Here is a 57,671-nt window from a genome sequence, read left to right as displayed (position 1 = left end):
ACCAATAGGTCATTCAAAGATTTTGAAATGGTATGTTTGGTTTTAAAATTAATCGAATAGCCAAATTTTGATATAATCGACTGTAAACCAATTAATTTATCTTCATTTGGTTCATCGTGAATTCGATAAATAAAGGTTTTCTTTTGTTTACCTATAAATTCAGCAACTTTTCGATTGGCTAATAACATGAATTCTTCAATTAAAAAATTAGCTTCTTTCGCCTGTTTAAAATAAACACCTATCGGTTCGTCGTTTTCATTTAAATTAAATTTTACTTCAACTTTATCAAAAGAAATCGCTCCAGCTGCCATTCGTTTTTGACGCATAATTTTAGCCAAAGCATCCAATTTTAATACAGCTTCTACAATAGGATTTGGAACGGAATAATCCGAACCAGTTAAAGCTATTTTTGCTGGAATTAAATCGGATTTTGTTTCAATTATATATTGCGCTTCTTCATAAGAAAAACGCTGATCTGAATATATAACAGTTCGTCCAAACCATTGCTGTACTAGTTCAGCTTTATCATTTAGTTCAAAAACCGCTGAAAACGTATATTTCTCTTCATGTGGACGAAGTGAACAAGCAAAATTAGAGAGTACTTCAGGTAGCATGGGTACTACACGATCAACTAAGTATACTGAAGTAGCCCGTTTAAATGCTTCATCATCTAAAATAGTTCCTTCTTTTACATAATGCGATACATCTGCAATATGAATCCCTATTTCATAATTTCCATTGGGTAAAACTTGAAACGATAAAGCATCATCAAAGTCTTTTGCATCTTTAGGATCGATAGTAAAGGTTAAAATATCTCGCATATCCCTCCGCTTAGCAATTTCATTTGCAGTAATTGAAGTATCTATTTTATTTGCAAATGCTTCTACTTCAATTGGAAAATCGTAAGGAAGTCCGTATTCAGCTAAAATTGCATGAATTTCTGTATCGTGTTCACCGGGTTTACCAAGGACTTTAACTACCGTTCCTAGAGGAGAATCTGCTTTCTTTGGCCAATCTTCCAATCGAACTAATACCACATCACCGTGTTGGGCATCATTCAATTTATTTTTTGGTATAAAAATATCGGTATACATTTTTGCATTAGCCGTAGTAACAAAACCAAAATTCTTTTGGATATCAATAACCCCAACAAATTCAACTTTCGAACGTTCAAGAATTTCAACTACTTCTGCTTCTGTTTTTCGGGAAGAGCGTTTATTATAAATATAAACTTTAACCCGATCACCATGTAAAGCATGGTTCAAATTCATAAAAGGAATAAAAACATCGTCATCCAACGCATCACAAACAAAATAACCGGTCTTACGTGAAGTCATATCGATAATTCCTTCATAATATTCTTGATTATTACTTTCAACTAAATATTTACCAGGGGCAACTTCAGTAATTAACTTTTGAGATGCTAAAATTTTTAGGTCTTTAATTATTTCATTACGACTTTTAGTATCATCACATTCTAAAATAGCGGCTATTTGCTTGTAATTAAATGGTTTATTGGGATTATTAGCGATTATTTTAAATATTTTTTCAGAAAAATTATGTTTTTTTTTCCCGAGCTTTTTTGGTTTTTTAGGCATACTTCATTTTCTTTTACGGTTGAAAATTACAAAATACTATTCAGTTCCTTAGCTATATTCTTAAGTTTTAATAGGAAAATAACATTTACTTTTTTTATTTTCATTTACCTTTAAAAAAAATAGGTTACTTATGAATGCTATGATTACTGTTGCAATTTTTCAACTCCCTCAAGAACTGTATATTTTAAAAACAGTATTGGAACGTGAATCTATTCCTTATTATTTTGAAAATGAAACAATCGTTTCTATTGATCCTTTTGCAAGTATTGCTTTAGGCGGTATTAAACTCAAAGTACATCCAGAAAATAAAGAACGAACCCTACAATTACTAGAAGATCTAAACAATCCCTTATCAATCGTATAAAAATTATTTAAAATTGGAATGTTTTCAACACGATTTAAAAACAACATTTATAAATATTAATTTTTAAAATTTTATGATGATTATAATAGGGTGTTAATAATGATGAAAACTTTTATGGTTGCTCTTTTATTTAAAACTTTTATCTAATTATACATTGATATTAACACTTTTTCACGAAGCTAAATCTTTAAAAATAAACTAATTTTCTGAATTTATTAACAGTTGTCAACAAAAAAAAACATCCTAGATTTTTGAAAACTTTTTAGGTTAATTTCTGTTGAAAAGTTACTTTTTTGTGTCAATAATTTTACAAAAAAATCCAATAACTTTATTTGGTTTTCAGCGTTTAATTTTACCTTATAAAAATTTGTTATCGTCTTAAAGAAAGTTCTAATTTTCTATTCAAATTTATTAACATCCAATGTTAATTTAAAGTTACCTGAAAATCAGTACATTGTAAATTACTATTAACAAGATATTTTTTATTTTTATTATAATATTGATTTTCAATATATTACATAAATTTAGTACTGTTTTTTTATTTACCTTAAATAAAATAATCCCTTCTTTAATTTTTATAATAATACTATATAACAATGTTGCTTTCAAAAGATTTTATTAAGGATTGTAGGTGTCCAAAATCTTAATTCGCTAACTTTGTACAAACAACCTATACAACCGCATGAAAATTTCAATTGGCAATGACCACGCCGGACCCGATTATAAAAAAGCACTCGTTGAATTTTTATCAGCTCAAGGACACGAAGTTATCAATTATGGCACCGATACTTTTGACAGTGTAGACTATCCTGATTTTGGACATCCTGTTGCGATGGATGTTGCCCGTGGAAACGTTGATTTTGGAATCGTAATTTGTGGTTCTGGAAATGGAATTAATATGACTGTGAATAAGCATGAAGGAGTTCGCGCCGCTTTATGTTGGACAAAAGAAATAGCCGCTCTTGCCCGCCAACATAACAATGCAAACATTATTAGTATTCCTGCTCGATTTACAGCAATTCCTCAAGCATTGGAAATGGTAGATACCTTTTTAAAAACCTCTTTTGAGGGCGGACGTCATCAAGCCCGTGTACAAAAAATAACGTGTTAATAAAATGCTTAACCAACTCCAATCGGTTTCCAAAGTTATACGCGCAGCGCGATTTATTGCGCTAATTACATTTGTTTTTGGCTCAATTTTGATGTTGTGGTATTATCTAAATCCCATTGGCGGTGTAATCTATTTATCGTTATTTTACATTATTTCAATGTTTTTTTTAAATACTTATTTTGCGGTACGGTTACTTCAAATTTTCACCACACAAAATGGATTTAAAGCAAAAATTCTTCAAACATGGGGAATAATGTTGTTAAACATTCCTGTGGGTTACCTTTATGTTCACTGGGGGTTGGAAATTTACCAAAACGCGACGCCAGTTTATTAATTGACAATTCAATTTTTAAACTTTGTGGATGCTCGAGCTAGGTTTATAGCAACTTGCTTTTTTGTTCTAAATAGAATCAACGCCAATAATTTCGCTATCGCTTACACCAATTATTGTTCGTAAAAACTTCCAACTATAATCAGAACATTCTTTTTCACGTTTTGTTTTTTACCCGTACATTTAACTTTTTAGAATTTCTTGTAACAATGACATCTATTCAGTTTATTCAAAATCAATTACAACTTCCTGTTTCAGGAATCAAAGGTATTGAAGCCACACTCCAACTCCTTTCCGAAGATTGTACCATTCCTTTTATTGCCCGTTATCGTAAGGATAAAACGGGTAATTTGGATGAAGTGGCCATTGAAGCTATCGCCAAACTCAATAAACAGTATAACGAAATTTTGAAACGCAAGGAAAGTGTTTTGAACTCGATTGAAGAACAAGGACAATTGAGTCCGGACCTGAAAGCCAAAATAGAGAACAGTTTCGACCTCCAGGAAATCGAAGATTTGTATTTACCTTATAAAAAGAGAAAGAAAACCAAAGCCGATGTAGCACGCGAAAATGGGCTTGAGCCTTTAGCAAAAATTATTATGTCCCAAAATACTGAAGATGTAGAGTATTTAGCATCGAAGTATTTAACCGCTATTGTAACCAACGAAGATGAGGCGTTACAAGGTGCCCGCGATATTATTGCTGAGTGGGTTAATGAAAATTTGTATGTCCGTAAAAATCTTCGTCGAATGTTTCAACGTTCAGGAATCATTACAACCAAAGTGGCAAAGGGAGAAGAAGCCGAAGAAAATGCCCAGAAATATGTCCAATATTTTGATTGGTCTGAACCGATTTCAAAAGCACCTTCCCATCGTTTATTGGCTATGCTGCGTGCAGAAGCTGAGGGTTGCCTTAAATTATCGCTTTCAATTGAAAAAGCTGAGGCTATTGATTTTATTCAACAAGCTATTATCAAACGTAATAATGAAACAAGAATCCAACTAGAATTAGCAATAAAAGACAGCTACAAACGATTACTTGAGCCAGCTATTTCCAACGAAACCCTTCAAGAAGCCAAATTAAAAGCGGATACTAAAGCGATTGCAGTTTTCTCTGAAAATTTACGCCAATTATTGTTGGCGCCGCCCCTTGGTGAAAAACGTGTGTTGGCAATTGATCCGGGTTACCGAACCGGTTGTAAAGTTGTGTGTCTTGATGAACAAGGCGATTTGTTATACAATGAAACCATTTATCCACACGCGCCCCAAAATGAAACGACAATGGCCATGAAAAAAATTAAATCGATGGTCAATGCTTATCAAATAGAAGCCATTTCTATCGGGAACGGAACTGCAAGTCGCGAAACGGAGTTTTTTATAAAAAAAATCGCCTTTGACAAACCTATTCAAGTATTTGTGGTTTCTGAAGCAGGCGCGTCGGTTTATTCGGCCAGTAAAATTGCGCGTGAAGAGTTTCCAAATTATGATGTTACCGTTCGCGGTTCAGTTTCAATTGGCCGACGCTTGTGTGATCCCTTGGCAGAGTTGGTAAAAATTGATCCAAAATCGATAGGCGTAGGGCAGTACCAACACGATGTTGACCAAACCAAACTAAAAGAAGAGCTAGACAATACGGTAATTCGTTGTGTGAATGCGGTTGGAATAAATATTAATACCGCAAGTAAATCCTTACTGAGTTATGTGAGTGGAATAGGGGAGAAAATAGCTGAAAATATCGTCAAATTTCGTACGGAAAACGGTCCGTTTGAAGATCGGAATCAGTTAAAGAAAGTTCCGCGTTTAGGGGATAAAGCATTTCAACAAGCTGCGGCTTTTGTTCGAATTAAAGACGGTAAAAATCCTCTAGACAATTCGGCCGTCCATCCAGAATCGTATCAAGTAGTCACGCAAATGGCTAAAGATTTAGGCATCAATATTTCTGAATTAATTGCGAATAAATCAAAAATAGCCCAGCTTAAACCCGAAAATTATATTAATGAAACGACAGGGGTTTTAGGGATTAAGGATATCATTAAAGAATTGGAAAAACCCGGTTTAGATCCTCGTAAAGCTGTCAAAGTTTTTGAATTTGATCCCAATGTAAAAACAATTCAAAATTTACGGTCTGGAATGATTTTACCTGGAATTGTTAACAATATTACTGCTTTTGGGTGTTTTGTAGATATCGGAATTAAAGAAAGTGGCTTGGTTCATATTTCGCAACTCAAAGAAGGTTATGTTGCCGATGTGAATGAAGTGGTAAAGATGCACCAACACGTTCAAGTTAAAGTAGTTGAGGTTGATGAAGCAAGAAAACGCATTCAGTTAACAATGCTATTGTAAATTTTTTACAAAGGTAGAATAACGGAATAATCATTTAAAGCTGCAGCTGCTAGTAAAAAAGGTTTCTTTTGGTAAGGTTACCACAGCATAAAAAAATCACCACAAATTGCGGTGATTGTTATATTTTGTAATAGCGGAATTTGGAAACGAAACAAGATAAAAGCTCTTACTATCTTTAATCGTTTCGTTAAGGAGAACAATAAAGCGTTAGTGTAGAGCGAAATTTTATTTTATTTCCTCTTTGGACTCTTCTTTAGCTTTTTCTTCTCCTTTGGCGGCGTCTTTAAATTCTTTTACACCCGCGCCCAAACCTTTCATTAATTCCGGAATTTTTTTACCTCCAAATAAAAGTAAAACAACGATTAAAATGATGATCCATTCGGTTGGTCCCATTCTTCCCATAGTATAGAAATTTTATGCTTTCGCAGTTTTTAATTAAATTATTAAGACAAAGGTAAATAAAAAAAGTATCGGGATGAGAATTATCGCTAAGATTTCACGTTAAAGTTCGTTAATTATCCACTCTTTACTCCCACTACATTTGTTATATTTGTGAAATGATATTTGGTTTATGGTGCCCAAAAAATTGAAAAAAAAGGAACGTCTCAAAAAACACTTGTTTACCAAAAACAGGTTGGTTATTTTAAATGATGAAACTTTCGAAGAACTTTTTTCATTACGCCTCACATTGATGAATGTATTTGTTGTTGTGGGTGTAGGGGCTATTGTTATTATTTTCATCACAACATTTATCATTGCTTTTACTCCTCTTCGCGAATATATTCCGGGCTATCCATCAACGGAATTAAAACGCAATGCAACAGAATTGGCTTTAAAGTCGGATTCATTAGAATTTGCTATCAAGAAAAACGAAGCCTATCTACAATCGATTCAAAAGGTTTTAAATGGAAATTTAGCGTATGCAAAAGTTAACAAAGACTCTATTTTGGCTATTGATGTAGATACCTTACCCGACCTACAATTGACCCCTAGTGAAAAAGAACTAGAATTACGAAAAGAAGTACAAGCGGAAGAAAACACCACTAAAAAAAAAGCTCCCAAAAAAGGTACTAAATAATGGCATTAAAATCATTTGTAGCTAAACTTTTTGCTCAAAAAGTCTTTAATGACACTCAAAAATGGGCACAAAATCCGGTTGAAACCCAACAAAAAGTATTTCGTGAATTAATTGCGAATGCACAATCAACCGTTTTTGGGAAAGATCATCATTTTGAACAGATTCAAACCCATTCTGATTTTTCGAAACGGGTACCTATTCGGGATTACGAGCAATTAAAATCTTATATTCATCGTGTGGTGCATGGGGAAGAAAATATACTTTGGAAAGGAAAGCCCTTGTATTTTGCTAAAACTTCGGGTACGACTTCGGGAGCAAAATATATTCCATTAACCAAAGAATCTCTTCCGTTTCATATTCAAGCCGCACGAAACGCTATTCTAAATTATATTCACGAAACAGGAACTGCTGATTTTGTTTCTGGTAAAATGATTTTTTTACAAGGAAGTCCCATTTTGGAAGAAAAAAATGGAATTAAACTCGGAAGATTATCTGGTATTGTAGCACATTTTGTTCCGAAATATTTACAAAAAAACCGTATGCCGAGTTGGAAAACCAATTGTATTGAAGATTGGGAAACCAAAGTCAATGCCATTGTGGATGAAACCATCAATGAAAACATGACGGTTATTTCGGGAATTCCGTCTTGGGTGCAAATGTATTTTGAAAAATTAAAAGAAAGAGCAAATCAACCGGTTGGAAGCCTTTTTAAAAACTTCCAATTATTTATTTACGGCGGGGTTAATTACGAACCGTATCGAGCAAAATTTGAGAATTTAATTGGACGTAAAGTCGATTCTATTGAGTTGTTTCCGGCTTCGGAAGGTTTTTTTGCCTACCAAGATTCGCAAAAAGAAAAAGGAATGTTACTGCTCTTGAATTCAGGAATTTTCTATGAATTTATAAAAGCAACTGAATTTTTCAATGAAAACCCCAAACGTTATACTATAGGCGAAGTAGAATTAGGTGTCAATTATGTTTTAATTATTTCGACGAATGCCGGTCTTTGGGCTTATAATATTGGGGATACTTTAGAATTTACCTGTTTAAATCCTTACCGGGTAATTGTAACGGGCCGTATAAAACATTTTATTTCGGCTTTTGGCGAACATGTTATTGGTAAAGAAGTCGAATCCGCTTTAAAAGAAGCGATGGAAGGAACCAATATTCGCGTAAACGAATTTACAGTCGTACCCCAAATCACTCCAAACGAAGGTTTGCCGTATCACGAATGGTTTATTGAGTTTGATTCCGAAGTGTCGGAACAACCCGATAGTTTAGCAGATTTTGCGTTGAAAATCGATGCCGCTATGCGCAAACAAAACGTCTATTATGACGATTTAATTAGGGGTAATGTGTTGCGAACATTAGTCATTACCAAAGTTCCAAAAAATGGTTTTCAAGCCTATATGAAATCTATCGGAAAACTAGGGGGTCAAAATAAACTACCCCGATTAAGTAACGACAGAACAATAGCTCAGTTTTTTGAAATAAAAGAAGAAAGATGAAAGAAGAAAGACTGATTTGGATTTTTTTAATTGTTAGCCAATTTGCGTTTTCACAAATCAAAGGCGTCGTCAAAGACAGTATTTCAGGCGAACCCATTCCGTATGTTAATATCTGGGTCGAAGGCGAACAAATTGCAGGCACTACCGAGGCGAATGGGGTATTTAACCTTCCGTATACAGGAAAAGGTGCTTTTTTGGTGTTTACTTCGGTAGGTTATCAAAGAAAAAGAGTGCCTTTGGCATCAGCCGGTACTGTATTGATGCAACCCGAATCCTATATTTTACAAGAAGTTACGCTAGCGGGTCAAAAATTTACTAAAGAACTTGAAATTGGTATTCGAAAAAACACAACCTATCAAGCATTTGATAATGGTCCTAAAATTGAAACTAAGTTTTTCCCCTATTTTGACTCCTATAGAAAAACGAAATACATTAAAAAAGTTCGAATTCAAACCGATAGCCGAATCGACGGCGCCTTAATCAAACTGCATTTTTATGGAGTAGATGAAAACGGCTTTCCGGGCACTGAACTCCTAAAAAAAGAGCTAATCATTTTAGTTAAAAGTGGTGTAACCCATATGAAAATCGATATTTCTGATTATAATTTAGTAATGCCTAAGTCGGGTTTATTTGTGGGTTACGAGAAATTATTAATTGAACAAAATAAAGTAGAAAAAACAGTGACCGATCCAAATTCAGGGATTCAACGTACGCAACGAACCTATTATCCATTTATTCTTTATTGTTATGTAGAATCGGAGGCACAATTTGTTTATAGCGCTGGAAAATGGGTTAAAAAAACACCCACTGAAGCGGGGAGTACTCAACAAAAGTTCACAATTTTTGAACCCGCAATTAACTTGGTTTTATCGAACTAACACCAAAATCACTACCTTTGTGGGTTAGTAAAAAGAATTTAATGATTGAAATTAAAAATATTTCGCGCTCAAGAGCGCAAGAGTCCTCGGCGGCTATCGAGCGACTGTACATTACCATGCGCCACCTTTTCAACCGAGGTTTTTATAAACCAATGGGTGTTTCTGGTGATACATTACGAGAAGCTTTATTGCAGCTTCGTCCCGAAATTTATGGCAGTATTGCCGATGAAAAAGTAGAGCTAAATGGATTGTTATACGTTATTGAACGTTTACCAATAGGTATAGAAGAATGCCGATATATTAACCTAACTTCTGATGAGGGCTATTCAAAATCCCATTTTACGCCGATAATTCCTCCAAAACGCCGACGCAATTGTTATCGTATTGATGATGAACAAATGAATGTGGAAATTACACGCGGCCGTTCAGACATCTATGATATTTTAACCCACTTAACATTTATATTTATCGAATCCCATAAAATTAAGGATCGCGTCTTGCTGGATGATGTTGCTGTTGAGGTGACCCGCGATTGGGAAAAAATAGAAGAAGTGGTTTTGCAAGGCAAAAAATTAACTCAAAATGAAAAAGAGGTAGCAATTTCTCATGCTGCCAATGTTTTAGGGCGAAGTTTTTCAGAGGTGATGTCGATTTATGATGCCTTTGCTATACCCGAAAAACCCGATCGATTGATTCATGTAGTGTATTGGTTAGGTAAATTGGCAATAGAAGAAATTGTGCACAATAACAAACGTACTATTACTTTCAGCCCTATTTTACGCGAACGTTTGGGGCATCATATTCATGGAGAAATTTGGGCTAACACGATTAAACGAACTTTGGATGAAAACGGATTAATTTCGCGTCCAATTCATATTATAAGCGCTAATATGCATAGTGTGATGAACTCTATCTATGCGCAAGCTGCTTTAGGAACAAAGTACAAAGACCAATCGGATTATGCACTATATGAAGATTTAAGCGCAGCTGAAAATAAAGAATTACGCAAAAAGGTTGAAGCTTTTGCTCTAAAAAACGGAATGATTGCTTTACCGGATACTTCAGGAACAAATATCGATGTACAGTTATTTGATACGCAAAAAATTGACTGGAAAAAATCGAATTTTCCCAATACAAAAATTCAAGGAGAGTTTCCGGTAATAATTGTTATGGATTATGCTTTTGGCGAACAGGCTTTTGAAACCATAGACGAACTTTTAAAACCCTATAAGTCAAAGAAAGATAAGATTTTGTTGAATGTAGAATCCATTTCAATTATGGGTAAAGCCGGCATTCTTGAGGGCGGAAAAGGAGATATTATGATTCCTAATGCCCATATCAATGAAGGTACAGCAGATAACTACCCATTTGAAAATGAATTGACTAAAGAACTTTTTGAAGGACATGGCATACCGGTATATTCTGGTTCAATGATTACCGTATTGGGCACTTCATTGCAAAATAAAGATTTATTAAAATTTTTCCATGAATCGACATGGGGTGCAATTGGTTTGGAAATGGAGGGCGCATATTATCAAAAAGCGATTCAATCGGCGTCTCGAATTCGAAAAAGTATCAATCCCAATGTAAAAGTTCGTTATGCGTATTATGCTTCTGATAATCCTTTAGAGACAGGAAGCACTTTAGCTTCTGGTGGTTTGGGAACCACAGGGGTAAAGCCGACGTATTTGATTACCATTAAAATATTAGAACAACTCTTTAATCTATAATAGCATGAGTACAACACCACAACCCGTAGACGGAAACGAAATTGATTTGAGTCAAATTTCAAAGAAAATAGGCTCTTTCTTTGAACGCATTGTTCTTTCTGTTTTCCGAGCTTTATTTTTTATTCGTCGAAATATCATTGTGTTCTCGATATTAGGTATTCTAGGAGGAGGATTAGGATATTATATGGATTCAAAAATTAAAATGTATGATCATAAAATCATCGTGTGTCCAAACTATGCCTCTACCGATTATTTGTATTCAAAAATTGAATTACTTAATTCGAGAATAAATGAAGGAGACACCTTGTTTTTAAAAAATGTCGTTGGCGTTAAAAAACCAAAAACATTGACAGAAATTGAAATTTTACCGATTACCGATGTTTATAAATTCATTGAAAATAACACCCAAAATTTTGAATTATTGCGCTTATTTGCCGAAGACGGTGATTTAAAAAAAATCGTTAAGGAAAATATGACGAGTAAAAATTATCCTTTTCACCAAATTACGTTTACCACAAAAGGAGTAACCGATCGTGCGGCAACCATAGATCCGATTTTAACGTTTTTAAATGATTCCGATTATTTTAGAAAGATGCAAAAGGAATATTTGCACAACATTGACGTAAAAATGACAGAAAATGATTCCTTAATTCGTCAAATCAATAGTTTTTTAAATGGTGTATCCAGTTCGATTAATGGTTCTCAGAAAAGTGATAAATTGGTCTACTATAACGAAAACACGCAAATGAATGATGTTATTAAAACCAAAGAAACACTTATTCGAGAGCAAGGTAGTTTGCGTTTGGACTTGGTAAATTTAGATAAAATTGTTAAAGACAATTCTGTGGTTTCTAATATTAAAAACAAGGATGGTGTAAACGGGAAAATGAAATTTGCATTACCATTATTATTCTTTTTCCTTTTTGGTTTTGGTTCATTTATGATAAAGTTTTACAAACAACGAAAAGCAACAATTTAAAATGAAAGGCATTATTTTAGCGGGAGGTTCAGGAACCCGATTGCACCCTTTAACATTGGCTGTTTCTAAACAGTTGATGCCTATTTATGACAAACCCATGATTTATTACCCACTTTCTACTTTAATGTGGGCAGGAATTCGGGAGATATTAATCATTTCAACGCCACACGACTTACCCCTATTTCAACAATTACTGGGTGATGGTAAACGTTTAGGTTGTCGTTTTGAATATGCAGTACAGGAACACCCAAACGGTTTAGCAGAAGCATTTATTATTGGTCGTGATTTTGTAGGAGATGACAAGGTCGCCTTGATTTTGGGTGATAATATTTTTTACGGAACGGGTTTAGCCGAATTATTACAAGCAAATAATGATCCTGACGGGGGAATTATTTATGCCTATCATGTGCATGATCCAGAACGCTATGGAGTAGTTGATTTTGACCAAGAGGGCAATGTACTTTCGATTGAAGAAAAACCTACTGTACCAAAGTCCAATTATGCGGTACCTGGGATTTATTTTTATGATAATTCGGTAATAGAAATTGCAGCAAATATTCAGCCCAGCCCCAGAGGTGAATTGGAAATTACCGACGTAAACAAAGAATATTTAAAACGCGGAAAATTGAAGGTTAGCATCCTTGACCGCGGAACAGCTTGGTTAGATACGGGAACATTCCCATCATTAATGCAAGCAGGGCAATTTGTACAAGTGATTGAAGATCGGCAAGGACTGAAAATTGGGGCAATTGAAGAAGCTGCATACAAAATGGGCTTTATCTCTGCCGCTCAGTTGAATGAAATTGCTCAACCGTTACTTAAAAGTGGCTATGGAACCCATTTAATTTCGATATTATCCAAATAGCATGCAAATTATTGAAACTGGATTATCAGGTTGTGTACTTTTAGAACCAAAAGTAATTCGTGATGAACGCGGTTATTTTATGGAAAGTTTCAACGAAAAAACCTTTGAAATAATTACGGGTCAAGCGGTGCATTTTGTTCAAGATAATCAATCTTTTTCTTCTCAAGGAGTATTGCGCGGACTGCATTATCAATGTGGTGAACATGCTCAAGCGAAATTAGTGCGCGTCATTCAAGGAGAAGTTTTGGATGTTGCGGTAGACATTCGACCTGAATCAACCACCTATGGCAAACATGTTGCGGTACATTTGACTGCAGAGAATCAACGCCAATTGTTTGTCCCTCGTGGATTTGCACACGGGTTTTTGGTCTTGAGTGAAACAGCCACGTTTTTTTACAAATGTGATAATTTTTACAACAAAGAAAGTGAAGGCGGAATTGCGTTTAATGACTCTGAAATAGGGATTAATTGGGAGTTTCCTCTCGATTCGTTATTGATTTCTGAAAAAGACCAACACCTCCCTTTATTGAAAAACGCACGGCAAGTATGGTAGTTTTAGTCACCGGTTCTAACGGTCAACTCGGCCAATCCTTGCAATATATTGCCGTAAATTATCCCCAATTGCAATGGGTGTTTTATGATTCATCAACGTTGGACATAACCCAAATCGAGTCCGTTCAAAAGGCATTTCAACATTACCAACCGGATTATTGTATCAATACAGCAGCTTATACGGCCGTTGATAAATCGGAATCAGAACCGGATAAAGCTTTTTTAGTGAATGGTTTGGGTCCCGAAAACCTTGCAAAAACCTGTGCCAAGCAGGGAACCGTTTTAATTCACATTTCGACCGATTTTGTGTTTGATGGCACAAAAAAAAGCCCGTATCAAGAAGATGATTCAACACATCCTCTAGGCGTTTATGGAACAACAAAATGGCAGGGTGAACAAGCGGTAAAGCAATTTTGCAACAACTTTTATATCCTTCGTACTGCTTGGGTGTATTCTCAATTTGGAGCAAATTTTATGAAAACCATGTTGCGTTTAGCAGCTGAACGAAGTGAATTATCTATTGTTAGTGATCAAATAGGAACCCCAACCAATGCAGTTGATTTAGCCAAAGCAATTGTGTCGTGCATGCTTTATGACGCTACCACCGAAAATCCTTCCTATGGAATCTATCATTACAGCAATGAAGGACAATGTAGTTGGTATGATTTTGCCGTAGCTATTTTTAAATTAAAAGGTGTCAATATACCGGTACATTCCATTCCAACGACCCAATTTCCAACCCCTGCAAAACGTCCAGCCTATAGTGTTTTAGATAAATCGAAAATTAAAAAGGTGATGAAGCTAACCATCCCCGAATGGCAGGATAGTTTACGCGCGTTGCTCACATAGAAATTGAAGCAATCGGCAATCAAAATGAATAAATAGCAATTTATTTCTTGAAAGTATGGGTAAACCCTCTAGTGTTGCTCTTAACTCCCGTATATAATGACTGTTCAAGTTTTAGTTGCACATTCCGAAAACTTATAATAGGATTTTTAGTTACCTACAAGAGAAAAATTTTGGCACTCATTGAGTTTATTTAGTAAAGGAGTTTAAAAGCCTTTATATTTATTTTTAAAACAAATGGTTCTATCACAATTCAATAGATTAAAAAAATTAATAATTCGAAAAAAGATATAATTTTACCCAAATTTTAATTCTAATGAGAACGTTATTTTTACTATTCGCTTGCGCTGCATTATTTTATTCTTGTAAAAATGAAAACCAAGATGATCAAGTGGATCCCCAAAAAGAACAAAAAGAAATAAAAAACTATTTTTATGCTGATGTAGATGTTCAGGCCACTCAAAAAGATGATTTTGCATTGTATTACACCGAAGATAATTCCATAAATTTTACGGCAGAAAATGCTACATGGGCCGGCACAAAAGGGGAGAACACGAAAGAAACAATTTCATTTAAATTACGCGAAGATCGATTCCCAACCAATATCCGATTTGATTTCGGTATGAATAAAGCACAAGATACTGTAAAAGTATTTGGAATAAAAATCGGTTATGAAAATAGAGAAATTACGATTGCAGGAACCGAATTTTTCAAGTATTTTATCAATAATGAGAATGAATTTTCTGCAAGCATTGATTCAAAAATAGGCGCTTTGAAAATTGTAAAAAAAGGTGCTGAATATAAGACACCATATTTCTATCCTACGGATGAATTGAATAAAAAAATTAAAGAAATTACTATAGGAAAAAAATAAAAAATTCCGAATAAAACCATAAGCTTTATCTTATGGTTTTTTTATCCTTCGATTTTGAAAAAACAACTCCGACAACTTTCGATCTATGGTATTGGCCAATTATTCAATTTGGTCACACCTCTTCTGGTTGTGCCTTATTTGGTGCTTCAATGTGGTGTAGCCAATTATGGCAAAATTAGCATTGGAATGGCGATTGCTTTTTTCTTGATGGTATTTATTGACTATGGAACAGACATTTCTGCCGTTAAAGAAATGGCAGTTCATCGCGATCATCCCGAAAAACGAAATGCCATTTTTGCCACGACATTAGGAACTAAAGCAGTTCTTTTTGTTTTGACAACGCTTATTTTTATGGGTGTTGTTGTGCTATTTCCTTTTTTTAATCAGGAGCGCGCACTATTTTTTTTAGGAATACCGATTCTTTTAGGTCAATTGTTAAATCCAACGTGGTTGTTACAGGGTTTAGAAGACTTTACCCGAATTACTCTAATGACTATTGGTTCCAAATTAGTATACTTACTATTAATTTTTGGATGTATTCAATCGCCTTCGGATTATATTTATGTCAATTTATTTTGGGGAATAGCCAATATAATGGCTTATGGAATAATTCTAATTTATTGTTTTAAAAAGTATCATTTCTCTTGGGAAGATTTTCAAAAAAACAATATTAAAACCCTTTTGAAGAATAATTTTTCATTATTTACCTCACAGATTTTTGTGTCTTTGCAAATGTATTCTCCGATTGTATTATTAGGGTATTTCGGATCGAGTTTCTTGGCAGGACAGTTCCGAATTGTTGAGCAAATCATAGTTATTTTTAAAACTTACATTTTACTTTTTTTCAATTTTGTCTATCCAAGGGTCTGTTACCTAATTGAAACAAATACTCGAGAAGCTATGCGTTATTGGAAAAGTTTTAACGGCATGAATTTCTGCTTTATTGCGGGTTCAATGGCTTTCTTGTATTTATTTTCTGAATGGGTGGTTTCTTTTTTTACAAAATCATCTATTTACAAAACCGCCGACTTATTACAGTGGGGTATTTGGGTTCCGTTACTTATGGCGCTTTCTATTCCCTTAAAACAATTGTTGTTGGGGTATGGTATGCAGCGTGTTTATACCCGTACTACGATGATTTTAGTGGTTTTTAGCACGCTTCTTATCGCTATTAGTATCCCATTTTTCCAAATTCGCGGTGTTTTTTGGGTCTTAATCGCAACCGAAATGATGACCATAATACTTTTTTCTTGGTATTTAAAAGATCGACTTCAGATGAAATAAATCCGTAATTTGCTTAAAAAGTGTACCTTTGAAATGAACTAACCAGGCTTTCCCATCAGTAATGATTAAAACAATTTTTCAAAAATTATTGAATAAATCCGGTAAAGACTATCAAATTGACCCTCGAATACCTTCTGGGTTGTTTTATTGTACCCTCTACAAACGCTTTATTATGTTGGTTCGCGGTTTGCTTAAAACCAGGCGAAAAGTTTTTGTAGGTAACCATACGTCGTTTCTTAATGTTGGGAATATTCAATTTGGACAAAGTGTAACCATTGATCATCACTGTATTTTAGATGGTTATTCAAGCCACCCCATTGTTTTAGGAGATTGTGTAAAAATAGGGGCGTATTCAACTTTGAGTTCGACGAGTCATTTTTCCAAATTTGGTGTAGGATTAAAAATGGGAAATCATTCTGCTGTTGGAATGTTTACTGAATTTGGTGCCGCAGGAGGTATCGAAATCGGGGATCATGTAATCATGGGTTCTTATGTTAGCTTTCATTCGGAGAATCATAATTTTTCCGATCCGAATGTACCCATTCGATTACAAGGAGTAACTTCAAAAGGTATAAAAATCGGTAATAATGTATGGGTGGGTGCAAAAGTCACTTTTTTAGACGGTTGCCAAGTTGGCTCTAATTGCGTTATTGCTGCTGGAGCTGTTGTAAATGGCGTATATCCAGACAATTGTGTTATTGGGGGCGTGCCAGCCAAAGTAATCAAAAGGGTTTATGATGACGCCAAAGAATAAAATTAGTTCATTACATCAACTATTGTTTTCCCTTTGCGTGATTGTTCCGTATTTCAACAATTACGAAATTTCCTTTTTAATTTGGCTAGTCGTAGCAATTATTTCTCTTCGTAAAAGTTATTCCAAAGAGTTTATATCCTATTGGGGAATATTTGTCTTTCTTTTGCTCTTAGGGTTTGTTGTTGGCCGTTTTTTTGATTATTCACTTTACTATACCGTTCGTGACATTACCTATATGATGAAACCCGTTTTAGGTTTGCTAATAGGGTATCAATTATTTCAAAAAGGGATTGAAAAACCGTTCCGATTTTTGGTAAATTCAGGTGTTGCAATGGCCTGTATTCACTTGGTTATGGTGGCTTATGGATTTGTTTTTCATGGAGCGGCAAATGTTCGAGAGATTCGTGAATATGGCGGATATTTTAATGATTACGAAGTATATGCTTTATTGTTTTTACTTTTTAATAAGCAGTTTGATCTTGGTTTAACTCCAAAACAACGGCGAAACTTTTTACTTTTACTAGGCGTTTCTAGTTTCTTTTATTTAGCACGAACAAATTTTCTTCAATTTGCCATTTTATTCATAGGAATGAAAGGGTATTTAATTTTAAACAAACGTTCCTTGAAAATTATCACAACGCTGTTTGTATCCATTATCGTGGGATATACAGCGGTGTATTATTATAATCCACAGCGCAATGGAGACGGTTTGGATGAGTTTTTATACAAAATCAAGATGGCTCCTGGTGAAGCTTTTAGTACCAAAATTAACCGTGATGATTGGAAAGATTTTAATGATAATTACCGATCGTATGAAAATATTCGCACGGCTCAACAGTTAAGTCATAATGAAACTTGGTGGTTTGGAGAGGGCATTGGCTCTCAAGTTGACTTGAAGCAGAAAGTGTATTTAGGTGATATGGAACTTCGACAAATTTCAATATTACACAACGGTTTTATGACGGTATTGTTGAAAACAGGTATTTTTGGTTTGTGTATTTATTTTATCACTATTTTTTTCTTTCTCTATAATCCGCGTTCTAACACAAAGGAGCTGTATACCTTAAAATTACTTTTTATTGGAACCGGGGTGTTTTTAGTTTTATCCAATTGGGTCTTCATGGGGGTTTACAATTTATTAGATTCTAAATCATTGCTCATCGGATTTTTGTTTGCTTATAAAAATCAATTAGTACAACAAAAATCATGAGAACCCTATTGTTTATTCACCAAGCGGCCGAATTGTATGGTTCTGATAAAACCTTACTAGCATTGATTAAAAACCTGAATCCACAACAGTATAAAATTGTTGTATTGCTTCCTTTTGACGGCCCTTTGCGCCCTGCTTTAGAGGCTTGTCAAGCAGAAGTTCATATCACACCCGTTTTGAAATTGTATCGAAAAATGGTTACTCCAATGAACCTTATTCGATTTATTAAAGATATTCAAACGGGATTAGCAACGGTTAAAAAGCTTCACGCGCAACACCATTTCGATTTAATTTATTCCAACACATTGGCCGTTTTATTGGGTGTATTTGCTGCTAAAAAGTTACAAATCCCTCACGTATGGCATGTCCATGAAATTATAGAATCTCCTGGAATTTTTAAAAAAACGTTTGGAAAATTATTAGCACTCAAATCGACTACCAAAATCGTTTACAATTCAAAAGCTACCGCTGATTTTTGGAATGCCACAGCCCCTTTAACCCCAAAAAGCAGTGTTATTCACAACGGATTGGAAACACCTAACCCTGTTTCTGAAGCTGAAAAAATGGAAATTAGGGAACGCTATTTTCATGCTAAAACTACCGATAGGGTTTTTGCTTTAGTCGGAAGAATTAGCCGTTGGAAAGGACAGCTCACTGCTTTGGAAGCCTTTGTGCCTATTGCGTCAGAATTTCCGAATTCCCGATTATTGTTTATTGGTTCAGCTCCACCCAATCAAGAGCATTTTGAGGAAACATTACAAACAGCAATTCGTCAGTATGGATTACAAACCCAAGTGTTTCAAATTCCATTTCAAGAAAACATACATTCCTTTTGGGCAGCCATAGATATTGCATTAGTTCCTTCAACCGAACCGGAACCCTTTGGCTTGGTCGCTGTTGAAGCCATGTTAGCTGGAAAACCGGTTATTGCTTCTAATCATGGTGGATTGACAGAAATTGTTGTGTCTAATCAAACTGGATTTTTGTTTCCCCCTGCCGATATTCCAGCATTGACAAACGCCATGCAAACGCTACTACTGAATCCAGAAAAAGTTAAGACCATGGGTGAAGCAGGCAAAATCCGTGCGCTTAATCATTTCTCTATTCAAAGCTATACCCAAGCTTTTGAACAGCTTTTTGAACAGCTTTCTTAAGAAGAAAATCATTTTTTATACCGTAAAACCCCTATTTTTGCAACGAAATAATATTTTGCATGAAAATAGCTATACTTGGAACCCGCGGCATACCCAATTATTACGGAGGATTTGAGCAATTTGCTGAATTTTTTTCGGTTTACTTGGTTGAAAAAGGGCATGAGGTATACTGTTATAATTCCCATGATCATCAATTTCAAGAGAAAACTTTTCATGGAGTGCATATTATTCATCAATACGATCCCGAATATAAATTGGGAACATTTGGGCAATTTATATACGATTACAATTGTATAAAAGATGCTCGAAAACGTGATTTTGATATCGTATTACAATTGGGTTATACAAGTAATTCGATTTGGTTTTTCTTGCTTCCCAAAAAACCAATTATCATCACCAATATGGATGGAATTGAGTGGAAGCGATCCAAATATAACCCTCTAGTACAACAATTTTTGAAATTTGCTGAGCGTCTGGCTGCTTTTAGTAGCGATTATTTGGTTTCAGATTCATTGGGTATTCAAAAGTTTTTGAAGCAGCGGTACAACAAAGAATCTACCTATATTGCCTATGGCGCCTACCCATTTAACAATCCCGATGCAAGTTTTTTGAAAAACTATGCGGTAGAAGCAGGAAATTATAATATGATTATGGCGCGTTTTGAGCCTGAAAACAATTTTCAAATAGTTTTGGATGGCGTCGTCGAAAGTGGTGACACAACTCCCATATTAGTTGTTGGAAAACACGAAACGAAGTATGGAACGTACTTAAAAAATCGTTATGCAAATTATGCTCACATCCGATTTATGGGTGGTATCTATAATTTGGAACATTTAAATAATTTACGCTACCACTGTAATTTGTATTTCCATGGGCATTCCGTTGGCGGTACTAATCCATCATTATTGGAAGCAATGGCTTCCCAAGCTTTAATTGCGGCTCACAATAATGATTTTAATAAAGGCGTATTAAAAGAGAATGCCTATTTCTTCTCCACTCCGAAAGATGTCGCTCATATTCTTAAAAGTGCCAAAAAAAGTGATAACTTGCACTTTATAAAAAACAACTACGAAGCGATTGTACATCAGTTCAATTGGGAGAAAATAAATGGTGAATATCTACAATTATTTGAAGAATGTATGGAAAAAGGTAAGCCTTGATCTTCACCAAAATTCGTTTGCCTATTTAGTCCTCCTGGTTTTATTAACGCTTCCTTTACCGTATATATTTAGTAGTATTGCAGCTATTATTTTGGTTGTTTATGGGATTATTTTTTATCCTAAAGGAGCCTTTCAAAATTCCAAATCGTTATGGATTCCTATCGTTTTGTATTTTGGAATAGCCGTGTCTTATTTTTGGAGCATAACCCCTTCGTTAACCATTTCAGCATTAAGCAAACAAATTCCCTTACTTCTTTTTCCACTGGTGTTTTTTTGGCATAGATTGGAAAACGAAAATGCACTACAAAAAGTAAAAAACGGATATGTGTTTGGGTATACATTTTATGCCCTTTTTTGGTTGTTAAAAGCAGCAATTAAATACGGTATTACTGGATCTACTCATGTGTTTTTTTACCATGAATTAGTTACAAACGACCTTAATGCGATTCACGTTTCTTTGTATTTAGCACTTGGGTTTTTTATGGTTTTGGAAAAGATAAAGCGTACACTTTGGGACTATTTTTCAATGGGAATTCTAGCCTTATGTATTGTATTATTATCGTCTAAAAATATCATTGTGCTATTTTTTATTTTGGCACTTTTTCGAACCTATTATTTATTTAGAAATCAACTTTCGAAACGTCTGAAATGGACTGTTTTTATAGGTTTGTTATCCATTGGCGTTATCTTTTCAGGAAAGGTAAAAGAGCGTTTTTACTTGGAAATTGCATCCAATACAGAAGCGGTTTCTATTAATCAAGATATAGGAAAACCTACAGAAAAAGTATTTAATGTTTCAATTAAAGATGCCTGGAATCGGCCTGTTTTTAATAAAAATGATTTTTTTCCTGGGACTGCACTTCGGGTTTATCAGCTTCGAATTTTTAAAGAAATGATGCAAGAAGACGGGAAATGGTTCACAGGTTATGGTGCCAATGCAACAGATTTAAAAATTAAACAAAAACGCATTGCTTACCAATTGTATGAAGGTTATGATGTGTTTAATTTCCACAACCAATATATTCAATTTTTTGCAGAGATTGGTGTTTTTGGTTTCCTACTATGCATTGTAATGGTCTTAGTAAATTTAAAAACAGCTATTAATCGTAAAGATTTCGTTCATTTTTCTTTTGCAATATTGATTATAAGCTTATTTTTGACCGAGTCATTTTTGTCGCGACAACGGGGAGTCTTATTTTTCACCCTGTTCTATTGTATTTATAATTCCTTAGCCCATAAGGAAACTGAAAGTAACGTATGAAGAGAATATTAATCACCGGTGCAGCGGGCTTTTTAGGTTCCCATTTATGTGATCGTTTTTTAGCAGAAGGGTATTTTGTAATCGGAATGGATAACTTAATTACTGGTGATTTAAAAAACATTGAACATTTATTTAAAGAAAAAAACTTTGAGTTTTATCACCATGATGTGACCAAATTTGTTCATGTGCCTGGTAATTTAGATTATATTCTTCATTTTGCATCACCTGCAAGTCCGATAGATTACTTAAAAATACCTATTCAAACCCTTAAAGTTGGCTCGTTGGGCACTCATAATTTATTGGGATTGGCACGGGTAAAAAAAGCACGTATTTTAATTGCCTCGACCTCAGAAGTATATGGAGATCCATTAATTCATCCACAAACTGAAGATTATTACGGAAACGTAAATACTATTGGTCCGAGGGGAGTATATGACGAAGCTAAACGCTTTCAAGAATCCATTACGATGGCCTACAATACATTTCATGGTGTAGAGACTCGTATTGTACGCATTTTCAACACCTATGGCCCCCGAATGCGACTCAATGATGGACGAGTAATCCCCGCCTTTATAGGTCAAGCCTTACGCGGTGAGGATTTAACCGTTTTTGGCGATGGTAGTCAAACACGCTCCTTTTGCTATGTAACCGATCAAGTAGAGGGAATATTTCGTTTGCTTTTATCCGATTATCATTTGCCTGTTAATATTGGCAACCCCGATGAAATCACCATTAGCGACTTTGCAGAAGAAATCATTAAACTAACTGGAACCAATCAAAAAGTGGTATACCATCCACTTCCGGTTAATGATCCATTGCAACGTCAACCCGATATTACTAAAGCAAAAGAAATTTTGGGCTGGGAACCCAAAGTAAGTCGTTCCGAAGGGATGCAAAAAACCTATGCGTATTTTAAATCGCTTTCATCCGAAGAGTTATTACGCGAAGAACACAAAGATTTTAAAAATTATATTCACTAAAATTAGTTAAAAAGTGCATCATACCGGACGATATTCCAAATATATTCGCCCTATAAGTATACTACTGGATTTACTAGTAGTGAATGCACTTAGCATCTACTTTTTTAGCAATTTATACGTCGATTTTACGTACTATATTCCATATCAAATTTTTGCTTGGTTTTTCATCGCAATTTTAGTTCGATTTTATGAAGTCTATCGCTTTACATCACCGGTAGAAATCATTTCAAAATTACTTAAGCAATCGACCATTTTCTTATTGGTGGTTATCGCTTTTTTTCCTTTTGCAAAAACTACGGTTTTTAGTGGAAATGCTATTGCTTGGTTTTTATCGATAAGCTTTGTTATCATTACTGCTTTTAAATATTTTTTCTTTTATTATTTAAAAAAATACCGATTACTAACCCATAATAATTTTCGTTCAGCGATTATAATTGGGTATACGAATGAAGCCCTAAATCTAAAAGAGGTTTTTGAAACGCGCCAAGATTACGGGTATCGTTTTTTTGGATTTTTTTCCGATAAGAAACAAGGACTAGAGATACGGGGTAGAGTTGAAGAGGTAAAGCAATATGTTTTAGAAAACCGTATAGATGAAATTTATTGTTCTTTGAATGAAATTTCGAATGAGAAAATAAAAGATTTGATTCAATTTGCAGATGAAAATTTAAAAACAATCAAGTTTATTCCAGACACAAAAGATATTTTGACGAAAAACTTGAAGATTGATTATTACGAGTTGTTCCCGGTATTATCGCTTCAAAAAACCTCATTGCATGACCCTTTAGTTAAAGGATTTAAACGGGCATTTGACATTTTGTTTTCCTCAATAGTTATTGTATTTGTTCTTTCCTGGTTAACACCCATAATTGGATTACTGATTTTGATCGAATCAAGGGGTTCTATTTTCTTTGTTCAAGGGCGTCCGGGTTTAGATGAACGAGAGTTTTTCTGCTATAAGTTTCGTTCAATGCATAGAAATTTGAATACAGAACAGGAAGCTTCTCGAAATGATCCGCGGGTTACACGTATGGGACGTTTTATGCGAAAAACGAGTATTGATGAATTACCTCAATTTTTTAATGTTTTCTTAGGGGACATGTCTGTTGTAGGGCCACGACCACACCTTTGGTCACAAAATAAAGCCTATGCCACCAAAATCAAAAAATACATGGTGCGTTTGTATGTAAAACCTGGGATTACAGGTTTGGCTCAAGTTAAGGGATTTCGTGGTGAAATTGAGACCGATGAGGACATGATTAATCGTATTAAATACGATGTATTTTACATTGAAAACTGGTCGTTTGTAATGGATATTAAAATTATTTTTCAAACGGTTATCAATATTTTTAAAGGAGAAGAAAAAGCCTACTAAAACACCTCTTGATCAATTAAGGTTTTCACTTGCTGTTGAATATCAAAAACCTCTTGAGTTTTTCTAAATATTAGCGACTTTTTTTGATTGATTTCCGATTTAGAAAGCCGATTGATTTCTTGAATTTGTGCATTTAAAGCAGTATAATCTCCAACGGGCACTACCCATCCTAAATCATACTCTTCTACAATTGTCTCGCCTTCACCGCCTCCAAAATAAAGTATTGGAAAGCCCAAACTTCCATATTCAAAAATTTTAGAAGGTACCGAACCATATATTCTTGTAGTTAAAGGAACTATGGCAATATCAAAGGACTTCAAGGTTGAATGCAACGTATTTCGGTCTATCATTCCATGAAAAAAAATAGGCTGATTTGGGTGATGCTTTAAATAGTCTTCGATTTCTTTTTTTTCAGCTCCATCCCCAAAGATGTGCAATTCAATTAGAGTATTTTCCAATTTTATATGTTGACACAAGGCATCAACACCTTGAGCTACACCCAATAAGCCGGCATAAAAAATTTTTATTTTTGATTCAGTACTTGTTGTAAGCGCTAATTGCTTTCCATCAAGATCGGGGTAATTACGGTATAAAAATCCGATTTTATTTGGAAATAGGGTGTAGATATGATCCAATATTTCTTGTGACTGACCCAATACCACGGTTGCATTTTTATAGATAAACCGTTCCATAAATAATGAAACTTTGTGCGAAAGGGACCCTTTTTTTAAAGCATTGAGCTCTAAAGCAGCCATTGGCCATAAATCGGATACATTTAATATCATTTTTTTCTTTTTTAAAGAAAGTACTGCAACCGATAAGAAGGAAAGTAATAAGGGGGGCGATTGTACGACTACTTTCTTCGGTGTTTTTTTAAAGAGTAAATAAAGCACTAACACCGTTGCAAAAGATACGATAGACAACAAGCGCTTGGCCTTATTTTTACTATTACTTGGATAAATCCAAAGGCGCTTTACACGAATACCGTTTTGATTTTCAGTTACCGAAAATTTCCCTTTGTATTCTGGAAACAATGCCCCTTTAGGGTAATTTCCCAATGGACAGACTACGGAAACCGAATACTTGTTTTTTTGGAGTTGCAAAGCCATTTGTTCAATACGATTGGCTGCCGCCCCTTTTTCGGGGGGATAATAATTAGAAATAATGAGTATTTCTTGCATTACAGGTCTTTTTGTACTAAAATTTCCACAATACGTTCTGCAGCTCGTCCATCCCATAATTCTGGAATTCCGGCTGCTTTTAGTCCGTTTTCCAAAAATGAGGTATATATGTGTATCAAACTTTCAATTTTTGTGCCCACTAAGTAATTGGTTCCAACGGTTATGGTTTCAGGACGTTCGGTATTGTTTCGTAAAGTAAAACACGGAATACCCAATACCGTTGTTTCTTCAGAAATTCCTCCGCTATCGGTAATAACCGCAAAACTATTGGCTACCAAATACATGAAATTAAGGTATCCTTGTGGTTCAATAAATATGATGTTGGGCGTATTCAGTTGCCGTTCCCCTAAAATAGCTTTGGTTCGGGGATGAACCGGAAAAATGATTTTTTTCCCATTAGATAATCGATCAATACCTTGCAGTAATTGGACAAGAGAATCTTCTTCATCTACATTAGCGGGCCGGTGTAATGTTAGAATAATATATGTTGCTTTTTCTAATTTATATTTTGACCAAAAATCAGGTTGTTGAAAGCGACTTTTATTTTGGTATAAGGTATCAATCATCACATTACCCACAAAATGAACATCGGTTGGATGTGCACCATAACCAATTAAATTTGAAGTGGCTAAGGATGAGGTTGTAAAATAATAATCGGTAATACTGTCGGTTACAATTCGGTTGATTTCTTCCGGCATCGTCATATCACCCGAACGAATTCCGGCCTCAACGTGAGCAACTTTTAGATTCATTTTTTTAGCAACTAATGCGCATGCCATAGTTGAATTGACATCACCAACCACAACAACCAAATTCGTAGGGTGGGCTAGCAGTTCTTTTTCAAAAGCTACCATGATATTTGCCGTTTGTTCTGATTGTGAGCCGCTTTTTACTTCAAGATTTGCATCGGGTTTTGGGATATTTAATTCTTCAAAAAATGTATCGCTGAGGTTTTTATCGTAGTGTTGCCCTGTATGTACCAAGCGATACGAGAGCAATACACCGTCACGTTGTTTGCTTTCGATGGCTCGAATAATAGGAGCAATTTTAATAAAATTAGGTCGCGCGCCAGCTACGATAGTAATTTTCATAATCTAATTTTTATAACCGATGGGTTTTCGTGTGGGTTCCGGTTGTGCTTCGCTCAATTCATCCAAATACGAAAATACCAATTCTATATTTTTGTCGTGGTTATCCACTTTTTGTTCCAATTGTTGGATTTTATGCTGTAAATCGGAATGTTCTAAAATCCACTGCCGCATTTGTGTAAACAAACGCATGATTTGTATGTTTACGGAAACCGCTTGATCCGAATGAATTATACTTGAGAGCATTAAAATACCATGCTCGGTAAAAGCCATTGGCGCATGGCGTAAACCCATCTTTAATGATTTGGAAGACGCAAATTGCGACCTCCATTCTTGAAATTCATTATCAGTTAAAATAAACATAAAATCTTCAGGAAATCGAGATCGATTTCGCTTTACAGCTTCTTTTAATCGTTTCGTTTCAATTCCGTAGAGTTGGGCTAAATCACGATCCAACAGTACTTTCTGGCCCCGGATAAAGTAAATTTTATCCAGCACCATTTCATTTGGGCGCATAGGAGTTTGCATAGGCATCGAATGAATAGTATTATTTTGGTTTATATAAAGGAAATAAATTGCTTTAATTTCCCACTTTTACTTCGTTCTAATTTTTCTTTTCGCGAAAAATGAAACGTTAATCCGGGTTCAAGATAGGTCTCAATTGCTTTTTCAATCCCTTTGATCTGAAGTTCACTTAAGGCTATCTTACTCACGTATTCGATTTCAAAAGTATCAATTTTGGTTTGTTTAATTACAAATTCTTGCACATTTCCATCGTCTTCAATGATGCTTTTTGTCACATAATAAAAGGTAAGCCCCGGAGCTTTTTTTCCACTAGGCAAAACGGCAATATCATTAGTGCGACCAATTAACGTTTTAAGAATCGGTTTTTGAGGTGTGCTTTTTTCGTCTAAAACACCGATATCACCGATATCGTAGCGAATAAAAGGATGTGCTTTGTTGTATAGCGATGTAATGACTACACGACCTTCTTGACCATAGGGTAAAACGTTGTTATTTTCATCCAGAATCTCCACAAATAAAGTTTCTGAATTCACTTGCCACTCTCCTTCAAGATTTTGAAACGCAATTAAATCCAATTCAGAGGCTCCATATTCATTTATTATGGGTATCCCCAATTGTTTTTCCAACAACACTTTATCTTCCGGAAATAGCATTTCTGAGGTGACTACGCAACATTTTAAAGTTGGACAAACGGTTTTTAAGACAATGTTTTTGTGTTGTAAAAATTTCGCAAACAAAACAATTGAACTGGTATACCCATTGATGTAATCAAATTTTTTATGGCAAAAAGCGGTTAGAACCCGATCTAAAACCTTGTCGGACAAATCAAAAATAGGAAACCGATACCGATGACTTAAGAAGTCTTTTATGCGTTCTTTAGCATATCCTAAAGGGTCTAAGGGTATACCATAAAATCGGGCTTGATAGGACCGATTAAAATCAATTCCATAGGACCCAAATTTATCAAAAATATTTGCCCACGTTAGTGCATGTGCAAAGGGATCTTTAGCAAAGACAAAAGGATCACCGCTTGACCCCGATGTTTTATTGACGTATACATTTTTCACCACATAGCCATCAGACAAACGTTCTGCTAAAGGTTTTTGAAAATGTTTTTTAGTCATTACAGGCAATGTTTCCCAATTCAAATTGGTCTTGTCCTGAATTAAATCACGATATAATGGATTGTGTTGTAAATGATATGCAACTATTGCTTTCTTTTTTTCGGATAAATAATCTGAATAATTTTCGGGAAGAATTGCTTTAATTTTTGAGAATTCTCGGATAGCGTTTACTATGGGAAAACCATTTATGCGAAGGGATAAATCAAATAGTCGAAACACCGGATTGAATTTTCATCAAAAATAATAAATTCGGCACTAGCATTGTGAAACTTTTTAAATATAGCCTTTTACGAAACTTAAAAAGAACCTATTTTTGCAGCACAACGATTTCCAAAATTAGCTTGGAAAAAACACAACACAACATGACGATATTACTTCTTGGTTCAGGTGGCAGAGAACACGCGCTTGCTTGGAAAATGATTCAAAGTTTACATTGTTCAAAATTGTATGTAGCACCAGGAAATGCTGGGACGGATACTATTGCAACTAATGTTGATCTTAATCCTAATGATTTTGACCGCTTGAAATCATTTTGTATTGAAAATCAGGTAGATATGGTTGTTGTAGGTCCCGAAGACCCTTTAGTTAACGGCATTTATGATTATTTTAAACAAGATTTGGAATTAAAAAACATACCGGTTATCGGTCCGTCGCAAGAAGGCGCACAACTAGAGGGAAGTAAAGAATATGCGAAGCAGTTTTTGGTGCGGCACAACATTCCAACGGCCCGTTATGCTAGTTTTACACCCGAAACCGTTGAACAAGGTTGCACTTTTTTACAAACGTTGGAACCGCCTTATGTTTTAAAAGCCGATGGATTAGCCGCAGGAAAAGGCGTTTTGATTCTCTCTGATTTGGAAGAAGCTAAAAACGAGCTTCGACAAATGTTGGTTCACGCAAAATTTGGTGCAGCCAGCGCTAAAGTAGTTATCGAAGAATTTTTAAGTGGTATTGAGTTAAGCTGTTTTGTGTTGACCGATGGCAAAAGTTATAAAATACTTCCCACAGCAAAAGATTATAAACGCATTGGCGAAGGTGACACCGGTCTAAATACAGGCGGGATGGGAGCGGTTTCGCCCGTTCCATTTGCTGATGCAGCATTTATGGAAAAAGTAGAGAACCGTATTGTAAAACCCACGATTGCCGGACTACAGAGCGAGAACATTGAATACAAGGGGTTTGTATTTATTGGATTGATTAAAGTCGGTGACGATCCGTATGTGATTGAATACAATGTTCGAATGGGTGATCCCGAAACCGAAGTGGTTATGCCTCGATTACAGTCGGATCTTGTCGCATTGTTTCAAGCAGTTGCTTCGGAGAAATTAGAAGCATTTAATTTGGAAATTGATCCGCGAAGCGCTACCACAATAATGGTTGTTTCTGGGGGATATCCTGAGGATTACGAAAAAGGGAAGGTAATTTCAGGCTTAGATAAAGTAGAGAATTCCATCATTTTTCATGCGGGTACAAAAACAGAAGCGGGACAAGTTGTTTCCAATGGAGGTCGCGTATTGGCGGTCACTTCCTATGGGGCAACGTATCAAGAAGCCATAAAAAAATCTTACCAAAATATAGATCAACTCCATTTTGATAAGATGTATTTTAGAAAAGATATTGGCTTCGACTTATTTTAAGAACGAGTGAGCCGTTGTATCTTGGTTTTCTTCGTTATTTTTTTGGTGAATTGTCAATTGCTTACACCAGTAAACTAAGTAATATCCACAAATAATGATGGCAACCCAGTTGATAATGTTGGCGCCCCACCATCCCCAATATCCTTTTAATTCCAATGTGCGTAATGCGTCATGAGGAATAAATAAAAAGTCTACAAAAAGTGATTGTATTGCTTCAAAAAATGCTTTCATTTTTAAACAAGTATTATATTTACATGCACAAAAGTATAAAATATCCTCATGATTACAAGTATTTTTAAAAAATCTACACCAATTAATTATTCGCTGATCGTTTTGGCGACCTTGGTGTTTTATTTTTTATATCAGTTTCATGTAGGATTAGCTTTTGAAGGATGGCTGGACCTATCGGAGAAAATAGGAACTTTGATTCTCGTTTTTGCCTCTCTTTTCTTGTCCAATTTTATTGTAAAAAAAAATACTTTAACCAAAGACAGCTCCTATACGCTTTACTTTTTTTTAATTTTCATGTTATTTTTTCCTAAGCTATTTGGGAATTTACGCTTGTTATTGGCTAATTTTTTCATCTTATTAGCCCTACGAAGATTGGTTTCATTACAAACCTTAAAAGCACCTAAAGAAAAAATATTTGATGCCACTCTTTGGATTTTGATTGCTAGTATCTTCCAGTTTTGGACTTTAATATTTATTTTACTAGTCTATATTTCAATTATTTTTCACGTTTCACGAGATTTTAGAAATTGGTTGATTCCTTTTGTGGCCGTTTTTATTACCAGCTTAATATTTATTGCCTATTCACTGTGTTTTGCACCGGGAACCGTCTCCCATTATCTGGCACAAGAAATGATTAATTACAAGTTGGATTACTTTCAAAATCAATATGAAAATATCGCTTTTTCTATGTTTGCAGTAGCCGTATTTTTTTTCTTTATTCCTGCAATGATTACACTAACGAATAAACCTTTAAATCTTCAGGCATCCTACAAAAAAATTATTTTTGCTACTGTTTTTGGAGGAATAGTATTTGCAATTTCAATTCCAAAAAGTAATGAATTACTCGTATTTATGATTTTTCCAATGGCTGTTTTGGCGACCAATAGCATTGAATATATGCAAAATAAATTCCAACAGGAACTCATCTTGTTTATTACTTTTTGTTGTGGGTTGGTTGGCTTTTTTAGTCAGTTATAATTTAATACCGAATGCCAAATCGCCGGCATCTCCCAATCCGGGTACGATATAATTTTTTTCATTAAGTTTTTCATCCAATGCAGCCACCCATAGATGGTAATTTTCTGGAAGATGTTCTTGCAAATAGGCAATTCCTTCTGGAGCAGCAATTGCAACAGCAATATGAACTTCTTTGGGTTTATGCTCCAGATGCATTTTGTTTAAAACCGCAACAATCGATTGGCCCGTAGCTAACATAGGGTCTATTAGAATTATTGTTTTACCATCAATAGGGGGAGTTGCTTGGTATTCAACTAGAATCTCAAATGCATCATCATTGTTATAATGATGCCGGTAAGCCGAGACAAATCCGTTTTCTGCCGCGTCAAAAAAGTTTGTAAACCCTGTATGAAGTGCTAATCCTGCTCGAAGTATCGAACACAAAACAACATTTTCTGCAAGCGCTGAGGTTTGTTTTATGCCCAAAGGCGTTTCAACTTCAATTGCTTTGTAGGTTAATGTTTTACTCAATTCATACGCCATAATTTCCCCTATACGCTCCATGTTTTTTCGAAAGCGCATTTGGTCTTTTTGAATCGTAACTTCACGAATTTGAGCCAAGAAATGATTCAAAATACTCGGGTTTTCTGAAATATAATGGATGTGCATACGACCAATGATTTGTATTTCAAAGTAACGGTTTAAAAACTATCTTTGCAAAAAAAATCAATTCTATGTTTGCACAATTTGCATTTCCAATTTTCGAACAGTGTATTCGCGATTATCACGTTATCGATGATGTTTACCAACCTACCTTAAACCCATATGAAAAGGGTTCTATCGAATATTTATTGTATGCAAAAAACTGGGTAGATACCGTTCAATGGCATTATGAAGATATTATCCGTGACCCCCAAATCGATCCGATAGCTGCGTTGGATTTAAAGCGTAAAATAGATGCTTCTAATCAAGTGCGTACCGATATGGTGGAATATATCGACAGCTATTTTTTACAAAAATATAAAGATGTTTCAATTAAGTCGGATGCAAAAATTAATACCGAAAGTCCCGCTTGGGCTATTGATCGTCTTTCTATTTTGGCTTTAAAGATTTATCACATGAACGAAGAAGCAACCCGCCCGGATGCTTCGATTGACCACCGCGCTAAATGTCAAGAGAAGTTACAAGTATTACTCGATCAAAAAAGTGATATGTTCACTTCCATTAGTGAATTGTTAACCGACATTGCGAATGGGGATAAATACATGAAAGTGTATAAACAAATGAAAATGTACAACGACGAAGACTTAAATCCCGTGTTGTATCAGCAAAAAAAGTAATTGGGTAAAAAAAGCAAACATATTGCGGTAATTCGACTTTCTGCCATGGGCGATGTTGCCATGACTATTCCCGTGCTTTTGGCACTAATACAACAACATCCCGAAGTTAAAATTACCGTTGTATCCCGCCCTTTTTTTAAACCGCTATTTCAACAAATTCCTGGGGTTCAATTTCTGTCGGTGCACACCAACCATAAGCACAAAGGATTATTAGGAATTTTTCGATTGTATCGTGATTTAAAAGCATTAGGTGTTGATGCAATAGCCGATTTACATAATGTGTTACGCTCAAAAATGCTCCGTTTTTTATTTTTAATTCATGGCAAGAAAACGGCATTTACCGATAAAGGCCGTCAAGAAAAAAAACAGTTAACTCGGTTAAAACTCAAATCAATAGCACCCTTAAAACCAATGACGCTTCGTCATGTGGATACATTTGAAAAATTGGGTTTTCCAATCAAGTTTAGCGCGAATTATTTTTTGCCTAAACATAATTTATCCCAATCGATGCTTGAAATAACTCCTACAAAATCCAAACCTTGGATTGGAATTGCTCCTTTTGCGCATCATTCGTCAAAAACGTATCCCGAAGATTTGATGCAACATGTAGTAGCAGGTCTTGCCAATCTAGAGGTTCAAGTCTTTCTTTTTGGAGGAGGCCGTCATGAGGCTGCGATTTTGGAAAAAATGACGCTTTTGGGTCCTAATTGTATAAACATGGCCAATAAAGTGTCGTTTGAACATGAATTAGAACTCATTTCCAATTTGGACTTGATGCTTTCAATGGATAGTGGTAATGCGCATTTGGCAGCTTTGTATGGGGTAAATACAATTACCCTTTGGGGAGCAACCCATCCTTATGCCGGATTTGCACCTTATGGACAGCCCGATTCGAATTGCCTCACTGCAGATCGGGAGCAGTATCCCTTTTTACCCACTTCTGTTTATGGAAACCGAGAGGTTTCGGGCTATGAAAATGCTATGCGAACCATTACACCGGAACAAATCCTCCAAAAGATTAAGATTCAGCTAGGCGAACACTTTGGCAATTAAATTTTAAATGTCATCAAAATCTACTACAATTTCTGGAGTGGTGGGATGCGCTTGACAAGTTAGAATTAACCCTTCTGCAACTTCTCCATCGGTAAGAATTGAATTTTTCTTCATGGTCGCTTCCCCTTTTTTAACGCGCGCCAAACAACTGCTGCAAATTCCTCCTTGGCATGAATAGGGCGCATCAATTCCATGTTTTAAAGCGGCTTCTAAGATGGTTTGTTGCTGACTCATTTCAAACGTAGTTTCTTCATCATCTACCGTTAAGGTAATTTGCGTATGCCCCATTCCATTAGGGGCTGAACCACCCTCTGAAGCAGTTGTGAATAATTCGAAATGGATATTTTTCTCGGGAATTGCATGCGTTTTCAAATTGTCGGAAACAGTAGTAATCATTTCTTCGGGCCCACACAAATAGAATTTAGCAAACTCTTTTTCTTTATGTTTGTTATACAATACAAAATTGACAACTGATTTATCAATACGGCCAAATAATTCACTTTCATTCGTTTGACTAAAAACATAATGTACAAAGAAACGACCTATATATTGGTTGAGTAACTGTTGTAATTGATTGTGAAAAATGGTTTCAGCAGCCGATTTATTACCGTAAACTAAAACAAACGAACTTTGAGGTTCGTTTTCCAAAACTGTTTTTAAAATTGATAGTACAGGAGTAATTCCACTGCCCGCTACAAAAGCTGCATAGTTACGTTGCCTGTCGACTTTGGGCTCAAATGTAAATTTTCCTTCGGGAAGACTTACTTCTAATACATCGCCTACCTTTAAGTTGCTGTTTGCAAATTGGGAAAACAAACCAAATTTCACTGCTTTTACGGCTATTCGTAATTCACCACTTTTTGGGGCAGAACAAATAGAATAGGCGCGGCGAATATCTTGTCCGTCTAGAGTGAGTTTTAGGGTTACATATTGTCCTGCGATAAAAGCATAGTTTGCTTGTAATTCTTCTGGAACATGAAAAGCAATGGAAACTGCTTTTTCTGTTTCACGTTGGATTTCTTTTATAACGAGTTTGTAAAAAGTAGCCATTTATAAAAATTTTTGGCAAAGGTACAAAGAGTATGTCAAAAGTTATAAGCTTAAATGCGCGGGAGAAAAAAAGAATTGAATTTAAAAATTATAATTACAATACAAAAAACAATACTTTTAACAACAATTTTTTACTTCAATCTTTTATTTATGAATATGTTTTGGGACGCTCTATTTTTACTGGTAGCCGGTTTACTCGGCGGGTTTTTGAATACTGTAATCAGCAGCGGTTCTGCGGTAACATTACCCCTTTTAATTTCATTTGGTATTCCACCTAATATAGCCAACGCGACTAATAGAGTTCCTGTATTCGTCGGATTTTTGTCGTCGACAATACAATTTCATAAGAAAAAATTAATAAATTGGAGAAAAACAATTCTATTAGCAATACCCCTTGTCATTGGAACTGTTTTGGGCGTTTTGTTTGTTGAAGATTTGCCCGCTAAAGCGATAAGTAAAATTATTATTATCGCATTGTTTGTCTCACTTACTATTGCAATAATAAAATTTAGAAACCTTTCACTTAAAAAAAATAATACTCAAACAAAAATAACGATTGTTAGTTATTTACTTTTTTGTTTATTGGGTATATGGGGAGGAATTATTGTACTTGACACCGCTACTTTTATTTTGTTTTCCTTAATGCTTCATCTTGGAATTGATTTTATTGAAGCTAACGCAACAAAGAGTGCTTTATGTTTAATTTTCAGCTTTGTATCTTTATGTTTATTTGCACTAAATGACAATGTTAATTGGTATTATGGCGGTTGTTTAGCTGTTGGAAGTTATTTTGGCGGCTATATTGGAAGTAAATTTGCCGTGAAAGAAAACACTAGAAAATGGGTGTTTATATTATTAATTGCTCTAATTTCATTAGAAATTTTGCATATGATTATTAAAAATCTATAGTTTATTTCAAAATTCTACAGTGGTTTAAAAATTGGTAGCTCTACCGATTCCTATTTGATCATTAAAATACGAACGGAGTCATTTATTATTTCACGCTATAGCAGTTGTCTTTTTTGCTAAATATGTCTTATCAATGCAATGAAACAGATTACTTCAGCTATTTAATTTATTGATAATGAACAGTTAATTTACCTGGCCGCCCAAATTGTAACAAAAACACGAATGGGCAAACTAATTCATAAAAATAGTAACTGAATTATGATTCGTCGTTTTCTCACTTTGGAATGGAAATCGTTTAGCCGTTCGGCTGCGTTCCAGACCAACTTAGCACTTAAAATATTAATGGCTGTTGGTGCGCTTTATTTCATTGTTTGTTTTCTTATTTTGGCCTTGGCGGTGTATCCTCTTCTAAAAGAAGCGGGTTACCAACCGGTACAAACGATTAATCAGGCTATGATTTATTATTTGATGGGGGATTTATTCATTCGCTATTTTTTACAGAAAATGCCCGTGATGAATATCAGACCGATGATGATTTTGCCGATGAAGAAAAGTACGATTGTTCACTTTCTGTTGGGGAAAACCTTCTTTTCATTTTTCAATATTCTTCATGCCTTTTTCTTTTTGCCATTTACAATTATGATGGTGTATTATGGAGAACCCTTACCATCAGCATTAGGTTGGTGGCTAGCCATGTGGGCAATGATCTACATCAACAATTTTGTGAACCTATTGATTAATAATAAAGCGGCTCTATTTTATTCGATTGCCATTCTAATTATGGGTTCGGCTGTGGCACAGTATTATGAGGTTTTTGATTTAACCCAATGGACAGCTCCATTATTTCAGGCGCTATTTGATTATCCCTTTTTGGCAGTAATTCCTTTGCTTTTATTGGTGTTGTTATATTGGGCTACGTTTCGTTTTTTCTTCAATAAAATGCATTTGGATGAGCAGTTGACCGCTAAATCAGAGGTGGCAAAAACGGAAGATTTGTCCTGGTTGAACCAATTTGGAACAATGGGAACCTTTTTGAAAAATGACTTACGCTTGTTAAAACGCAACAAACGTTCGCGAACGACCTTAATGGTTAGTTTTTTATTTATTGCATACGGATTATTGTTTTATTCTTCCACAATTGAGGGTTATAAAGCACCTGCATTTCAAATGTTTGGCGCCATATTTTGTTCGGGTGGATTTCTGTTCACCTTCGGACAGTTTGTTCCAAGTTGGGACAGCGCCTATTACCCGCTTATGATGAGTCAGAACATTCAATACCGCGATTATTTGATGTCAAAATGGTGGCTAATGGTGATTGCTACGTTTATTTCTTCGATTATCGCCACATTCTATTTGTATTTTGGATGGGATGTGTATAAATTAATTTTAGCTGGAGCCATTTTTAATATGGGATTTAATTCACATCTCGTTTTATTGGGTGGTACATTTGTAAAAACACCAATCGATTTAACAACGAGTCAACAGGTTTTCGGAAATAAACAGGCATTTAATGCTAAGACGATGTTGATTTCGTTACCCAAAATGTTGCTCCCCGTAATGTTATACGCTTTAGGGTACTATAGTTATTCATCAGATTTAGGAGTATTGTTGGTTACAGCCGCAGGTATTTTAGGATTTGCTTTCCGAGATAAAGTATTTAATCAAATTGAACGTATTTATATAAATGAAAAATACGCAACGATTGCTGCGTACAAACAAAAAGTATAACAATTAAAACTCGTACTACATGATACAAGTAGACCAGCTAACCAAGATTTACGATAATGGCGTAAAAGTGCTAGACATTACCAATTTAGACATTCCAAAAGGCCAAAGTTTTGGTTTGGTAGGAAATAATGGTGCCGGAAAAACTACTTTTTTTAGTTTGTTACTCGATTTGATCCAACCGAGTAGCGGTTATGTCAAAAACAATGGAATTCAAGTCAATACTAGCGAGACGTGGAAACCCACTACGGCTGCATTTTTGGATGAAAGTTTTTTGATTGGCTATTTAACGGCTGAGGAATATTTTTATTTCATTGGCGAATTACGGGGGCAAAACAAGGCCGATGTTGATGCTTTATTGGCTAAACATGTAGATTTTTTCAATGGCGAAATTTTAAATAAAAAGAAATATTTACGCGATTTATCCAAAGGAAATCAAAAGAAAGTAGGGATTATTGCTGCATTAATTGGCAATCCTGAAGTAGTCATTTTAGATGAGCCTTTTGCTAATTTGGACCCAACGACGGTAAACCGATTAAAAAAAATCATTAAAGATTTAGCCGACGACCCCAATGTGACGGTATTGGTCTCAAGTCATGACTTAGTTCATACCGTTGAAGTGTGTAACCGAATTGTAGCATTACACTTAGGTGAAGTAGTAAAAGACATCCAAACCTCTCCGGAAACTTTAAAAGAATTAGAGGATTTCTTTGCCGTGTAGTAAGAAAAACAATTTAGAATCCAACCCAGTTAGCAATGCTATTTAGAGTAGTTATGGTTTAAAAAACAATCTAATTTTTTCCACTTTACAAAAAGAAGCGTATTTTTACCCGTTATATATACTAAATGCAACAATTTGCAGTTAGTTACAAAAACGTTTTTGCATTGAAAACCACAACGATATACGCTATTTTTTTCTTGTTGATTGCGGTTCTTTTGGCCGCTTGTTCAACCAAGAAGGATACCTTTTTACACCGACAAAATCACCGATTAAGTACGAAATACAACATTCTATATAATGGTGGTCTTGCTTTAGATCAGGGGGTTACCGATTTACGCAAGGATTATGTAGATAATTTTTGGGAAGTTTTACCTGTAGAACGTATGCAGGTTACAGAAGATAAAATGCTCCCTGGCGATGCAAAAAACCCAAATTTTGACAGGGCAGAGACCAAGGCCACCAAAGCGATTCAAAAACACGCAATGAATATCGACGGGCAAGAACGTAATCCGCAAATGGATGAAGCGCACTTAATGCTAGGAATGGCCCGCTATTATGAGCAACGTTTTATCCCTGCTTTAGAAGCGTTTAATTATGTGTTGTATAAATATCCAAAAAGCGATAAAATTAGTTTGGTTAAAATTTGGCGTGAGAAAACCAATATGCGCCTTGAAAATGACGAACTTGCCGTTAATAATTTACGCAAATTACTCAAAGAAATTAAGTTTAAAGATCAAATATATGCCGATGCCAATGCAACATTAGCCCAAGCATTTATCAATCTAAAAGAAACCGATAGTGCAATAGCAAAGTTGCGAATAGCTACAGCCTACACTAAGCTCAACGAAGAAAAATCAAGATACCGTTTTATAACTGGTCAGTTGTATGAGGCCCGTGGACAAAAAGACAGTGCATTTGTGATGTACCAACAAGTAATTGATATGAATCGCAAAGCGGCACGTCAATATGTTATTCAAGCACACAACCATCAGGCAAAACAATTTAATTTTAAAAATGGGGATACACTTGTCTTTTTAAAGAAATATAAAGACTTGATGGAAGACCGTGAAAATCGACCTTTTTTAGATGTTTTGAATCATCAAATGGGGTTGTTTTATGACCAAGTAGGAAAGCCAAATCAAGCCAAAAAACATTACAATGCCTCCCTTAAAAAACAATCCAAAGATTCCTATTTGGAGGCTTCCAATTATCGAAATTTAGGCGAAATTTATTTTAATGAAGCTCGATATGTAACGGCTGGTAAATATTATGACAGCACCTTAACGAAGTTAAACCCTAGATCGCGCGAGTTTCGTTTAATTTCCAAAAAGAAAGATAACTTAAAGGATGTTATTAAGTTTGAAGGAATTGCGCAGCGTAATGATAGTATCTTGAAATTGACTGCAATGTCAGCGGAGGAGCGTGAAGTATATTTCAAAAAACACATTGATTTCCTCAAAAAGCAAGAAGCGGAAAATAAAGTGAAGTTGGATAAATTAGCTAAAGAAAAAGCAGCAATTGCAGCTAATGAAGCTCAAGAAAAATCTGATAAAATTGTTCCGGTTAATGGTGGTAAAAAGTCAATTGCGCCCATCAATACAAATGCAGAATCTAGCAGCTTTTATTTTTATAATCCAACAACAGTTGAGTTGGGAAAATTGGATTTTACCAAAAAATGGGGAAAACGAACCTATGCTGAAAATTGGCGTTTTTCCAAAGGAAATTCGAAAGGCGCCAACGCCAATGATGACGAACCAGTTGGTGATGAAACGAGTGATGAAAAGGACCCCGAAAAAACTATAAATCCGCTTTATACAACTGCATTTTACACCAAACAAATCCCTACGAATACAATCCTAATTGACAGTTTGTCTAAAGAGCGCAATTTTGCATATTATCAGTTGGGTGTTATTTATAAAGAGAAATTTAAAGAATACCAACGTTCTGCCAACAAGTTGGAACAATTATTAAAAAATAATCCTGAAGAACGATTAGTATTGCCAAGTTTATATACGTTGTACAAAGTATATGAAATTAGCGAACCGGTAAAGGCACCTCCAATCAAAGAACGGATTCTTCGCGATTATCCGGATTCTCGTTATGCGCAAATTCTTTCTGGTAATGCTTCAGACCCTACGATTGTATCCACACCCGAAGCTACTTATGATGCTTTTTATAAAGAATTCGAATCTGGAAACTACCGCGAATTATTGCCCAAAATAAATCAAGCCGTCGCACAATTTACGGGCGAGGAGATGTTACCTAAATTTGAGTTGTTAAAAGCGCAATTACAAGGTAAATTGGTTGGTTTAGCAGAATATAAGAAAGCGTTGAATTATGTGGCGCTGACCTATCCAAATGCAGAAGAAGGAAAAGCTACGGAACAGTTTATTCAAAAAAAATTACCGTATTTGGAGTCATTAAGTTTCAATTCTGAAGCGGTAACCTCATGGAAAATCCTTTATCCTGTTGCTTTTCCATTAACAGAAGCTACATCAAAAATGGTCGCAAAGCTCGATCAATATATCAAGGAACGAACTATTGAGAAGGTGACTCGATCTTCGGATATTTACACAATGGATCGCAATTTTATTGTAATTCATGGTATACAAAAGGTTGAAAATGCAAGAGCCATTGCTCAAATCTTGAAAGAGTTTAAGGATTATAAAATTGCTACCCCATACTATATTATTTCAAGTGAAAATTATAAAGTGGTTCAAATCATGAAAAATTTTGAAGCGTATGTTAGTGGCGATTGGTTGAATAAACCCATTGTACCGGTACAACGCGCACTTGAAATCGAAAAAGCCACTCCAAAAACTGTTGAACCGGGTAAAAATAAGGCAACGGTTACCAAAGATGAATTATTTGCTGAAGATCCTGTAGCTCCTTCAAGTGGTGATCCTGCTGCGCCGAAAGGAACGCCCGAAAACACAATTACGCCAATGCCTGGAAATACAATAAAGCCAAAAGGCGCTGATGTATCTCCCGAAAATGCGTTACCTCCAGCACCAGGAAATTCCCCAAAAAAATAAGAACTATGTTTGAGAAAAAAACCAAATCGTATACCGATCTTTTAGGAAAAACGAATCGAATAGTTGAAGGGACATCGATTCAAGGAAATATCGTTTCACCTGCTGATTTTCGATTGGATGGTCATTTAGTGGGTAATTTTGAATCCAAAGGAAAGTTAGTTATCGGTCCGGCGGGGAGTGTTAAAGGGGATATTACTTGTAAAAACTGTGATATTGAAGGGCGTTTTGAAGGTAAAATCCAAGTAACCGAGTTGTTAAATTTAAAAACAAAAGCGGTAATTAAAGGTGAGGTAGTTTGCGGGAAATTAGCGGTCGAACCCGGAGCTGAGTTTTCGGCAACCTGCGTTATGAAGCCCAATGTAAAAAACCTACAACCCAATGACGCCGTCACCGAAAAAACAGCCTAACCGCTGGTTGGCATTAATCAATATGCCCATACAGATGGGGGCAATTATTTTTATATTTTCATTTTTTGGGCAATGGCTCGATGAAAAATATGGGGTGTCACAGCATTGGTATACAAAAGGGTTTACATTATTAGGTGTTTTTGTGGCCATGTATACGATTATTCGCCAAGTTAAAAAAATGGATAAAAATGAATCCTGAATTACAATCCGTTCTTAAAAAAACAGTAACGTTTACTTTTTTAGGTTACTTAATTACTAAAATAATTCATTACGTTTTACCGGCTACAATCCTAAAAAGTTACCAATATTGGTCTATTGAAGGTTTGTTTTTCGTTTTTGGAAGTTTATCCTTGCTTTTGCTGATTATTCTAGTATTTGTAATGAAAAAAAACTTTGACCAAACAGGGATGGTGTTTCTGGTGTTAACGTCAATACAATTGATAGCCGCCTTTTTTATTGGAAAATCCATTATTTATGCGACAGAAAGCCGGTTTGAAAAAATAAATTTTTATGGAATTTTTGCATATTTTCTTGTGTTAGAGACGGTTTTAACAATCAATTTATTGAATAAAAAACCATAAAAAACGATTTTTCAATGAAAATCTCAAAAAAGAATCGTAATCCTATTGTTTTTTTTCTAAAAGATGTACCTTTGCACCAAATTTTAGAAACCTTAAAATTACGTTATCAAAAATGGTGATTTCTAGAAAACCAAGCCACTTAATACTAGCTGCTTTATTGGCATTTATGCCCTTTCTTTCTTTCGCTAATACTACCCATGGAGAAGTTGCACCTGCGCACACCACAGAAGCTTCGGTATCAACTCCAGAAGAAGGACATGCTGAAGGTCATGGAGAGTCGCATTCCGGAGGAGATATTCGTAGTCAAATAAAAAATCATATAAATCATCACGTTTTAGATTCCCATGATTTTACTTTGTTCTCTGATGAGAAAGAAGGCAAGCACTATGGTTTTCCGCTTCCTGTACTATTATGGGACGAAGGATTTCATGCATTTTCTTCCTCTGAATTTCATCATGCTGAGAATGGTGTAGTTGAATCCAATGGAAAATTTTATGTGTTAAGTCATCATGATGGTAAAATTTACCGTACCGATGCTTCAGGAAAACTTATTGAAAATGAAGTAACTGGTCATCCCGATAATGTACATCCTTTAGACTTTTCAATTACCAAAAGTGTATTGTTTATTATAATTACGGCCCTGTTGATGTTTTTGTTGTTTAGCCGTTTAGCAAAATCGTATGCTAAAAATGGCGGCATTCCTAAAGGAGCTGTTCGTTTTTTCGAGCCTTTGGTGGTTTTTGTTAGAGATGAAATTGCTATTCCTAATATTGGAGAAAAAAAATATAGAAAGTATATGAGTTATTTATTGACCATTTTCTTTTTTGTTTTGTTTCTAAATTTATTTGGATTAACGCCTCTAGGAGTCAATGTTACTGGAAATTTAACGATAACTTTTTCATTGGCGATCTTGACCTTTTTAATTACAAATTTAACGGCAAATAAGAGTTACTGGGGTCATATTTTTTGGATGCCTGGAGTGCCCTATTTAATGCGAATTGTTTTAGCACCAATCGAATTGTTGGGCGTGTTTATTAAACCATTTTCTTTAATGATTCGTTTGTATGCCAATATTTTTGCGGGCCATATTGTAATTATGAGCATTATTGGTATCATGTTTATTTTCAAAAGCTGGATTGGTAGCTCGCTATCTTTCGGATTGGCTTTTGTTTTATCAATTTTAGAAATATTAGTAGCCTTTTTACAGGCATATATTTTCACGATGTTAACCGCTCTTTATTTTGGTTCTGCTAACGAAGAACACCATCATGAAGAAGCACATCATTAATTACGTATTTGTTTAATTTAATATACAAACACTATGACTATTCCAAACATTGTAGGTGCAGGATTGATCGTAATCGGTGCAGGTATCGGTATCGGTAAAATCGGTGGATCAGCTATGGAAGCTATCGCACGTCAACCTGAACAATCCGGTAAAATCCAAACAGCGATGTTGATTGCTGCGGCACTTATCGAAGGAATTGGTTTTGCAGCATTATTTGCAGCATAATCCAAAAAATTAACAACGGTTACAACGGTTGGTTGTAACTGTTGTTTTCTATTGTTTAACAGAAATTATTTATATACCTCATGGATAAATTAATTAATCAGTTTGAATTCGGATTATTTTTCTGGCAAGTTCTCATTTTTGTGGGATTGATTCTTTTATTGAAAAAGTTTGCTTGGAAACCTATTCTTGATGCAGTAAACGAGAGAGAGGAAGGAATTAAAAATGCGTTAGAGTCTGCTGAAAAAGCAAAAAAAGACATGGAAAATTTAAAGTCAGACAATGAAAAATTGCTGGCTGATGCCCGTGCTGAACGTGATGCATTAATGAAAGAAGCGCGCGAAATCAAAGAAAAGATGATTAGCGATGCAAAAGCTGATGCACAAGCACAAGGTGAAAAAATGATCAATCAGGCAAAAGCCGCTATTGAAAGCGAAAAAAATGCAGCAATGGCCGATTTGAAAAATCAAGTTGCATCTCTTTCATTAGAAATTGCCGAGAAGTTATTAAAAGATGAGTTATCCAACAAAGAAGCACAAACCAAATTGGTTGAAAAAATGTTGGGTGACGCTAAACTAAACTAATCGAATATGTCAAGAGCAGCGATTCGTTACGCCAAAGCAATTTTAGACATTGCCTCAACTTCTGGTAAAGCCGAAGCAGTTAATAACGACATGAAGTCGGTATTGGCGGCTTTAGCCGAAAGCCATGAATTACAGGTTTTTTTAGCAAGTCCAGTTGTACGATTGGAGGCTAAAAAAAATGCTTTGAATGAAATTTTTGTAAACGCACAACACGAAACAAAAAGCTTGTTTCAATTGTTGTATGCGAATAAACGATACGAAATCTTAGGCGCTATTGCTAAACAATATGGACATCTCTACGATGAAAGTATTGGTGTAGAAATTGCCAAAGTGACCACTGCAATACCGATGACTCCAGAATTAGAAGCAAAAATTAGAACTAAAATTGCTGCGATGTCGTCTAAAAAAATTACAATGGAAAACAGTGTCGATCCTTCCTTAATCGGAGGATTTATATTACGGATAGGAGACCTGCAATACAATGCATCGGTTTCTAGTCGATTGAATGAATTGAAAAGAGAATTTAGTAACTAATACATCATAAAGATATATTACAATGGCAGAAATTAAAGCTGCTGAAATTTCAGCAATCCTTAAAAAACAATTAACCGGTTTTGAATCGGGTGCTTCTCTAGAAGAAGTAGGAACCGTATTGGAAGTGGGTGATGGTATCGCGCGCGTTTATGGTTTGTCAAATGCACAATACGGTGAGTTAGTGCAATTTGATAACGGTCTTGAAGCGATCGTATTGAATCTTGAGGAAGATAATGTAGGGGTGGTACTTTTAGGACCATCTACAGGTATCAAAGAAGGTTCAACGGTTAAAAGAACACAACGTATTGCTTCTTTGAAAGTCGGAGAAGGTATTGTAGGTCGTGTCGTAGACACTTTAGGAAATCCAATCGATGGTAAAGGTCCAATCTCTGGTGAATTGTATGAAATGCCATTGGAAAGAAAAGCACCTGGAGTTATCTTCCGTCAACCCGTTAATGAACCTTTACAAACTGGTATTAAAGCGGTAGACGCAATGATCCCTGTTGGAAGAGGACAACGAGAGTTGGTAATTGGTGACCGTCAAACCGGTAAAACAACCGTTTGTATTGATACCATTTTAAATCAAAAAGAATTTTATGATGCTGGGCAACCGGTATATTGTATATATGTTGCTGTTGGTCAAAAAGCATCTACAGTTGCAGGTATTGCTAAAACTTTAGAAGAAAAAGGAGCGTTAGCTTATACAACTATTGTGGCAGCGAATGCTTCCGATCCAGCGCCAATGCAAGTATATGCTCCAATGGCGGGTGCAGCAATCGGTGAGTACTTCCGTGACACAGGTCGTCCTGCATTAATCGTTTATGATGATTTATCTAAACAAGCAGTTGCATATCGTGAGGTGTCCTTATTGTTAAGAAGACCACCAGGACGTGAAGCATATCCTGGAGACGTATTCTACTTACACTCACGTTTATTAGAAAGAGCGGCAAAAGTAATTGCTGATGATGATATCGCTAAAAACATGAACGATTTACCCGATTCATTGAAGTCAATCGTGAAAGGTGGCGGATCTTTAACAGCTTTACCAATCATTGAAACCCAAGCGGGTGACGTATCAGCCTATATTCCTACTAACGTAATTTCGATTACAGATGGACAGATTTTCTTAGAGTCAGACTTGTTCAACTCTGGAGTACGTCCTGCGATTAACGTAGGTATTTCGGTATCGCGTGTGGGTGGTAATGCACAAATTAAGTCGATGAAAAAAGTTTCGGGTACCTTAAAATTAGACCAAGCGCAGTATCGTGAATTAGAGGCGTTTGCAAAATTTGGATCTGACTTGGATGCGGCTACATTGAATGTAATTGAAAAAGGAAAACGTAACGTAGAAATCTTAAAACAATCGGTAAACGATCCGTTTACAGTTGAAAATCAAGTAGCGATTATCTACGCAGGTTCGAAAAACTTGTTACGAAACGTTCCTGTAAATAAAGTTAAAGAATTTGAAGCCGATTTCTTAGACTATTTAAATAGCAAACATCGCGATACTTTAGATGCTTTAAAAGCAGGTAAATTTGATGACGCCATCACGAATGTGTTGGAAAATGCAGCGAAAGAGATTGCAGCTAAATATTAATATAAAGTGAACAGTAACTGGTGATTAGTAAATAACTAATCACTAGTCACTAATTACTAATTACTATATAAAATGGCAAATTTAAAGGAAATTCGAAGCAGGATAAGTTCGGTTCAGTCGACGATGCAAATAACATCGGCGATGAAAATGGTATCAGCCGCAAAATTAAAAAAAGCGCAAGATGCAATTACAGCCATGCGTCCTTATGCAGAAAAATTAACGGAATTACTTCAAAATTTGAGTGCTTCAATTGAAGACAACTTGGATGTAAGTTTTACGCAACAACGCGAAGTGAAAAAAGTGCTCATCGTAGCAATCACCTCTAATCGCGGTTTGTGTGGTGCTTTCAATGCCAATGTAGTGAAACAAGTCCGCTCGTTGGAAGAAAGCTACAAAGGCAAAGCAGTAACGATTTATACTATTGGTAAAAAATCGGGCGATGCTTTCCGAAAAACGAATTCCATTGCGGGTGAAAATACTGCTATTTTTGATAACTTAACTTTTGATAATGCTGCTGAAATCGCACAAGAATTAATGGATAAATTTGCTGCTGGCGAATTTGATAAAATTGAATTGGTCTACAATCAATTTAAAAATGCGGCGACACAAATTATCAAAACAGAACAGTTTCTCCCTTTAGCAGCAGGCGGTACACAAGCAACGGCTAGTTCAGATTACATCTTTGAACCTACGAAAGAGGAAATCGTGCTAACGTTAATTCCAAAATCGCTAAAAACTCAATTATATAAAGCTATTCGCGATTCATTTGCAGCAGAGCATGGAGCTCGAATGACAGCAATGCACAAAGCAACGGATAACGCAACAGAATTGAGAAATCAATTGAAATTAACATACAACAAAGCTCGTCAAGCGGCCATTACTAATGAAATTTTAGAAATTGTTGGTGGTGCCGAAGCGTTGAAAGGTTAACTAAGATTATAAATAGAAAAAAGAGTCGGCTGCAGTCGACTCTTTTTTTTGCATACATATTATCGCTATTTTTGTTATAAAATTTTGAAGCATTGAGTCTGTACAAGAACCTCTTTAAACAAACCTTGATTTATGGTCTGGCAACCGTTCTGCCCCGTATTATCAGCTTTTTGCTCAATCCACTCTATATTTATTATTTAAATGATAAAAGTCAAATGGGTATCGTTTCGGTGATCTTTTCCTATTTAGTCTTTTTCAATGTTTTTCTTTCGTATGGAATGGAAACCTCATTTTTTCGCTTTTTTAATAAAGAGGAAAACAAAGCCAATGTACTATCTACCAGCACGATTTCATTATTTTGGTCCACATTAGGCTTTTTAATTATTGCCTTATTGTTTCGAAATACCCTCGCCCATACTTCAGGTTTTGCTGTTGAATTTATAACCTATTCCATTTGGATTATTGCTTTTGATGCTTTAGCCATCATTCCTTTCGCTCAACTTCGAGCCGAACGTAAACCTATGCAATATGCGGCTATAAAGATTGGTAATGTTAGTCTCCAAATTCTCTTTAGCGTTTTCTTTTTGGCTTTTTTACCAGATTTGGCAAAAGATAATCCGGAAGGTTTTTTCAGTACCATTTATTATCCCGAATTTCAAATCGGTTACATTTTTATAGCAAATCTAATTGCAAGCTTGGCTACCATTTTAGTTTTATTACCAAATTATACCAAAATCCGTTGGCACTTTGATTTTTCGCTTTGGAAACAAATGATGCGATATGGTTATCCGGTATTATTGGCTGGTGTTGCCTTTGCTATCAATGAACATTTTGATAAAATTCTTCTCGATTGGTTTCATGTTCCATTAGCCGATATTGGAGCATATTCAGCATGCTATAAAATCGGAATGTTTATGGTGCTGTTTAGAACGGCCTATTCGTTGGGTATCGAACCGTTCTTTTTTTCGCATGCGGGCAATGAAAATGCACCCCAAACCTATGCTACGATCACAAAGTATTTTGTCATTTTTGGTTCGTTTATTTCTTTTTTTGTAGTTGCTTTTATCGACTTACTCAAACTGCTTTTAGTGCCTAATGAGTCGTACTGGGTGGCCATAAAAGTTGTACCCTTAATTGTTTTTGCAAATTTCTTTTTAGGCATTTACACCAACCTTTCCGTTTGGTATAAATTGATTGATAAAACGTTGATCGGGGCGTATATCTCTTTTGTTGGGGCATTTGTTACTTTGGCTTTAAACTATCTATTGATTCCAAGATATAGTTATTATGGATCGGCTTTAGCCACTATTGCTGCTTATGGCAGTATGATGATTATTTCCTATCACATGGGCAAAAAGAAGTATCCGATTCCCTATGATTTTAATCGAATTTTTAGTTATCTCGGCTTATCGGTTGGGTTCTCTGCAATAGTTTTTTATGTGGATTATGTTCGTGATAACTATTCTATCAAAGTACTTTTATTACTTGTTTTTTTATTGTTTATTTATAAAAGTGAAAAAGAAATACTCACCCGTATTTTTAGAAAAAAATAAGAAACTATGCAGATTAAGATTATCAATACATCCGATCACGAGTTGCCAGCTTATGAAACCCTCGCTTCTGCAGGAATGGATTTGCGCGCTCAACTTAACGAACCAATTACATTGCAGCCTTTAGAGCGTGCAATACTAAAAACAGGCTTGTTTATTGAATTACCAATTGGTTATGAAGCCCAAGTACGTCCTCGAAGTGGTTTGGCCGCTAAAAAAGGGATTACGGTATTAAATTCACCAGGTACTGTTGATGCCGATTATCGTGGCGAAATTGGTGTCATTTTAGTAAATTTATCCCAAGATCCTTTTGTAATTGAAAACGGAGAACGGATCGCTCAATTGGTCATAGCAAAACACGAACGTGCCACTTGGATTGAAGTGTCTCAATTATCGGATACTTCGCGCGGAGCTGGCGGATTTGGGAGTACCGGAGTGAAATAAAGAAAAAATAAATTGTATAACACACCACCATGATTATCGATTAAGCGATTTGAAATGGAATACTAAATAGAAAACAAATGAAAATTATTGTCCCAATGGCTGGTCGCGGATCACGCCTTCGCCCGCATACCTTAACAGTGCCAAAACCCTTAATTCCAATTGCCGGAAAACCAATTGTTCACCGGTTGGTAGAAGATATTGCCCAAGTAATTAATCAAAAAATTGATGAGATTGCGTTTATTATCCATAAAGATTTTGGAAAAAAAGTGGAAGAAGATTTAGTCGCCATTGCAGAAAAATTAGGGGCACGCGGAACCATTTGTTACCAAAACGAAGCCCTAGGAACGGCACATGCGATTTTATGTGCCAAAGAAAGCATGACAGGACCACTTGTTGTCGCTTATGCGGATACATTATTTCGCGCCGATTTTTCTTTAGACACTTCTGCTGATGCGGTAATTTGGGTGAAACAAGTAGAAGATCCAAGTGCATTTGGGGTAGTACAATTAAACGATCAAAACCAGATTGTGGATTTTGTTGAAAAGCCAAAAGAATTCGTTTCGGATTTAGCGATTATCGGAATTTATTATTTTCAATCAGGGGAAACCTTACGTGCCGAATTACAATACTTGCTCGATACTAACGTTGTTAAAGGTGGCGAATATCAATTGACAGACGCTTTAGAAAATATGAAGCAAAAAGGCATGAAATTTGTACCAGGTAAAGTAGACGAATGGATGGATTGTGGTAACAAAAATGTTACGGTTGAAACCAATACGCGAATGTTAAACTTTTTACACCAAGATGGTGTAGAATCGTTAATTGCAGCTACTGTGAAATTGGACAATAGTACAATAATTCCACCTTGTCATATTGCCGATGACGTTATTTTGGTTAATGCAACCGTAGGCCCTAATGTATCATTAGGAAAAGGGACGCATGTGTTGAACAGTTCCATTAAAAATAGCTTAGTACAAACCCATGCGCATATTAAAAATGCTAATTTAGATAATGCCATGATTGGAAATCACGCCACTTTTGATGGGAATTTTACCAGTATCAGTATCGGAGATTATTCCGTATTAGAATAAAATGAAACAGCGAATTGTAATTAATGGTTTGATCGGAATCTTTATTTCCGGTATGCTTTGGGCACAAGAACCCGAGGATACGGCATTGGCACCCGATGCGTTTCAAAATCATTATTATGAATCGTTAAAACAAAAAGGTATCGAAAACTACGATAAAGCCTTGTTGGAATTGGATCAATGTGAAACCATTCAGCCCAACAATCCTGTTATTTTTTTTGAAAAAGGAAAAAATTATTACTTTATGAAACGCTACAATGAAGCGTTTGATCAGTTTAAAAAAGTAACCGAATTAGATCCTAAAAATCGTTGGGCATGGGTAGGAATGTATGATGTGTGTTATGACACCAAAGATTACAATCGCGCGATTACTATTGTCCAAAAGTTGATTGAATTCAAGTCCGATTATCAAGAAGATCTTTGTTCCCTGTACATGACTACCCGTCAATACGACAAGGCATTGGACTTAATCAATGTGTTAAATGCTACCGTTGGGAAGTCGGATAAACGTGAGTTATACAAAGCACAAATCCTACAGGATGCTAAATACCAGGGCCCTGAAAAGAATGATTTGATCGAAAAAATTAAACAATTTCCAAAAGACGAGTCCAATTATATCGCCTTGATTTTTATGTATTCAAAGAGTAATCAAGAAGAAAAAGCATTGGAAGTTGCGCGCCAATTGGAAAAAGAAATCCCAACTTCTGAATGGGCACAAGTAAGTTTATTTAAGTACCACCTTACAGCAAATGATGGTGCAAAAGCAGTAGGTTCAATGAATAGGGTATTTGCGACCGATAAAATAGATAAAAAAATCAAGCATCGTATGCTGAATGAGTTTTTGATTTTTACAAAAAACAATCCGCAATTTGAACCGCAATTGGATCAAGCAATTCACTATTTTGAGGATGATAAAGAAGTCAATGTAGCCAAAGAAATCGGAAAGTTTTATCAGGCAAAAAACGATTGGATCAAATCGGTTAAATACTATGAAATGCATCTAAAATCACATGGAGAAGACATGGAAGGCATTGTATTATTATTACAAGCCTATACCGAAAGTTTGCTATTTGACAAGGTGCTTCAGTTTTCATCGGAACAATTAGAATTATTTCCAACACAACCCCAATTGTATTATTACAACGGTTTAGCTTTAAACCAACAACGGCAATTCAAAAAAGCCAAAGAAATTTTGGAATCGGGATTGGATTTTATTGTTGACGATAGCGTATTGGAAATTAATTTCAACTTGCAATTAGGAGAAGCAAGTGCAGGATTAGGAGATCATAAAAATAAAAATGCGTATTTTGAAAAGGCCAATCAGCTTTTAGAAAAAACCAAAAAGAACTAATGCAATACCTAAAAAAAATTCAATTTGTTGTGCTTTTAGCCGCAGGGATAGTGGTTTTACAATCGTGTAAATCCAAAGCTCGTCTTGTTTCAGAAGGAACCGCTTCTGATAACGAAATACCAGCAGTTCAAATTATCGATAAGTACAATTTAAACGCCCTAAATTTTTCCACATTATCGATTAAAGCCGCAGCCAAATACCAAGACGATAATCAATCCCAGAATGTGATGGCTGAGATTCGGATGAAAAAAGATGAAAAAATTATGGTAATCATTCGGGTTTTAGGAATTACTATGGCTAAAGCATTAATTACTCCCGAGTCGGTAAAGTATTACGATAAAATAGGCAACAAATTTTTTGAAGGCGATTATTCAGCTTTAAGTCAATGGTTAGGAACCGATTTAAATTATCAAAAAGTACAAAGTATTTTCTTAGGAAAAACCATTGAAGATTTACATAAAGGCAAATACAAAGTGGCGATTGCAGATAAATGGTATCAATTATATACGCAAGATAATCCCGAAGTGAATAAATCTTTTTACTTTGAAAGCGATAATTACTTGGTTAAAAAACAAGAAATTAAGCAACCTACGTTGCAACGCACATTGCAAGTAACCTATCCAGAATACCGCAAAACCGATGAAAAATTGCTTCCTTTGCAAATGGTCTTAGAAGCCCAATTGGAATCGGCAAAAACGTTTATTGATGTTGAATATAAAAATGTTAACTTCAATGAAGATTTATCGTTTCCCTATAATGTTCCTGACGGATTTGAACGTATTGAATTAGAAAAAAAATAAAACATGAGGCAGCCTATTTTCACCTTTTTTCTTTTGATGGTATCTGCAGTGGGTATGGCTCAGCTCACACAAGATGAATTGGAACAACGCAAAGCTAAAATTCAAGAAGAAATTATTGAAAAAGAGCGTATGCTACAAGAAGTGCGTTCGAAAGAAAAATCGGTAACGAAACTACTCGCGCTTCAAAAAGAGAAAATAGGATTAAAAGAAAAGTTGATTAACACGACCAACAAACAAGCCCGCGTCTTAAATGACAATATGTATCTCAACCAATTGGAGATTAACAAACTCAAAAAAGAGTTGGAATTATTGAAAAAAGACTATGCGGATATGGTGTTAAAATCATATAAAAGTCGCTCACAACATAGTCGCGCAATGTTTTTATTGTCGTCGGAAAATTTTACTCAAGCCTATAAACGCCTTCAATACATGAAGCAATATTCGAGCTACCGTAAAATGCAAGGACAAGAAATTAAAGACAAATCCAATGCGCTAGTTAACCATTATACAACGCTAACCAAACAAAAAGAGGAAAAAGATAAACTTTTAGCCGAACAACAAAAGCAGCGCGAAGATTTAGAAAAGGAGCGTCAAGAGCAAGAAAAAATTGCCAATAGTCTAAAAAAAGATAAAAAGCAAATCGCTGCAGAAATCAAGAAAAAACAACAGGAGTCTCGCAAAATTGATGCGCAAATTCAAAAATTACTTCGGGAAGCAATTGCAGAGGCCAACCGAAAAGCAGCGGCCGCAAAAGCCAAAGCGAACCCAAAGACAACGACTGTGGCTGAAACTAAAAAAATTGAGTCTTCTGCCAAAATAGTTCTTACCCCTGAAGGAAAAATTATCGCTGACAATTTTAAATCGAACAAAGGTCATTTGCCTTGGCCAGTAGAACGAGGCGTTATAACTTTAGGTTTTGGTGATCAACCGCATCCGGTATATAAATCGATTATGGTTCACAATAGCGGAGTAGATATTACTACAGATACCAATGCTTCTGTTCGTGCGGTGTTCAAAGGAGAGGTTTCTCAAATTCAACGCATCGGAAATAAGTTTGCCGTATTGATTAAACATGGGGATTACTTTACCATTTACCATAATTTAGCTACAGTTACGGTAAGTGAAGGTGACAATATTAGCGCAAAACAAACGCTAGGAAAAGTAAAAGCAGATGCCGATGGCAAAGCAGTTGTTCGGTTTATGATTTCTCAAAATGCAACCTATATCAACCCAACCTTGTGGTTGAATCGTTAAGTCAAGCTTCCAATTTAGGAAGCTCCACTCGGTATTTTTTATCGGTTTGATTCTTGGTCGAAAGCATTTCGTTCAACAGCAAAGAATCCAGTAAATAGGTGGAGAAAAACATAAATGTTTATGTTATCATCAATAAAAAAAAGCGCCTTGTGGGCGCTTATGTTTTTAGTTCTTTTTTAATAAAACTTTTTCTTGCGTGAACTGATAGGCAGCATCCAAAAACTGAATCATTTTATTCCAGTTGGCATTTGGCTCAAAATAGTTTTTATAGTATTTAAATGTCTTGATGATTAATTGATTACCTTTTATTTCAGCATTGGAAGTAAATCCACCGGTTTCATTTTCTACTTTTTTATTTAATTTTTCCAACCCAGAAACACTATACCCTTCGGGAATGATAAAAGTGATTTCGTTTTCAAACGAACGGGGGAAATTCATATAAATATTGTTTTTACGTTCCATTTCTTTTTTATCAATCTCAATTTGAGAAGTCAAAAAGCGCCCAATTTCCAATAAATATTTATCGCCAGCCTTTTTCACATATTCGTTTGCAATCGTAAACGAGTCTTCTACTTCTAAAGGTGTAGACTTTCCAAAGCGCCCCGTATTTTTAATGGCAAACCCATAATCTTCCACTTTTACGTCAAATTCGCCTTCAACGTTTGCCTTCAACGATTCTTTTTGTTTGTCTTTTAACGTGTTAATTAATGCGTTTAGTTCATTAGTATATTGATTACGCTGTTTTTCATTACGCACATAGTCCATTAATTTGGTCGAACCGTATTTTTCATAATCTTCATAGACATAGTCAAAAAACTCCAAACGATCCTCCTGTTCTGATTCTTTTAAGTGCCCGGTAAAAGCCAATTGACGTTTTACCTTATAACCTGTAAAATCAAGTAATTCTACTTGTGTTTTTACTTTTGAAATATTGTCATTGTAGGTACTGCTCGGTAACGTTATCGCATTAACTTCGGTTACTTTTTTCCCATTGGAAATCCCCAAAACATAAGCTTTCGAGTTTTCAATTAAGGCATCAACTTGTTCTGCACCTGAATAGGAAGAGAAATACTCAATAAATACAGGAGTAGGAGTGTTTACACGAATTAACTTACGTAGGTTTTGTTGGATAAGTAAATCGTCAATCGAACCGTCATGTCGGGGAGTGGCAATAATAATATCATAGCCAATTTCTTGTTTTTTCAAAAACTGCATAAAGTAATTTACAAACGGCAATTCATCTTGAAAGAAAATAGGATTTACACCATAATAACCAAAAGGGTACATGATTTTTGCTTCATTAACCACAAACGCTTCTAAATAACGCGTAAAGTATTCATGGCGGCAAAAATAATAGACCGCTCGAATTTTTTCTTCTTCCGATTGAAAGGTTTTATTTTTCAAAAATCGATTGATTGGACCCAAGTCGCCCGATGGGGAGAATTTTTTATTATAGTATTCAAAAACATCTTCTTTGGACACGGTCTTTTTTACATCGCGTTCTTTTTCAGACAAAAAACCATCGGATAATTTTTCAAACTTACCCGAACGCGCAAAAATAATTTGAAACTTATAACAGGGTAGTTCTGTTAATGGATAGAACCAACGTGGAAATTCATTTTTTTCAACATTCGTTGCCAATAATTCATAAAATCGCTCACTGTTTTTACCTGTAGGCACTTCTTTTAATTCTGGTGCGCCATTGTAGGTGTTGAAATTGACGAAAAAATCATTTTCAGTACTCAAGGTAATTTTTAAATCTAAAGTAGGATACACGTCGCCTAAAGGTGTTTCAACGGCTTTGAACGTATAATCATAAACCGACTTAAACGGTTCTATAGAATAAAAATAAAAGTCGATTATATCACCAATTTCTAAATTTGGAATCGCAAGTTTTTTTTCTCCATTTACTTCTTTAGAATCTTTATCGGCATCGATTACCATTTCTTTTCCATCGGGTTTAACAATTTTTACCCCAATATAATTTGTACCGCGTTGCCAAAAAGACCCCAATGCTTTGTTGGAATAAAATTTGTCGCGATAAGAAAATTCAGAAAACTCTTTTACAGCCGCTTGATCCAATAATTTGATCCGCTTCCGAATCGAACTTTTATACGTTACATTAACCCCGTATTTATGATAATTGTAATGTTCGTGTTTGTAAATAATAACTGCCGACTCATTTTTCCATTTATCAGGAATCGTATTGGCTTTTTTGTAGGCATCATTGGCGCCCCAAATGTAATCTCGGATTTCTTCGGGAGTTTGAGCAAAAGATACCCATGAACTGAAAAGGAAAAGGCCCAGGAAAAGATTGAATTTCATAGCGGTTATTTAGTTAAGATAATTGATGTGTTATAGGATTCCGCAATTTTTTTATTGAGCGCTCTCCAATTTTCAAACTCTGTTGTTTTTAATGTTCCGTTTTTAAATAGAAACAGTTTTTTATACTGAATTAAATTATTTTCTAGGGTATAGGAAAGCATAATCTCATAATTTTCCTCCTTAACCGCAATATTCTCTGGTAACTTAGTCACTTTATAACCTGGGGGTATTTTTAAGGTTATATCGGATTCAAATTGGGTTTTGTAATCCATTTCAAAATCGGTCTTCCGGTCTTTCAACTGAAAATCTTTGTATTCATTCATAAAGTCCAAATCCACATAGATTTCATTGTCAAAGGAAGAAACTTTATTGCTGATATCGATTGTATAATCAATTGTCAATAGTTGGTCACGATGCTCTAAATTTGAGGTTTTTACATTTTCAACTTTAATACTTTTGTTTTGATGGGAGAGGTAATTATCCAAGAGTTCTTTCTTCTCTGACGATTCAAATTGGTTGTATACATTTTGAAAATAGGACCGACTTTCACCGGTATAGGTGCGTTTACAAATTCCCTTCATTTTCTCTTGATCCAACTCCAATGTTGCTTTAAAAACCTCTTTATTTTGAGATGCAGTGCTCAAGGGAACACGCTCAACAATACAACGTGTGCCGTCTTCAATCATCACTTCTTTATTTTGAATTCGTTCGGCATATTCACCAAAAGCATTGTATTTTTCTGTACCATCCAGGTAGTAGTGTTTCCCTTTGTAAAATAAAGTACAAATCATGTGATTATCTACGCTTAACGAAGGTGTTTTGTAATCATAGGCAATATGCTTTGTTCCAATCCAGGTAAGTCGTGCATCAAAACCTGCCAAGACCAACATTTGTTTGATTAAATTGGCCATCCCTTTACAATCACCATATCGTTTTTGAAAAACACTTTGTGCTTCATCGGGTTTAAATCCGGCGATTCCGTCTTCAAATGCAATATATCGAATGTTATCTTGCACCCAATAAAAGATATTTTTTATTTTTTCTTCATCTGTTTTGGCATTTGCAATTAGTTCGTTGACTTTCGGGCGAAGCACTTCAGGATCATTTTGCATCAATTGCACCAATGACGCATACCATTTGTATAAGTCTTCATGGGTTTTAAACAAGGTTTCTTTTTTGTTTCCTTGGGTATAACTTTTAGCTAGTACCATGATGTGGGGATACAAATACGATCGCCCAGGACCATCCGATTCTTTGAAGATAGCAGGTGCATCTTCTAAAGTGTAGCTAATTCTGTTGATTTCGCCCTCTTGAACGACTTCTTTTTTTATAGCAAACCCTTTAAAATTAAATTCTTTAAGTTCTAATTCTAACCAGTTGGGGACGCGAAACGTAATGGTTTTTTTTAAAACAGGGTACTCATCTTGAAAATAAAAAGTAGTACAATACTTAATGTCGTTGTAGTTTTTTATCATTTCATAATAATACGTATACCCTTGTACCGGAAAATCGAGTGATGTATATTTTACGCGCGCATCATGGTAAAACAAATCGTCGTCTTTGTATTGTTCGTCTCGAATAGAAAAAGGGGCTACTTTTTCATTTCGGTATTTAATGCCAAACGATTCAATATTGGATTCGCTGTCATAAAACTCATATTTATGAATATCTGCACGGTGGTTGATATTCATTAAATGTTCTTGGGTTTTTAATCGTACAGTTACTTTTTCATCACGTTTGTTGTAGTCAAATTGGATATCATCCGAACTCGATAAAACAGCAACATCATCTTTAGAATATTTTTCACGAAGGGATTTGGATTTTGAAATATCTTCTGGGGTGGGGTCAATATTTTTTTGTGCAACCGAATGAAAAGTTATCATGGCGCACAGTGATAGCATTAGTT

The 57,671-nt window shown here is 35.3% G+C and carries 54 protein-coding genes (1 of these 54 running past the window's edge); 43 read left to right on the top strand and 11 right to left on the bottom strand.

What is annotated here, in order from left to right; translation table 11 throughout:
• Nucleotides 1–1,598: the 5' portion of a ribonuclease R gene (gene rnr, locus Q0039_RS02290; protein ID WP_297508431.1), read on the bottom strand. 583 nt of this gene lie to the left of the window's left edge; only the first 1,598 of its 2,181 coding nucleotides appear in the window; the start codon lies at nucleotides 1,596–1,598; the stop codon falls past the left edge of the window.
• A 130-nt stretch (nucleotides 1,599–1,728) separates the two neighbouring features.
• Here rnr and Q0039_RS02285 point away from each other — a divergent pair, with 130 nt between their 5' ends.
• The 4 genes from Q0039_RS02285 (at nucleotide 1,729) to Q0039_RS02270 (ending at nucleotide 5,746) form a co-directional block, all read left to right on the top strand.
• Nucleotides 1,729–1,962 (top strand): DUF2007 domain-containing protein, encoded by a 234-nt coding sequence (locus Q0039_RS02285; protein ID WP_297508428.1) that lies wholly within the window; start codon nucleotides 1,729–1,731, stop codon nucleotides 1,960–1,962.
• Between the two features lie 682 nt (nucleotides 1,963–2,644).
• A complete protein-coding gene (rpiB, locus tag Q0039_RS02280; protein ID WP_297508426.1) occupies nucleotides 2,645–3,073 on the top strand; it encodes a ribose 5-phosphate isomerase B in 429 nt (142 codons plus the stop codon).
• A gap of 4 nt (nucleotides 3,074–3,077) precedes the next feature.
• Nucleotides 3,078–3,407 carry a hypothetical protein gene (locus Q0039_RS02275; protein WP_297508423.1) on the top strand — a complete coding sequence of 110 codons (330 nt, stop codon included), beginning with the start codon at nucleotides 3,078–3,080 and terminating at the stop codon, nucleotides 3,405–3,407.
• 206 nt (nucleotides 3,408–3,613) lie between these two features.
• A complete protein-coding gene (locus Q0039_RS02270; protein ID WP_297508421.1) occupies nucleotides 3,614–5,746 on the top strand; it encodes a Tex family protein in 2,133 nt (710 codons plus the stop codon).
• A 225-nt stretch (nucleotides 5,747–5,971) separates the two neighbouring features.
• Here Q0039_RS02270 and Q0039_RS02265 read toward each other — a convergent pair whose 3' ends face one another.
• On the bottom strand, nucleotides 5,972–6,148 hold the full coding sequence (locus tag Q0039_RS02265; protein WP_297508418.1) for a twin-arginine translocase TatA/TatE family subunit: 177 nt from the start codon (nucleotides 6,146–6,148) through the stop codon (nucleotides 5,972–5,974).
• Nucleotides 6,149–6,317: 169 nt separating this feature from the next.
• On the opposite strand from Q0039_RS02265, the gene Q0039_RS02260 reads away from it, so the two are divergent.
• The 17 genes from Q0039_RS02260 (at nucleotide 6,318) to Q0039_RS02180 (ending at nucleotide 24,234) form a co-directional block, all read left to right on the top strand.
• On the top strand, nucleotides 6,318–6,824 hold the full coding sequence (locus tag Q0039_RS02260) for a peptidase (RefSeq protein WP_297508416.1): 507 nt from the start codon (nucleotides 6,318–6,320) through the stop codon (nucleotides 6,822–6,824).
• Nucleotides 6,824–8,332 (top strand): GH3 auxin-responsive promoter family protein, encoded by a 1,509-nt coding sequence (locus Q0039_RS02255; RefSeq protein ID WP_297508414.1) that lies wholly within the window; start codon nucleotides 6,824–6,826, stop codon nucleotides 8,330–8,332. The genes Q0039_RS02260 and Q0039_RS02255 overlap by 1 nt, the downstream gene beginning before the upstream one ends.
• Nucleotides 8,329–9,210 (top strand): carboxypeptidase-like regulatory domain-containing protein, encoded by an 882-nt coding sequence (locus Q0039_RS02250; protein WP_297508411.1) that lies wholly within the window; start codon nucleotides 8,329–8,331, stop codon nucleotides 9,208–9,210. Before Q0039_RS02255 ends, Q0039_RS02250 begins: the two co-directional genes overlap by 4 nt.
• A 41-nt stretch (nucleotides 9,211–9,251) precedes the next feature.
• Complete coding sequence (locus Q0039_RS02245; RefSeq protein WP_297508409.1) at nucleotides 9,252–10,940, top strand: hypothetical protein; 1,689 nt, start codon at nucleotides 9,252–9,254, stop codon at nucleotides 10,938–10,940.
• A 4-nt stretch (nucleotides 10,941–10,944) separates the two neighbouring features.
• Complete coding sequence (locus Q0039_RS02240) at nucleotides 10,945–11,919, top strand: hypothetical protein (RefSeq protein ID WP_297508406.1); 975 nt, start codon at nucleotides 10,945–10,947, stop codon at nucleotides 11,917–11,919.
• 1 nt (nucleotide 11,920) lies between these two features.
• Nucleotides 11,921–12,784 (top strand): glucose-1-phosphate thymidylyltransferase RfbA, encoded by an 864-nt coding sequence (rfbA, locus tag Q0039_RS02235; protein ID WP_297508403.1) that lies wholly within the window; start codon nucleotides 11,921–11,923, stop codon nucleotides 12,782–12,784.
• 1 nt (nucleotide 12,785) lies between these two features.
• Nucleotides 12,786–13,337, top strand: coding sequence for a dTDP-4-dehydrorhamnose 3,5-epimerase (rfbC, locus tag Q0039_RS02230; RefSeq protein ID WP_297508399.1), 552 nt, complete (start codon nucleotides 12,786–12,788; stop codon nucleotides 13,335–13,337).
• Nucleotides 13,331–14,185, top strand: a complete 855-nt coding sequence (rfbD, locus tag Q0039_RS02225) for a dTDP-4-dehydrorhamnose reductase (RefSeq protein WP_297508395.1) — start codon at nucleotides 13,331–13,333, stop codon at nucleotides 14,183–14,185. The genes rfbC and rfbD overlap by 7 nt, the downstream gene beginning before the upstream one ends.
• Before the next feature lie 313 nt (nucleotides 14,186–14,498).
• Complete coding sequence (locus Q0039_RS02220; RefSeq protein ID WP_297508392.1) at nucleotides 14,499–15,056, top strand: hypothetical protein; 558 nt, start codon at nucleotides 14,499–14,501, stop codon at nucleotides 15,054–15,056.
• A 54-nt stretch (nucleotides 15,057–15,110) separates the two neighbouring features.
• Nucleotides 15,111–16,340, top strand: a complete 1,230-nt coding sequence (locus Q0039_RS02215) for an oligosaccharide flippase family protein (RefSeq protein ID WP_297508388.1) — start codon at nucleotides 15,111–15,113, stop codon at nucleotides 16,338–16,340.
• A gap of 61 nt (nucleotides 16,341–16,401) precedes the next feature.
• The gene (locus tag Q0039_RS02210) at nucleotides 16,402–17,094 is read left to right on the top strand and encodes an acyltransferase (protein ID WP_297508383.1); all 693 of its coding nucleotides are present in this window, start codon (nucleotides 16,402–16,404) and stop codon (nucleotides 17,092–17,094) included.
• Entirely contained in the window at nucleotides 17,075–18,304 is a 1,230-nt protein-coding gene (locus Q0039_RS02205) for an O-antigen ligase family protein (protein WP_297508380.1), read from the top strand. Before Q0039_RS02210 ends, Q0039_RS02205 begins: the two co-directional genes overlap by 20 nt.
• The gene (locus Q0039_RS02200; RefSeq protein ID WP_297508377.1) at nucleotides 18,301–19,458 is read left to right on the top strand and encodes a glycosyltransferase family 4 protein; all 1,158 of its coding nucleotides are present in this window, start codon (nucleotides 18,301–18,303) and stop codon (nucleotides 19,456–19,458) included. Before Q0039_RS02205 ends, Q0039_RS02200 begins: the two co-directional genes overlap by 4 nt.
• Before the next feature lie 59 nt (nucleotides 19,459–19,517).
• Nucleotides 19,518–20,618 carry a DUF1972 domain-containing protein gene (locus Q0039_RS02195; RefSeq protein WP_297508374.1) on the top strand — a complete coding sequence of 367 codons (1,101 nt, stop codon included), beginning with the start codon at nucleotides 19,518–19,520 and terminating at the stop codon, nucleotides 20,616–20,618.
• A complete protein-coding gene (locus tag Q0039_RS02190) occupies nucleotides 20,566–21,879 on the top strand; it encodes an O-antigen ligase family protein (RefSeq protein ID WP_297508372.1) in 1,314 nt (437 codons plus the stop codon). The genes Q0039_RS02195 and Q0039_RS02190 overlap by 53 nt, the downstream gene beginning before the upstream one ends.
• The gene (locus Q0039_RS02185; protein ID WP_297508368.1) at nucleotides 21,876–22,859 is read left to right on the top strand and encodes a UDP-glucuronic acid decarboxylase family protein; all 984 of its coding nucleotides are present in this window, start codon (nucleotides 21,876–21,878) and stop codon (nucleotides 22,857–22,859) included. The genes Q0039_RS02190 and Q0039_RS02185 overlap by 4 nt, the downstream gene beginning before the upstream one ends.
• A 13-nt stretch (nucleotides 22,860–22,872) precedes the next feature.
• Complete coding sequence (locus Q0039_RS02180) at nucleotides 22,873–24,234, top strand: exopolysaccharide biosynthesis polyprenyl glycosylphosphotransferase (RefSeq protein ID WP_297508365.1); 1,362 nt, start codon at nucleotides 22,873–22,875, stop codon at nucleotides 24,232–24,234.
• On the opposite strand, the gene Q0039_RS02175 is transcribed toward Q0039_RS02180, so the two are convergent.
• From Q0039_RS02175 to Q0039_RS02160, 4 genes are read right to left on the bottom strand one after another with little or no spacing between them, the layout of a single operon-like run.
• Nucleotides 24,231–25,415: a glycosyltransferase family 4 protein gene (locus Q0039_RS02175; RefSeq protein ID WP_297508362.1), complete on the bottom strand. Its 1,185-nt coding sequence runs from the start codon at nucleotides 25,413–25,415 to the stop codon at nucleotides 24,231–24,233. The genes Q0039_RS02180 and Q0039_RS02175 overlap by 4 nt on opposite strands.
• Entirely contained in the window at nucleotides 25,415–26,506 is a 1,092-nt protein-coding gene (gene wecB, locus Q0039_RS02170; protein ID WP_297508359.1) for a UDP-N-acetylglucosamine 2-epimerase (non-hydrolyzing), read from the bottom strand. The genes Q0039_RS02175 and wecB overlap by 1 nt, the downstream gene beginning before the upstream one ends.
• 3 nt (nucleotides 26,507–26,509) lie before the next feature.
• Entirely contained in the window at nucleotides 26,510–27,037 is a 528-nt protein-coding gene (locus tag Q0039_RS02165) for an ORF6N domain-containing protein (RefSeq protein WP_297508356.1), read from the bottom strand.
• A gap of 23 nt (nucleotides 27,038–27,060) precedes the next feature.
• Entirely contained in the window at nucleotides 27,061–28,371 is a 1,311-nt protein-coding gene (locus Q0039_RS02160; protein WP_297508352.1) for a phenylacetate--CoA ligase family protein, read from the bottom strand.
• Nucleotides 28,372–28,514: 143 nt separating this feature from the next.
• On the opposite strand from Q0039_RS02160, the gene purD reads away from it, so the two are divergent.
• A complete protein-coding gene (gene purD, locus Q0039_RS02155) occupies nucleotides 28,515–29,789 on the top strand; it encodes a phosphoribosylamine--glycine ligase (protein ID WP_297508349.1) in 1,275 nt (424 codons plus the stop codon).
• Here the strand turns inward: purD and Q0039_RS02150 are convergent.
• Nucleotides 29,781–30,020 carry a uracil phosphoribosyltransferase gene (locus Q0039_RS02150; RefSeq protein ID WP_297508346.1) on the bottom strand — a complete coding sequence of 80 codons (240 nt, stop codon included), beginning with the start codon at nucleotides 30,018–30,020 and terminating at the stop codon, nucleotides 29,781–29,783. The two genes, purD and Q0039_RS02150, sit on opposite strands and share 9 nt — an antisense overlap.
• Before the next feature lie 48 nt (nucleotides 30,021–30,068).
• On the opposite strand from Q0039_RS02150, the gene Q0039_RS02145 reads away from it, so the two are divergent.
• Complete coding sequence (locus Q0039_RS02145; protein ID WP_297508343.1) at nucleotides 30,069–30,998, top strand: DUF6427 family protein; 930 nt, start codon at nucleotides 30,069–30,071, stop codon at nucleotides 30,996–30,998.
• Here the strand turns inward: Q0039_RS02145 and upp are convergent.
• Nucleotides 30,993–31,646 (bottom strand): uracil phosphoribosyltransferase, encoded by a 654-nt coding sequence (upp, locus tag Q0039_RS02140; RefSeq protein ID WP_297508340.1) that lies wholly within the window; start codon nucleotides 31,644–31,646, stop codon nucleotides 30,993–30,995. The genes Q0039_RS02145 and upp overlap by 6 nt on opposite strands.
• A 65-nt stretch (nucleotides 31,647–31,711) precedes the next feature.
• Between upp and Q0039_RS02135 the strand changes: the two genes are divergently transcribed.
• Together Q0039_RS02135 and Q0039_RS02130 are read left to right on the top strand one after the other, a co-directional pair.
• Nucleotides 31,712–32,317 carry a DUF4254 domain-containing protein gene (locus Q0039_RS02135; RefSeq protein ID WP_297508337.1) on the top strand — a complete coding sequence of 202 codons (606 nt, stop codon included), beginning with the start codon at nucleotides 31,712–31,714 and terminating at the stop codon, nucleotides 32,315–32,317.
• Complete coding sequence (locus Q0039_RS02130; RefSeq protein ID WP_297508334.1) at nucleotides 32,318–33,370, top strand: glycosyltransferase family 9 protein; 1,053 nt, start codon at nucleotides 32,318–32,320, stop codon at nucleotides 33,368–33,370.
• Nucleotides 33,371–33,373: 3 nt separating this feature from the next.
• Here the strand turns inward: Q0039_RS02130 and Q0039_RS02125 are convergent, their stop codons facing one another.
• Nucleotides 33,374–34,420 (bottom strand): ferredoxin--NADP reductase, encoded by a 1,047-nt coding sequence (locus tag Q0039_RS02125; protein ID WP_297508331.1) that lies wholly within the window; start codon nucleotides 34,418–34,420, stop codon nucleotides 33,374–33,376.
• Nucleotides 34,421–34,495: 75 nt separating this feature from the next.
• Between Q0039_RS02125 and Q0039_RS02120 the strand changes: the two genes are divergently transcribed.
• From Q0039_RS02120 to Q0039_RS02035, 18 genes are all read left to right on the top strand, one after another.
• Nucleotides 34,496–35,329 carry a sulfite exporter TauE/SafE family protein gene (locus tag Q0039_RS02120; protein ID WP_297508329.1) on the top strand — a complete coding sequence of 278 codons (834 nt, stop codon included), beginning with the start codon at nucleotides 34,496–34,498 and terminating at the stop codon, nucleotides 35,327–35,329.
• Nucleotides 35,330–35,587: 258 nt separating this feature from the next.
• Nucleotides 35,588–37,057 carry a DUF5687 family protein gene (locus Q0039_RS02115; RefSeq protein ID WP_297508327.1) on the top strand — a complete coding sequence of 490 codons (1,470 nt, stop codon included), beginning with the start codon at nucleotides 35,588–35,590 and terminating at the stop codon, nucleotides 37,055–37,057.
• 19 nt (nucleotides 37,058–37,076) lie between these two features.
• The gene (locus tag Q0039_RS02110) at nucleotides 37,077–37,775 is read left to right on the top strand and encodes an ABC transporter ATP-binding protein (protein WP_297508326.1); all 699 of its coding nucleotides are present in this window, start codon (nucleotides 37,077–37,079) and stop codon (nucleotides 37,773–37,775) included.
• Between the two features lie 125 nt (nucleotides 37,776–37,900).
• Nucleotides 37,901–40,810, top strand: coding sequence for a tetratricopeptide repeat protein (locus Q0039_RS02105; protein WP_297508322.1), 2,910 nt, complete (start codon nucleotides 37,901–37,903; stop codon nucleotides 40,808–40,810).
• A gap of 5 nt (nucleotides 40,811–40,815) precedes the next feature.
• Complete coding sequence (locus Q0039_RS02100; RefSeq protein ID WP_297508319.1) at nucleotides 40,816–41,217, top strand: polymer-forming cytoskeletal protein; 402 nt, start codon at nucleotides 40,816–40,818, stop codon at nucleotides 41,215–41,217.
• The gene (locus Q0039_RS02095) at nucleotides 41,189–41,416 is read left to right on the top strand and encodes an AtpZ/AtpI family protein (protein WP_297508316.1); all 228 of its coding nucleotides are present in this window, start codon (nucleotides 41,189–41,191) and stop codon (nucleotides 41,414–41,416) included. The genes Q0039_RS02100 and Q0039_RS02095 overlap by 29 nt, the downstream gene beginning before the upstream one ends.
• A 494-nt stretch (nucleotides 41,417–41,910) precedes the next feature.
• Nucleotides 41,911–43,086, top strand: coding sequence for a F0F1 ATP synthase subunit A (atpB, locus tag Q0039_RS02090; protein ID WP_297508312.1), 1,176 nt, complete (start codon nucleotides 41,911–41,913; stop codon nucleotides 43,084–43,086).
• A 33-nt stretch (nucleotides 43,087–43,119) separates the two neighbouring features.
• A complete protein-coding gene (gene atpE, locus Q0039_RS02085; protein ID WP_297508309.1) occupies nucleotides 43,120–43,311 on the top strand; it encodes an ATP synthase F0 subunit C in 192 nt (63 codons plus the stop codon).
• An 80-nt stretch (nucleotides 43,312–43,391) separates the two neighbouring features.
• Nucleotides 43,392–43,892 carry a F0F1 ATP synthase subunit B gene (locus Q0039_RS02080; RefSeq protein WP_297508306.1) on the top strand — a complete coding sequence of 167 codons (501 nt, stop codon included), beginning with the start codon at nucleotides 43,392–43,394 and terminating at the stop codon, nucleotides 43,890–43,892.
• 6 nt (nucleotides 43,893–43,898) lie between these two features.
• Nucleotides 43,899–44,426 carry an ATP synthase F1 subunit delta gene (gene atpH, locus Q0039_RS02075; protein ID WP_297508303.1) on the top strand — a complete coding sequence of 176 codons (528 nt, stop codon included), beginning with the start codon at nucleotides 43,899–43,901 and terminating at the stop codon, nucleotides 44,424–44,426.
• Between the two features lie 22 nt (nucleotides 44,427–44,448).
• The gene (atpA, locus tag Q0039_RS02070; protein WP_297508300.1) at nucleotides 44,449–46,023 is read left to right on the top strand and encodes a F0F1 ATP synthase subunit alpha; all 1,575 of its coding nucleotides are present in this window, start codon (nucleotides 44,449–44,451) and stop codon (nucleotides 46,021–46,023) included.
• A 72-nt stretch (nucleotides 46,024–46,095) separates the two neighbouring features.
• On the top strand, nucleotides 46,096–46,953 hold the full coding sequence (atpG, locus tag Q0039_RS02065; protein WP_297508297.1) for an ATP synthase F1 subunit gamma: 858 nt from the start codon (nucleotides 46,096–46,098) through the stop codon (nucleotides 46,951–46,953).
• 92 nt (nucleotides 46,954–47,045) lie between these two features.
• Entirely contained in the window at nucleotides 47,046–48,506 is a 1,461-nt protein-coding gene (locus tag Q0039_RS02060; protein WP_297508294.1) for a polysaccharide biosynthesis C-terminal domain-containing protein, read from the top strand.
• 6 nt (nucleotides 48,507–48,512) lie between these two features.
• On the top strand, nucleotides 48,513–48,947 hold the full coding sequence (gene dut / locus Q0039_RS02055; RefSeq protein WP_297508291.1) for a dUTP diphosphatase: 435 nt from the start codon (nucleotides 48,513–48,515) through the stop codon (nucleotides 48,945–48,947).
• A 77-nt stretch (nucleotides 48,948–49,024) separates the two neighbouring features.
• A complete protein-coding gene (locus tag Q0039_RS02050; protein ID WP_297508289.1) occupies nucleotides 49,025–50,038 on the top strand; it encodes a sugar phosphate nucleotidyltransferase in 1,014 nt (337 codons plus the stop codon).
• A 1-nt stretch (nucleotide 50,039) separates the two neighbouring features.
• Complete coding sequence (locus Q0039_RS02045) at nucleotides 50,040–51,386, top strand: tetratricopeptide repeat protein (RefSeq protein ID WP_297508286.1); 1,347 nt, start codon at nucleotides 50,040–50,042, stop codon at nucleotides 51,384–51,386.
• Nucleotides 51,386–52,186 (top strand): DUF4292 domain-containing protein, encoded by an 801-nt coding sequence (locus Q0039_RS02040; RefSeq protein WP_297508283.1) that lies wholly within the window; start codon nucleotides 51,386–51,388, stop codon nucleotides 52,184–52,186. Before Q0039_RS02045 ends, Q0039_RS02040 begins: the two co-directional genes overlap by 1 nt.
• A gap of 3 nt (nucleotides 52,187–52,189) precedes the next feature.
• A complete protein-coding gene (locus Q0039_RS02035) occupies nucleotides 52,190–53,440 on the top strand; it encodes a peptidoglycan DD-metalloendopeptidase family protein (protein WP_297508280.1) in 1,251 nt (416 codons plus the stop codon).
• A 165-nt stretch (nucleotides 53,441–53,605) separates the two neighbouring features.
• Here Q0039_RS02035 and Q0039_RS02030 read toward each other — a convergent pair whose 3' ends face one another.
• Nucleotides 53,606–55,765 carry a hypothetical protein gene (locus tag Q0039_RS02030; RefSeq protein ID WP_297508277.1) on the bottom strand — a complete coding sequence of 720 codons (2,160 nt, stop codon included), beginning with the start codon at nucleotides 55,763–55,765 and terminating at the stop codon, nucleotides 53,606–53,608.
• A 5-nt stretch (nucleotides 55,766–55,770) separates the two neighbouring features.
• On the bottom strand, nucleotides 55,771–57,671 hold a 1,901-nt coding region (locus Q0039_RS02025; RefSeq protein WP_366520861.1), incomplete at its 5' end, for a transglutaminase-like domain-containing protein.

The organism is Flavobacterium sp. (assembly GCF_027484945.1).
Lineage (GTDB): Bacteria > Bacteroidota > Bacteroidia > Flavobacteriales > Flavobacteriaceae > Flavobacterium.
This window is presented reverse-complemented; position numbering and strand designations above follow the sequence as displayed.

What these genes read in the sequence shown, in the direction of transcription:
- Q0039_RS02285 (WP_297508428.1), top strand. Translation starts at nt 1,729, where the DNA reads ATGAATGCTATGATTACTGTTGCAATTTTTCAACTCCCTCAAGAACTG.
- rpiB (WP_297508426.1), top strand. Translation starts at nt 2,645, where the DNA reads ATGAAAATTTCAATTGGCAATGACCACGCCGGACCCGATTATAAAAAA.
- Q0039_RS02275 (WP_297508423.1), top strand. Translation starts at nt 3,078, where the DNA reads ATGCTTAACCAACTCCAATCGGTTTCCAAAGTTATACGCGCAGCGCGA.
- Q0039_RS02270 (WP_297508421.1), top strand. Translation starts at nt 3,614, where the DNA reads ATGACATCTATTCAGTTTATTCAAAATCAATTACAACTTCCTGTTTCA.
- Q0039_RS02265 (WP_297508418.1), bottom strand. Translation starts at nt 6,148, where the DNA reads ATGGGAAGAATGGGACCAACCGAATGGATCATCATTTTAATCGTTGTT.
- Q0039_RS02260 (WP_297508416.1), top strand. Translation starts at nt 6,318, where the DNA reads ATGGTGCCCAAAAAATTGAAAAAAAAGGAACGTCTCAAAAAACACTTG.
- Q0039_RS02255 (WP_297508414.1), top strand. Translation starts at nt 6,824, where the DNA reads ATGGCATTAAAATCATTTGTAGCTAAACTTTTTGCTCAAAAAGTCTTT.
- Q0039_RS02250 (WP_297508411.1), top strand. Translation starts at nt 8,329, where the DNA reads ATGAAAGAAGAAAGACTGATTTGGATTTTTTTAATTGTTAGCCAATTT.
- Q0039_RS02245 (WP_297508409.1), top strand. Translation starts at nt 9,252, where the DNA reads ATGATTGAAATTAAAAATATTTCGCGCTCAAGAGCGCAAGAGTCCTCG.
- Q0039_RS02240 (WP_297508406.1), top strand. Translation starts at nt 10,945, where the DNA reads ATGAGTACAACACCACAACCCGTAGACGGAAACGAAATTGATTTGAGT.
- rfbA (WP_297508403.1), top strand. Translation starts at nt 11,921, where the DNA reads ATGAAAGGCATTATTTTAGCGGGAGGTTCAGGAACCCGATTGCACCCT.
- rfbC (WP_297508399.1), top strand. Translation starts at nt 12,786, where the DNA reads ATGCAAATTATTGAAACTGGATTATCAGGTTGTGTACTTTTAGAACCA.
- rfbD (WP_297508395.1), top strand. Translation starts at nt 13,331, where the DNA reads ATGGTAGTTTTAGTCACCGGTTCTAACGGTCAACTCGGCCAATCCTTG.
- Q0039_RS02220 (WP_297508392.1), top strand. Translation starts at nt 14,499, where the DNA reads ATGAGAACGTTATTTTTACTATTCGCTTGCGCTGCATTATTTTATTCT.
- Q0039_RS02210 (WP_297508383.1), top strand. Translation starts at nt 16,402, where the DNA reads ATGATTAAAACAATTTTTCAAAAATTATTGAATAAATCCGGTAAAGAC.
- Q0039_RS02205 (WP_297508380.1), top strand. Translation starts at nt 17,075, where the DNA reads ATGATGACGCCAAAGAATAAAATTAGTTCATTACATCAACTATTGTTT.
- Q0039_RS02200 (WP_297508377.1), top strand. Translation starts at nt 18,301, where the DNA reads ATGAGAACCCTATTGTTTATTCACCAAGCGGCCGAATTGTATGGTTCT.
- Q0039_RS02195 (WP_297508374.1), top strand. Translation starts at nt 19,518, where the DNA reads ATGAAAATAGCTATACTTGGAACCCGCGGCATACCCAATTATTACGGA.
- Q0039_RS02190 (WP_297508372.1), top strand. Translation starts at nt 20,566, where the DNA reads ATGGTGAATATCTACAATTATTTGAAGAATGTATGGAAAAAGGTAAGC.
- Q0039_RS02185 (WP_297508368.1), top strand. Translation starts at nt 21,876, where the DNA reads ATGAAGAGAATATTAATCACCGGTGCAGCGGGCTTTTTAGGTTCCCAT.
- Q0039_RS02175 (WP_297508362.1), bottom strand. Translation starts at nt 25,415, where the DNA reads ATGCAAGAAATACTCATTATTTCTAATTATTATCCCCCCGAAAAAGGG.
- wecB (WP_297508359.1), bottom strand. Translation starts at nt 26,506, where the DNA reads ATGAAAATTACTATCGTAGCTGGCGCGCGACCTAATTTTATTAAAATT.
- Q0039_RS02165 (WP_297508356.1), bottom strand. Translation starts at nt 27,037, where the DNA reads ATGCCTATGCAAACTCCTATGCGCCCAAATGAAATGGTGCTGGATAAA.
- purD (WP_297508349.1), top strand. Translation starts at nt 28,515, where the DNA reads ATGACGATATTACTTCTTGGTTCAGGTGGCAGAGAACACGCGCTTGCT.
- Q0039_RS02150 (WP_297508346.1), bottom strand. Translation starts at nt 30,020, where the DNA reads ATGAAAGCATTTTTTGAAGCAATACAATCACTTTTTGTAGACTTTTTA.
- Q0039_RS02145 (WP_297508343.1), top strand. Translation starts at nt 30,069, where the DNA reads ATGATTACAAGTATTTTTAAAAAATCTACACCAATTAATTATTCGCTG.
- upp (WP_297508340.1), bottom strand. Translation starts at nt 31,646, where the DNA reads ATGCACATCCATTATATTTCAGAAAACCCGAGTATTTTGAATCATTTC.
- Q0039_RS02135 (WP_297508337.1), top strand. Translation starts at nt 31,712, where the DNA reads ATGTTTGCACAATTTGCATTTCCAATTTTCGAACAGTGTATTCGCGAT.
- Q0039_RS02125 (WP_297508331.1), bottom strand. Translation starts at nt 34,420, where the DNA reads ATGGCTACTTTTTACAAACTCGTTATAAAAGAAATCCAACGTGAAACA.
- Q0039_RS02115 (WP_297508327.1), top strand. Translation starts at nt 35,588, where the DNA reads ATGATTCGTCGTTTTCTCACTTTGGAATGGAAATCGTTTAGCCGTTCG.
- Q0039_RS02110 (WP_297508326.1), top strand. Translation starts at nt 37,077, where the DNA reads ATGATACAAGTAGACCAGCTAACCAAGATTTACGATAATGGCGTAAAA.
- Q0039_RS02105 (WP_297508322.1), top strand. Translation starts at nt 37,901, where the DNA reads ATGCAACAATTTGCAGTTAGTTACAAAAACGTTTTTGCATTGAAAACC.
- Q0039_RS02100 (WP_297508319.1), top strand. Translation starts at nt 40,816, where the DNA reads ATGTTTGAGAAAAAAACCAAATCGTATACCGATCTTTTAGGAAAAACG.
- Q0039_RS02095 (WP_297508316.1), top strand. Translation starts at nt 41,189, where the DNA reads ATGACGCCGTCACCGAAAAAACAGCCTAACCGCTGGTTGGCATTAATC.
- atpB (WP_297508312.1), top strand. Translation starts at nt 41,911, where the DNA reads ATGGTGATTTCTAGAAAACCAAGCCACTTAATACTAGCTGCTTTATTG.
- atpE (WP_297508309.1), top strand. Translation starts at nt 43,120, where the DNA reads ATGACTATTCCAAACATTGTAGGTGCAGGATTGATCGTAATCGGTGCA.
- Q0039_RS02080 (WP_297508306.1), top strand. Translation starts at nt 43,392, where the DNA reads ATGGATAAATTAATTAATCAGTTTGAATTCGGATTATTTTTCTGGCAA.
- atpH (WP_297508303.1), top strand. Translation starts at nt 43,899, where the DNA reads ATGTCAAGAGCAGCGATTCGTTACGCCAAAGCAATTTTAGACATTGCC.
- atpA (WP_297508300.1), top strand. Translation starts at nt 44,449, where the DNA reads ATGGCAGAAATTAAAGCTGCTGAAATTTCAGCAATCCTTAAAAAACAA.
- atpG (WP_297508297.1), top strand. Translation starts at nt 46,096, where the DNA reads ATGGCAAATTTAAAGGAAATTCGAAGCAGGATAAGTTCGGTTCAGTCG.
- dut (WP_297508291.1), top strand. Translation starts at nt 48,513, where the DNA reads ATGCAGATTAAGATTATCAATACATCCGATCACGAGTTGCCAGCTTAT.
- Q0039_RS02050 (WP_297508289.1), top strand. Translation starts at nt 49,025, where the DNA reads ATGAAAATTATTGTCCCAATGGCTGGTCGCGGATCACGCCTTCGCCCG.
- Q0039_RS02045 (WP_297508286.1), top strand. Translation starts at nt 50,040, where the DNA reads ATGAAACAGCGAATTGTAATTAATGGTTTGATCGGAATCTTTATTTCC.
- Q0039_RS02040 (WP_297508283.1), top strand. Translation starts at nt 51,386, where the DNA reads ATGCAATACCTAAAAAAAATTCAATTTGTTGTGCTTTTAGCCGCAGGG.
- Q0039_RS02035 (WP_297508280.1), top strand. Translation starts at nt 52,190, where the DNA reads ATGAGGCAGCCTATTTTCACCTTTTTTCTTTTGATGGTATCTGCAGTG.
- Q0039_RS02030 (WP_297508277.1), bottom strand. Translation starts at nt 55,765, where the DNA reads ATGAAATTCAATCTTTTCCTGGGCCTTTTCCTTTTCAGTTCATGGGTA.